Source organism: Paraburkholderia sp. IW21 (assembly GCF_041321145.1).
Classification (GTDB): domain Bacteria; phylum Pseudomonadota; class Gammaproteobacteria; order Burkholderiales; family Burkholderiaceae; genus Paraburkholderia.
The window spans coordinates 345,792-387,263 of sequence record NZ_JBGGWA010000007.1; the positions used below are offsets into that span (position 1 = coordinate 345,792).

Here is a 41,472-nt window from a genome sequence, read left to right on the forward strand (position 1 = left end):
CGCCCGGCCTGTCTACGTTGCGCCTCCGCCGGTTGTCTATGCGGCTCCGCCGGCAGTGGGATATGGCTATGCCGACGACTGGCGTGCCCGCGAATGGCATGAGCGGCAGGAATGGCGCGAGCGGCAGTGGCACCGCCATGAGGAGCATGAGCGCGACAGACGCGAGCGCCGCGGCTGGGATGAGGATTGAGATAAACGGGTGGCCGTGGCATCCCGCCTGTAACGGACTGGCTCCACGGCCGGACGCCTCATGAAACTCACTGAGGCGCCCTCTGCTTTCTACTTACTGAGCGACGAAGAGCATCCCGTGCGGATCCTGCAGCGCGGATGCGGCACCGATACCCGCGACTACCGGCGTGAGGTGGCCGGACTTCAAGTCCAACTGCATCACCTGGCCCTGGCCTGCGCTGTACGCGTCACCCTGCTTGAACGGCGCATCGACCCGGTAAGTCGTGTTGCTGGAGTCCGTGAACAGCATGAACGTCTTGCCCGTCGGACCCGCCGCCGGCACAAAGCGCGTATCGTCGACCGGGTAGACCGGACCGTCCTTATCGCTGTACAGCGTGAGCGTCAGGACACTGACGCTCTGGCTCGGCCCCGGATTGCCGATGAAGACGAGCTTGCCGTCCGCCTGGCTATCCAGCACGAGTTTGCCCGTCGGGTCGATGGCCAATGAATCGGGATCGGTCAGCGTCAGCGTCACCGGCTGATTGAAAGTCGGGTTCGCGGCTCCCCCCACCGACGGTGTGATGTCGATGGCCTGAGCATTGCCCGCCAGCACCGGCGTCACGTCGAAAGTCGAACCGTTCGCATTCAGCGTGAGCGCGACGACAGTCGGCCCCACACCCGGCGTCGCGGGAGCCGATGCACTCACGTACACGACACCGTTGATGAGTTGCATATCGTCGTAGCCGCCGCGGTGGACGGTGGGATTGACGGTCGCCTGATAGGTCTTCTGCGCGCCCGAAGCCAGGTCGATGATGGTCAACTCGGGTTTGCCGTCTTCATTGGCCATTGCCCAAAGCGTGTTGGTGTCGCTGCGCGCCATCAGGCCGTCCACATGACCCGGCACCGTGAAGACTTTCAAGGCGTTGCCGTTCAAGTCGTACTGCACGACCTGGTTGGTGATGCCGGGCACCGAGCCGTCCTTCACTTCGCCGGCGTTCTGATAACCGATGAATACGCTGGAACCCAGCTGCACGATTGAATCCGGCTTCTGTGTTGCCGACGGCGCCCGGGCGAATACCGCGAGGGTGTAGCCGGCGGCCGTCGCCGTATTGGGAATCGGAGTCGCCGCTGCAGGGCTCGGATTGTCACTGCCTCCGCCGCACGCCGAAAGTGCCATCACAACCGAAATCATCAAAGCGATGGAAGTCTTTTTCATTTTTAAAGGTGTCCTGATTAAATGTACTTCTTCTTTGTCAAGTAAACGACATCCCTCTACCGCGTCAGTACAGTAAAACCGTAAAAAACGGCGGTTTCACTTTAGCGGCTCGAAATGTCAATTGAATGACGTTGCGAAACTCAGGCACACCTCGAAAAGATTTTTTTATTAACCCAATGGCAGGCTGTTCTTTTTTTTCAATTCGAGCGACGCTACCTGACCATCGATTAAGGGACGCTTAAGCGAGGTACGTTCTCGGAACAAAAAAGACCACTACCGTTGAAAGCACGATTTTTACTTAAGACATGCTTATGCGCGCACTCACCCGTCACCGTGCTCGCCCCTGTCGCGCAGCAATTTTCGTGCTTCGAAAAGTAAAGGGGAGATGTTTAACCTCGCCTAAGGAGAAGTTAAGGAAAGCTGCTTATTCTGTGAGTACGCCTCCACCGGATAGGCCGGCGCGGCCGCATCACACACTATTGGAGAACCATCATGAAAGCACTCAAACACGTCATGCTCATTGCCTCGATCCTCGCAATCCCGACGTTGTCGTTCGCCCAGCAGCCGAACACACCGATGAACGACACAACGACAGCGCCCGCTGTCTCGATGCACGACATGCAGAGCAATCAGCCGCATACGCAATATCAGCAGCCTTCGCACACCACGTCCGGCTATGGCGACAGCTCGGGTTACGGCGCCCCTGCCGCAGGCTCTTCGCAGTCGTCGGCGATGCACTTCGTCGGTAAGAACTCGCGGGTGTTCAATCATTAAAAGCCCGTGCAATGACACCTGCACTTCCGCGCTGTTCGCAACTTCCAGGTCAGCGGACAACCAGCAGCGCGGGGAGGTAGGCGCATCTTCAATCAGTACGACGACATCATTTCGGGCGGGAGCCGCCCAAGATAGTCGCTTGCCGATAGTCAAATTTTAAGTTCTGCATTGCAGAACTGCCTTGGCGACAACGCAAACGGTAATCCAAACCGGTTGTTGTCGCCAATTTCCTTGTATTACATAGCCTTACAGAACAAATCAAGCACCCTCCCCCCGCCAGGTGTTTTCCCTATTTTGGACTGCATTGCAGGCCAACCGAGCGATTTCCCCCGTTGACACAGAACGAACGATCGTGCCAAATTGCGCCTGCATCCTGTGCGCAAGCACGCGATCAATGAGCTTTTAGTAGCGCGAGCGGCCTCAGCGATCAGGAGACACCCGGCAGGCAACCGGACTCAAGGCGCGGACCAGCAGACCCCATATTTCGCATGCCTTATCAGATTGCGAAGGCGTGTTATCGCCCGTTCAAATCGCATCGCGCAACAAATCGCCAGAACCTTGCAGCACAAGCATTACTTCGCCAGTTCAATTGATTCCAATAAACAAGGAGACACGAAGCATGCCGGCAAGTCATCGCAATCGGTTTGGAGCCATTCTCGGATTAGTGGGTGCGTGCGCACTGGGCGCGACCCAGAGCGCCTATGCGCAAAGCAGTGTCACGCTGTACGGCATCGTCGACGGTTCCCTCCTCTACACCAGCAAAACGCTTAATCCGAAGACCGGCCAGAGCGCAGGTCAACAATACTCGTTCACCGACAGCGGTCTCTCCGGTTCACGCTTCGGCATGCGCGGCTCGGAAGATCTCGGCGGCAGCGTGCGCGCGATCTTCGAACTCGAAAGCGGCATCAGCATTGCCAACGGCTCGCTCAGCAATTCGAACGGCAACGAGTTCGGCCGGCAGGCATGGGTCGGCATCGACAGCCGCTTCGGTACGGTCAAGGCCGGCTTGCAGTTCTCGCCCTTCTTCCTCGCGGTGTACGACTTCGATCCGCGCGAGATGTCGTATTTCGGCAGCGGCCTCATCACGTACCTGAACAACGTCTATGTGACCGGCCTGTTCAACCCGAACGGCATTTCGTACACGTCGCCGGAAATCGCCGGCTTGCAAGCCAGCGCGATGATGGCGTTAGGCGGCACAGCCGGCGCTTTTCAGGCGGGCCGTCAGTACTCGGCGAGCCTGCGCTATCACCTCGGCGGCCTGACGGTCGACGCGGCGCTCTACAGCGGCAATGCGGGCGGCAGCGCTGCGACGATCGCGATACCGAGCGCGATCGCCTTCAACGGCCGCGCGCTCGGCGCCAGTTACGTCTTCAACAACCTGACCGTGAAGGCTTCCTACGTGCAGTACAAGGTGGCGGGGTCGTTCAACGATCGTGTCTACTCAGGCGGCGCCCGCTATCGCATCACACCGGCGCTGAACGTCGACGCGGGCGTGTGGGTCACGCGCGACGGGATCAACTCGTCGAACAATTCGGTGTTGGCGTCCACCGGCGTGGAGTATTCGCTGTCGAAGGCCACTGCGGTGTATGGACAAGTCGGTTTCGTGACCAATCACGGCGCGATGCACACCGGACTATCCGTCAACAATGCACTGGACGAAGCCACCGGCACGACGACCGGCGTCAACGTCGGCGTCCGGCACGTGTTCTAACGGCGCCCGTTGGGCAAAGCCGGCGCGCTGCATGCGCGGAGCGCCGGCATCTTGCGCGCGGTTGATGAGGTTGGACGACGCATAGCCGCCCGCATTGCAGCCTACAGGTCGTAGCCGGGATTGCGCCGGGTCAGACGCCGCAGCAGGCCGGGCCACACCAGATTGGCGCCCTTGCCTTTGCTGACTTGACGCGCCTGCTCGTCCATCGTCTCGATGACCGACTGCGGCACTTCGATCAGCTTGCCGCCCGCTTGCGCGAGGATCTGAATACGGCATGAGGTTTCGAACAGATACATTGCCTGAAACGCTTCGGCAACCGTGCGTCCACAGGTCAGCAGACCGTGATTGCGCAGCATCATGTAATTGGCGTTGCCGAGATCGGCGACCAACGTCGCCTTCTCCGCATCGCGCAGCGCGACGCCTTCATAGTCGTGGTAAGCGAGATTCGTCAACACGAAACCCGATTGCTGCGACAACGGCAACAAACCATCCTCTTGCGCCGCGACTGCGACGCCATAGGCCGTATGCGTGTGCAGCACGCAATTCACGTTGGGCCGCGCATCATGCACGGCGCTATGAATTACGAAGCCGGCGGGATTCACGTCGAACGGGGTCGGCATGACGGGATGTCCCTCATGATCCACCTTGACCAGACTCGACGCGGTGATTTCCTCGAAGAACAGGCCATACGGGTTGATCAGAAACTGGTGTTCATGGCCTGGCACGCGCGCTGAAATATGCGTGAACACGAGGTCGTCCCAACCGAACAAGGCCACCAACCGGTACGCGGCGGCGAGGTCGACGCGGACCTGCCACTCTTCCGGAGACACCATCTGACGAACGCTGGGGATATCGAGTGCGGAGTTCATGGGCGGGGCACCTTGAGAAAGCGCGAAGCATCATGTTGGCAGCCGCTTCGCGAAGCACACGCATCGAAATGTGGCGAGTGCGTCAACGGCCGATTGAATTTCTGCATTGCAGAATACTGGCGCGTACAAAGCAATGTCAAGCCTACTCCCCCTTCTTCGCCAACACTCGGCGCATGCGCGATCGACCGATCGGCAATCCAGGGCTGAATGCAAGTAACCGCGCGGCTCGCGCGCGATGAGTGTACGGTTGCCAAAACGGGTGGGTCAATCGCGCGAGCCATCTAAGTGACTTCCCTAGTAATCTGCAATGCAGAACAATCAAATGGAAAAACCTATTGACGAAAAGCGAACGCCCGTGCCAAATTTCTCCCGCGCCATCGCACGTCGCATCTCGTAGTCCGCGCCGTTGCGCTGCGTTTTAAACTGTCGACATCGTCGCCACCGTCGACAACCCTCGCCTGATTCGGGCAGTAGCGGTTGTCCCGTCCGCAGTCAGGCATCCGGCGATGCGTCCCCAGAAGTCTGGTGTGACGATTGCGCCGCGTGCCCAGTTGGAGGGTGTAAAAGCGTGGATATGTTTTTGCAGCAGGTCCTCAACGGGCTAACCCTGGGCGGCGTCTATAGCCTTGTCGCGCTCGGACTCACCCTGGTCTACGGCATTCTCGCGGTGCCGAATTTCGCCCACGGCGCGTTCTACATGGTCGGCGCGTTCGTCTCGTTCTATCTGATGAGCCGGCTCGGCTGGAATTACTGGCTCGCGATGATCGGCTCCGGCGTCGCGGTCGCGGTACTCGCGATCCTCGCCGACCGGCTGGTGTTCCATCCGCTGCGCAAGTCGTCCGAATTGCACCCCATGATCGCCGCGATCGGCCTCCTGCTGTTTCTCGAAGCCGGCGCGCAGGCGATCTGGGGCGCCGACTTTCATCGCATGGCGACGCCTTACGTCGGCATCATCGATCTGGGCGGCGTGACCGCGCCGTTGCAGCGCCTGCTGATCATCGGCGCGGCGTTCGGGTTGGTGGTGTTGCTGCAACTCTTCCTCAAATACACGGTGATCGGCTCGAGCATCATCGCGATGGCGCAGGACCGCGAGGGCGCCTCGCTGATGGGCATCGACGCCAACAGGGTCACGATGCTGACCTTCGGTATTTCAGGCCTCCTCGCCGCCGTGGCCGCCACGCTGTATGCGCCGATCAATCTCGTCTATCCGGCCATGGGCCAACTGGTGATCCTGAAGGCCTTCGTCATCATCATTCTCGGCGGCATGGGCAGCGTGCCGGGCGCAATCGTGGGCGGGCTGATCATCGGCATGGCGGAAAGCTTCGGCGCCTTCTACATCTCGACCGACTACAAGGACATTATCGCCTTCGTGCTGCTGGTGGTGATTCTGTCGGTCCGTCCTCAGGGGCTGTTCACCAGGGAACTGCGCGCATCGTGAAATTAACCATGAAATTATTCGAGGGCAAGCTGGGGTGGACGCTGCTGTTCGTGCTCGGTCTCGTGTTTCCGTTTCTGGCCACCAACGATTACATGCTCACCGTCATGTCCACCGCGTACATCTTCGCGCTGGCCACTGTCGGGCTGAATCTGATCACCGGCTACACGGGACAATTCAATCTTGCGCACGGCAGCTTCATGGCGGTGGGCGCCTACACGGTCGGCATTCTGACGGTCGATCATCAGGTACCGTTCTGGCTTGCGTTCCTCGCATCGGGTGTAGTCGTGGCGGTGCTGGGCGTGTTGGTCGGCCTCCTGTCGCTGCGTCTGCGCGGCCATTACTTTTCGATCTTCACGCTGTGCGTCGGCTACATCATGTTTCTCGTCATCGAGAAATGGGACAGCCTCACGCATGGCGTCACGGACATCGTTGGCATCCCGGCGCCGTCGGGCTTCGGCATCGTCTCGTTTGAAAATCCGCGGCCGCTCTATTACCTGGTGTTCGCGTTTCTGGTGCTCGGCGTGTGGCTGATGCATCGCATCGTCAACTCCCTGCTCGGCCGGACCTTCATGGCGATCCGCAATAGCGACGGCCTCGCGCAGTCGCTCGGTATCAACCTGATGCGCAACAAGGTGCTGGCCTTTGTCCTCTCGGTCGTCTATGCGGGATTCGCGGGTGGCCTGTATGCGGGCGCCGTGCGCTTTCTCGGACCGGACCTGGCCGGCGTCGAGCATACCTTCGACATGACGATGTACATGCTGGTGGGCGGTATCGGCACCCTCGCCGGTCCGCTGCTCGGCGCGCTCGCCGTTCCATGGCTCACGCAGTACCTGCAGTTTTTGCAGGAATACCGCTTTGTCGTGTTCGGCCCGATCCTGATTCTGCTGGTGATCTTTCTGCCGAACGGCATTGTCGGTTTGTATCAGGCGAGAAAGACCCGGCGCGCGACACGTGCGATGCCGAACGGCGGCAGGGTCGCGCGTCAGTCACAGCCCACGCGCGGAGACCGTCATGCTTGAAATCGACTCGCTCTGCAAACGCTTCGGCGGCCTCGTCGCGGTAGACGACGTCAGCACGCATATCGAAGCCGGCAAGATCAATGCGATCATCGGGCCGAACGGCGCGGGCAAGACCACCTTCTTCAATCTGATCAGCGGCACCCATTTGCCGACGTCTGGACGCATCCTTTTCAAAGGCCAGGACGTGACAAGGATGAGCGCCGACCAGATGGCGCGCCTCGGCGTCGCGCGCACGTTTCAATCCACCGCGCTATTCGACCGGGCCAGCGTGCTGGACAATCTGATCGTCGGCCATCGGCTGCGCACGCGCTCTGGCCTGTGGGACGTGCTGACGCATTCATCCAGGCTCAAACGGGAAGAACGCATCTGCCGCGAGAAAGCGCGCGAGGCCTTGGACTTCGTCGGCTTATCGGCGATTGCCGAGCGGATGGCCGGCGACATCTCGCAGGAGGAACGCAAACGTGCGGCTGTGGCTCTCGCGCTTTCCACTGAGCCGAGCCTGATGCTACTCGACGAGCCCGCGGGCGGCGTGAATCCCGAAGAGACCGAAGGCCTCGCCGAACTGATTCGCAAGCTTGTGAAACACGGTGTGACGGTATGCCTTGTCGAACACAAGATGAACATGATCATGAAGCTCGCCGACCGCATCATGGTGCTGAACTACGGCAAGAAAATCGCCGAAGGCACGCCCGCCGAGATTCGCGCGAACCCGGCCGTGATCGACGCTTACCTTGGGAGCGAGCATGCTGAAGTTTGAAAACGTCGCACTCGACTACGGCAGTTTCCGCGCACTGGACGGCATCACCCTGCATGCGGACGACGGCGAACTGGTCGTGCTGCTCGGCGCCAACGGTGCGGGCAAGAGTTCGATTTTTCTCGCGACGAGCGGCCTGCGCCGCGCCGCGAGCGGCAGCCTGCGCCTCGGCACACGCGAGCTGCTTGGCATGACGCCCGCGCAGATCGTGCGCAACGGCGTGATTCAGTGCCCCGAGGGCCGCAAGCTGTTTCCGGGCATGTCGGTGCTGAAGAACCTCACGCTCGGCGCCTATGTGCATCGGGGCGACAAGGCCGGCAATCAGCGCAATCTCGACCAGGTGTTCTCGCTGTTCCCGCTTCTTGCCGAACGCAAGGAGCATCCGGCAGGCTCGCTTTCAGGCGGCCAGCAGCAGATGGTGGCGATTGGCCGCGCGATGATGGCACGGCCCAAGGTGCTGCTGCTCGATGAACCGTCGCTCGGCCTCGCGCCGCTGGTCGTCAAGCAGGTGTTCGAGGTGATCCAGCAGATCAATCGCGCGGGCACGACGGTGCTGCTCGCCGAACAGAACGCGTTTGCGGCGCTGAAAATCGCGCACCGCGCCTATGTGATCGAGAGCGGCCGTATCGTGCTCGAAGGCGATCACGCGAGTCTGATGAACAACGAAGCGATCCGGCGCGCTTACGTCGGCGGTTGAACGAATTTGATGCACTGCCGGGCGCAGTTCGAGCCCCGGCACATTTTATAAATCCAAAGGAGACACGTATGACAATCAAACGCTTGTGCGGCAAAGCCGGCGTATATGCGGCAGTCGCCACGACCGCGCTGCTCGGCGCCGGCACCGCGATGGCGCAGCAGGTGGTGCATATCGGCTACTCGGGCCCATTGAGCGGCGGTGCGGCGAAGTACGGCCAGGAAGTACTCGAAGGCATGCAGATGGCCGCCGCCGACGTCAATCAGGCCGGCATCGAAGTGGCGGGCAAGAAGATCAAGCTCGAGATCGTGCCCCTCGACGACAAGTACAACCCCGCCGAAACCGCGATCAACGCGCGACGCCTCGCGCAGGAACAGCAGGCCGCCGTGGTGCTCGTGCCGCATTCGGGCGGTGGCTTCGCGGTGCAGACCAGCAACGAGCAGCAGAAACTACTGCTGCTCTCGTACACCAGCGTGCCGCAGATCAGCGCGCGCGGCAACAAGCTCACCGTGCGGATTCCGCCTGAATTCACGTCGTATCTGAACGCATTCATCAAGTACGAAATGGCGACGTACGGCAAGAAGGTCGCGCTCGCCGCGACCGACACCGACTACGGCAAGGTCTGGGTCGCCGCATTCAAACCTGCGTGGCAAGCGGCCGGCGGCACGATCGTCGCGGACAATTCAATGTCGTATAACCGCGCCACCGATTTCTATAGCGGCGTGAGCCGTGTGCTCGCGGCCAAACCGGACGTGATGTTTATCGGCGGCCCGTCCGAGCCGACCGGTCTGATCGCGCAGCAGGCGCGCGAGTTGGGCTTCAAGGGCGGCTTCATCGTGATGGATCAGGCCAAGCTCGACGAAGTGGCCAAGGTCACCGGCGGCTACGCGCCGCTGAACGGTGCGATCGGCGTATTGCCGCTGGCCAACGATGTCACACCGAATGCGAAAGCCTTCGTGGAGCGCTTCCGAAAGAGCCATGACGGGCGCGATCCAAGCCAGGAGGTAGCGCTGAACTACACCGCGGTCTATGCGACTGCAATCGCAATGAAACTGGCCGGCAGCGTCAGCGACGCAACCGCAATCCGCAATCAGTTCGATAAGGCCGTGAAGGCGCTCCCGCCACAGGCTAATCCGCAAAGCGTGACAGGTGTCGACGAACGCGGCGGCTTCGTGATCGGCAACCCGCTTGCAGCGGTGGTTCAGGGTGGGCAGTTGAAGGCGGTGGGGTTGAATTCGCTGGCGACGGCGGCGAAGTAACGACGTGATATAGGCAAAAAAAGGCGCCGTGATTTTCGCGGCGCCTTTCTCGTTGTCGAAGATGGCATCCCTGCCGCCTTCTGATTACCCCTTCAACGCCTCGATAATCTGCGTACGCACTTCCGGCCACTCCGCACACGGATGAGGCGTCTCTACACCTCGTCAACGCCCAGCGGGATAGAACTGCTCGCGCAATTCCCGTTTCAGCACCTTGCCGATTGGGCTGCGCGGCAATGCGTCCATGAAGGTCAGCGCGGAGAGCCGCTGCATCTTGCCGAGCCGCGCGTTGACCCAGGCGAGCAGCTTGTCGGCGTCGATTTCTGCAAGCGGGCGGCGCACCACGAACGCAACCGGCGTCTCGCCCCACTGCGCCGACTTCGCACCCACCACGGCGACATCCGCAACGTCCGGGTGCGCGCGCAGTTCAGCCTCCAGGTCGCTCGGATAGACGTTGAAGCCGCCCGAAATGATCATGTCCTTCTTGCGGTCGAGCAGCGTCAAGAAACCGTCTGCGTCGAAGCGGCCCATGTCGCCCGTGCGGATGAAGCGCTTGCCGCTTGGGTCGTACCACTCCGCCTCGGCGGTTTTGTCCGGTTGCCGGTAGTAGCCGGTCATCATCGCCGGCGAGTGGCCGACGATTTCCCCGACCTCGCCCGCCGGCACCTCGTTGCCGAGTTCGTCGATCAGGCGGATATCGTGGCCTTCAATCGGCTTGCCGACCGTGTGCAGCTTGGTGGGGAATTCGTCGGCCTCCAACTGGCACGAGCCCCCGCCTTCGGTCATGCCGTAGTACTCGGTGAGCTTGCCCGGCCAGCGCCGCACCACGTCCGCCTTCACGCTGGCCGCGAACGGCGCGCTGGTGCAGAACTTGGCCTGGAAGCCGGAGAGGTCGTAACGGTCGAAGTCCGGATGCGCCATCAAGCGCTGATACTGGACCGGCACGAGCATCGTATGTGTGACGCGGTAGCGCTGCGCGAGCTCCAGATAACGCGTGGCGTCGAACTTCGGCATCAACACGACCGTGCCGCCGAAGGTCAGCGTCGGCATGAAGCTCACGAGCGTCGTGTTCGAATATAACGGGGTGGAGATCAGCGTCAAGGCGTCAGGGCCATAGCCACGCTGAATACTGCGCACCGCGTAGGCCCAACGCATGCCGTGCGACTGCACGATGCCTTTTGGCGTGCCCGTCGTGCCGGACGAATAGATGATATTGAACGGCCACGCCGGATCGATCGTTATGGCTTCAGGCGCAGCGCCCGTGGGCGCGAGCCAAGCTTCGAGTGCGGTGCTTCCTGCGTGCATATCGAGCGCGACGGGGACTGCGCTGATCTCGCTGGCTACTGGTTCGAGGAGACGCTTGACGTCCGCATCGAGGAATAGCAACCGCGCACCAGAATTGCCGATCATGCTGACGAGACTCGCCGCGCTCGACGACGGCGCAAGCGGCGCAACCGCGGCCCCAGCCCGCAGGCCGCCGAGAAACGCCACGGCGTATTCCACCGAAGCGGCCGCGCATAACGCAATCGCATCGCAAGGCTTGATGCCGTCGCGCTGCAACGCAGCGGCAAAGCGATCGACTCGCGCGTCCAGCGCGGCGTAAGTCACGACCTCATCGTCGCAGATCAACGCGGCGTGCGAGCCGCGTTCCCTGGCAAAGCGGTGCAGCATGTCGGTAATGCAGACGAACGGTTCGTCCAGTAATGCGTCAAGCCATGTCATGGCGTGGTGCCTCCGTTGCTCGCCGCGGCAGCGGCCGTGCGCGCCGCATCCTCTTCCTGCAACTTGCGCCACAGAATCTTGCCGCTGCCTGACTTCGGCAACGACGCGACGAACTCGACGATGCGCGGCGCCTTGTAAGATGCCATCTGCTCATGCGCCCAGTCGATGATCTCCTGCTCGCTGATCGTGCCGGCGTGCGCCGCAGCAGGCACCACCAGCGCTTTCACGGTTTCGCCGCGCTTCTCGTCTTTCACGCCGATCACGCACACCTCGTGTATCGCCGGATGCCGGTACATCAGCGCCTCGACCTCCGCGGGCCAGACCTTGTAGCCCGACGCATTGATCATGCGCTTGAGGCGATCGGTCATGAAGAAATACCCCTCCTCGTCGATATGACCGAGGTCGCCGGTACGCAGAAAACGCTTTCCGTCGAGTTGGATAAACGCTTCTTCGGTACCCTTCGGATTGCGCCAGTAGCCTTGCATCACCTGCGGTGCGTTCACAACGATCTCGCCGGTTTCGCCTTGCGGGAGTTCCTGCAACGTGACCGGATCGATCACGCGCGAATCCACGTCGAACACCGGAATGCCCAGGCATTGGGGCTTTGGCCGATGCGGTGGATTGATGTGCGTGCCGGCAATCGTCTCGGACATGCCGTAACCTTCGACGTAATCGAGGCCCGTCAGCGACTTGAGCTTTCTGGCAATGGCGTCCGGCATCGCCGCGCCGCCGCCGCGCGCACCCGTCAGGCTCGACAAATCGTATTCGCCGAGCTTCGGATTCGACAGAAAGTCGACCATCATCGCCGTGATCGACTGCCACGCGGTCACGCGATATTTCTGCATGCATAGCGCCGCCGCCTCGCGATCCCAGCGTGGCAACACGACGATCGTTGCGGCAGAGAAGACCGCGCTGTTCATGCCGCCCTGCATGCCGGTCACGTGAAAGAACGGCAATACCGATAGATAGACGCCATCCGCCGGCGCCGAAAACCACACGCAGCCGCCGAGCAGCGTGCTCATCACGCTGCGATGCGTATGCATGCAGCCCTTCGGCTTGCCGGTAGTACCGGACGTGTAGGGCATCACGCACAGATCGTCCGGACCGGTGGTCAGCGGACCCGGTGCGATGCGCCGTTCGAGCACGTCGCACCAGGGCGTGACGCCGGGAATATCGAAGGATTTGCGCGGCGCGGACACGAATTCCGGTACCGCAATCGGCGACGGCCGCTTCAGATAATCGCTATAGGTCACGACGATCGCGTGCTCGAGACCCTGACCAGGCTCTTTACCGATCAGCGGCTCGACGTTCGCAAACAGGCATTGCGGCGCGATGATCGTCGTCGCCCCACTGTCTTCTACATAATGAGCCAACTCACCGCTCATGTTCATCGGATTGACCGGCACGACTACGGCGTTCGCACGCAAGATCCCGTAGTAAGCAATGATCCATTGCGGGCTGTTCTGCATGTAAAGCAGCACGCGGTCGCCTGCCTTGACGTGGCACGCCTGCTGAAGGAATCCCGCGATGCACTCGGCTTCGTCCTTGAACTCGCGGAACGTGACCGGCGTGTCGTAGAAGACGATGAACGGCTTGTCGGGAAAGCGCGCCGCCGCCACCTCGGCGTTATAGAAAATGTTGGTTTCGGGCAGCGTCAGATGCTTTGGCACTTGCGGCGGCCAATGGGGATGATGGCGTTCGTTCATAGGCGTCTCCTGCCTGACTGACTGTCTGTCTGTGCGCGTCTCACACTCATGGTGCGCGCTTCGTTCACATCCGCCGCGAGGCAGACGCGCATGGCTAATGAATCAGGGCCTTCGTAGGCTCAATAAACATCATGAATTCCCGAGGTAGCGCCCGAGTTCCATCTTCGCGATGGCGTTACGGTGCACTTCGTCGGGCCCATCCGCGAAACGCAGCGTGCGCGAACTCGCATATGCCCGCGCGAGGCCGAAGTCGTCGCTGACCGCGCCGCCGCCATGCACCTGCATCGCCCAATCGATCACCTGGCACGCCATGCTCGGCGCAGCCACTTTGATCATGGCGATTTCCTGACGCGCGTCCTTGTTGCCGACCGTATCCATCTTGTGGGCCGCGTTCAGCACCAGAAAGCGCGTCTGGTCGATCATGATGCGCGCATTCGCGATCCGCTCGCGCGTGACGCCCTGATCGGCGATTGGCCGGCCGAACGCCACACGTTCCAGCGAGCGGCGGCACATCGCCTCGAGCGCGCGCTCGGCGCGCCCGATCAAACGCATGCAGTGATGGATGCGGCCCGGTCCGAGCCGCCCTTGCGCGATCTCGAAGCCGCGGCCCTCGCCGAGCAGCATGTTGCCGGCCGGCACGCGCACGTTCTCGAAGGCGATTTCGGCGTGACCGTGCGGAGCGTCGTCATAGCCGAATACCGGCAGATGGCGCAGCACTTTCACGCCAGGCGTGTCCATCGGCACCAGAATCATCGACTGCTGCTGATGCCGGTTCGTGTGATCCGGATTGGACTTGCCCATGAAGATGAGAATCTTGCAGCGCGGATCGTTGGCGCCCGAGGTCCACCATTTGCGGCCGTTCAAAATGTACTCGTCGCCGTCGCGTTCGATGCGCGCCTCGATATTGGTCGCGTCCGAGGACGCCACGTCCGGCTCCGTCATCGCAAACGCCGAGCGGATCGTGCCGTCGAGCAGCGGCAGCAGCCATTGTTGTTGCTGCTCGGGCGTGGCGTATCGCACCAGCGTTTCCATGTTGCCGGTGTCCGGCGCGGAGCAGTTGAACGGCTCCGCACCGATATGCGAGCGCCCCATGATTTCGCACAGCGGCGCGTATTCGAGGTTCGTGAGCCCGGCGCCATATTTAGACTCGGGCAGGAACAGGTTCCACAAGCCGGCGGCCTTCGCCTTTTCTTTCAATTCCTCGATCACCGGAGCGGGCTGCCACCGGTTGCCCGATTCGCGCGCGGCGTCCATCTGCGTTTCGAAGATCGCCTCGGCTGGATAGACATACTCGTCCATGAATGCGTTCAGGCGCTTCTGCAAACTCTTGACCTTGTCCGAGTGCTGAAAATCCATGCGGCGTCTCCTTGTTATGTGCGTGAGTACGTGAGCGAAGCGCGGCAATACCGCCGCGCTCCACCTCGAACCCGGTCAATCAGACAATGATCGAGCCGCCATCCACCGCGAAATGCTGGCCCGTGATGTGACGCGACGCTTCACTCGCGAGGAACACGACCGGACCCTTCAGGTCCTCGTCGCCGCCCAGACGCTGCAATGGCGTGCGTGAGACGATCGTGTCTTCGAGCTTATCGAGCAACCCCGCCGACATTTTCGATGGGAAAAAGCCCGGGCAGATCGCGTTGACGTTGATGTTGTACTTGCCCCACTCCGAGGCGAGCGCGCGCGTGAAGTTGATCGCGGCGGCCTTGGACGTGTTGTACGCAATCGTGTTCATGCCGGGCGGCGAACCCTTCAGGCCTGCTACCGAAGCGATATTGATGATCTTGCCGGCACGGCGCGGGATCATGCTGCGCTTGCCGACTTCGCGCGCAAGGAAGAACGGCGCGTTGACGTTCAGGTTCATGACCTTGTGCCACGCTTCGTCGGGATAATCTTCGGCGGGTGCGCCCCATGTCGCGCCCGCGTTGTTCACGAGAATATCGATCTGGCCATGCAGGCCGAGCACGTCGTCCACCAGACCGGGAATACCCTCGAAGCGCTGCAGATCGTTCACGATGGTCTGCACCTCGATCCCCCGGCCTTGCAGATGGGTTTTCGCTTCGGCGAGTTCGTCGGCCTTGCGCGCGGTGATCGCCACGCGGCAACCCATTTCTCCCAGCGCCTCGGCCATCTGCAAGCCGAGCCCGCGAGAGCCTCCGGTGATCAGTGCAACCTTGCCGTCCAGTTGAAACAGGTCTTTCACAGACATTACGACGCTCCTCCAAGTTGTTCTGCTATGCAGACTTTTATTCCAGATTTTGGTGACCATCATACGTGCCGAAATTCGGCCTGTAAATAAAAGCACGCTCATTCACTTTCAATATAAACTGACACGCATCGTCGATGGGCGGATCATCGGGACTTACCCGAATGCCGCACTTTTCAATCGAGCCGCTCTCATACGTTTTGCGCGTTTTCGTGTTTGCCGCGCATCTGTTCTGCATAGCGGCTCAACTTTTGACGGGCTTTTTCCCATGCAAGATGCGCTGATCATCAACTCGCGTGATCTGGAGTTCCAGCTGTTCGAAGTGCTCGAGGCCGAGACGCTCACGCAGCGCACGCGCCATGCCGACCATAGCCGCGAGACCTTCAACGCAGCGCTCGAAACCGCTCATGCGGTTGCCGCCGAAAAGTTCGCCACGCACAACCGTCTCTCGGACGAACACGAGCCGCAATTCGACGGTCAACGCGTGACGATGCCCGCCGAGGTCAAGGAAGCGCTCGACGCGTTCCGCTCCGCCGGTTTCCTCGCCGCGGGCAAAGACTATGAATGGGGCGGCATGCAATTGCCTTCGGTGATTTCCTTTGCATGCCTGTCGCTCTTCAAAAGCGCCAACATCGCCACCTCGTCTTACGCGATGCTCACCACGGCGAATGCGAACGTCATCGAACGTTTCGGCAGCGCCGCGCAAAAGCGCAAGTATCTGCAGGCGCTATTCGAAGGCCGCGCGTTCGGCACGATGGCGCTGACCGAGCCGCAAGCGGGCTCGAGCCTCTCCGATCTCGTCACCAGTGCGACGCCCAACGAAGACGGCACCTATTCGATCCGCGGCAACAAGATTTTCATTTCGGGCGGCGATCACGAGTTGAGCGAGAACATCGTCCACCTGGTACTGGCGCGTATTCCTGGCGGGCCGCCGGGCGTCAAGGGCATCTCGCTCTTCACGGTGCCGAAGTTTCACGTCAACGACGACGGCAGCTTGGGCGCGCGCAATGACGTCGCGCTCGCGGGGCTGATCCACAAGATGGGCTGGCGCGGCACGACGTCGACGATGCTGTCGTTCGGCGAGCGCGGCGAATGCATCGGCGAGCTGGTGGGCGAACCGCATCACGGCCTCGCCTACATGTTCCACATGATGAACGAAGCGCGCATCGGCGTCGGCCTCGGTGCGGTCATGCTCGGCTATCGCGGCTATCTGGCGTCGCTCGATTACGCGCGCGAACGGCCGCAAGGGCGCCGCCCGGATAACAAGAACCCGCTCGATCCGCAACTGCCGCTGATCGAACATGCCGACGTGCGCCGCATGCTGCTCGCACAAAAGGCCTATGTGGAAGGCGCATACGCGCTATGCCTGTACGCGGCGCGCCTCGTCGACGAACAGAACACCGGCGGGAGCGACACGGCGCGCGCCGAAGCGGGCCTGCTGCTCGATCTGCTGACGCCGGTGGTGAAGTCGTGGCCGTCGCAGTGGTGCCTCGAAGCGAATAGCCTGGCGATTCAGATTCACGGCGGCTACGGCTATACGCGTGAATATCCGGTCGAGCAGTTCTACCGCGACAATCGCCTGAACATGATTCACGAAGGTACGCACGGCATCCAGGCGCTCGATCTGCTCGGCCGCAAAGTGGTCATGAAACAGGGCGCCGCGCTCAAGCAACTGGAGCGCGAAATACAACGCAGTAACGATTCAGCGCGCGCTCACCCGGCCCTGCAAGCGTATGCCGATGCGCTAGGCGCGGCATGGCGTGACTTGTCCGGCACGGTCGAGGCGTTACTGCCCACGCTTGCTAACGAGAGCGAACGCGTGCTCGCCAATGCGAACGCTTTTCTCGAAGCATTCGGACATATCGTGATTGCGTGGACGTGGTTGCGGCAAGCGATCGTGGCGAGTGCCGCGTTACCCGCGGCGAAGAGCGAAGCCGATCGTGACTTCTATCGTGGCAAGCTGCATGCGTGCCAGTGGTTCTTCCGTTGGGAATTGCCGCGCGTTTCGCTGATGCTTGCAACGCTGCGCGGTCTCGACGATACGACGCTCAGCATGGCGCCGCAGTGGTTCTGAGGAGTTCCGCGCACTGCCCTCAATGCGACAGCGCACTTTCGAGTTGCATCACCGCGTCGATCAACCGTGGGCGCACTTCCTCGAGCAGGAATTCCTTCGAGAGCTTGAATGAAGGCCCGCCGACATTGATCGCCATGATCGGCAGTTCGCCGCCTGGCTGGAACGCGCGGGCGATGCCGTTTACGTCTTTCTGCCAGTCGCCGAACGAGGTCGTGACGCCCAGCGTGCGGTAATCGTCGAGCGCCTTCTCGATACCGCGACGGGTTTTCGGCCACGCCACGTGATCGAGCTCGCGCACCTGTTCCATGAAGCTGAGGCGATCATGTTCAGGGATCGCCGCGAGCCACGCGCGGCCGATTGCGGAGGTGGCGACCGGAATACGCGAGCCGACCTCCAATGTCAGCGTGAGCGCCACCGAGCCCCGGCAATTTTCCACGTAGATCATGGAGAGCCGGTCACGGGTGCCCAGCGATACTGTTGCGCCGGAGATGTCGGCCAATTCCTGCATCACCGGACGGGCGATCTTGCGCACATCGAGCCGCGCCAGCATCGCGCTGCCCAGCGCAAGCGAAGCCGTGCCAAGCCGGTATTTACCGCTCTCCTTCAGATGGATCAGATAGCCGAGCAGTGTGAGCGTATGGGTCAGGCGCGATACCGTCGATTTCGGCAGATTGCAGCGCAGGGCAAGTTCCTGATTGCTCAGCGATTTGTCGCCCGAGCGAAAACACGCGAGCACTTCGAGCCCGCGCGCGAGTGCCGTGACGAAGTGCCGGTCGTCCTGGTGCGCCTCGTGCGCCGTCCGGGTAGCGACGACCGTATGCGGCCTCGCGGATGCCGCTGGTTTTTGCGCCGCTTCATCGGCGCCGGGGCCGTCGACCGGATTATCGATCGGGCTGTGATTGGATTTGCTCAAAATGAAAACGCGCTCCCGCGAAACGACACCCTCTGAAGGACGCACCGTGACCCGGCTCGAGGGTGATCCGGGCTGCGGAATTATAGTCTGATCTGCTCGGATTTCTTCTTTCGGTGCTGCCGCGTTCACGGCGACATGTCGGCGGAAAAACTTGATAATCGAAACCGCCATGACAGGCGAATCGCGCAACCGGCGGCACTGCGGTCTGGTCAGTTTTTTCAACACTAGCGCGTTTGCTGGAGTATTGTTTAAGCGCGCTGGGAGCTTCACAACGTCGCGCTTCTACAAGCTTCTACAAGACAGGGGACTCCATGCGGGCGGTGAAGTGCTCGCAGGCGCGTGGTTTTTTGCATGCAGCGATGCGAATTCAACTTTTCGAGGAGTGGAGAAAACGTGAAAACAGTCAATCTTTTGAAGGCGCTCGGCATTGCGTTGTGTGTAGCGACTGCGTCCAGCGCTTATGCCCAGTCGAGCGACGCGATGGCCTCGGGCAGCATGGCGGCGCCGGGTGCCAATCCTAAAGCCACGAGGAAGGTGGACCGCAAATTGGGTCTGGATGTGCGCAGGGCTTTGGCAAAAGCACAGGGTTTCGATGTGTCGAACGTGTTTGTCCGGGCGCGCGGCGGCGCGGTAACGTTGACTGGATCGGTGCCGGATGGTGCGCAGATTCCGCAAGCGGAGGAAGTGGCGAAGGGTATTGCGGGCGTGAAGTCGGTGACCAACAAGCTGACGGTCGGTACGCAAGGCGGTGGGGGTTAATCGTCCACGGCACTTGACGAGTGACGACAGGCAGCGGCCGCTAGCGCCGCGAGGGCACACCGGCGGCGTTGCCTGTCGTCCTGGTATTTGAAACGCTCAGCGTCGAACCAGGCCGACGACATAACGACACACCCCCTCCCCGCCGTTGAAGAACTCACACTCCACCGGCGCGCCAAGCTGCAGGCAATCCCCTTCCTCAAGCCGGTAGACCTGCTTGCCTTCACGAAAGGTCAATACCCCTCTCGTCACCCAGATCTGCTGATGCTGAAACACAAATGCATCCGACGGATAAGGCACCCTCACGCCCACGGGCAACTCGATCTCAAGTAACTCGAGCACCCCGCCGGTAGGCGGCGAAATCCGCCGCCGCGTATAACCCGTCTCCGGGTCCTGCCAGATCATCTGCTCCGCACGCCGCGCCAATCGCTCGCCCGTCTGCTCGGCGAGCGCCAGCAACGTGGACAACGTCAACCCGAATGCCCCCGAAAGACGTCCAAGCACCGTCGCGGTCGGACTCGCCTCGCCACGTTCGATCTTGCTGATCATCGCTTTCGATACGCCCGAGCGCTCCGCCAATTCGCTCAGCGACCAGTTGCGCGCCTCGCGCTCAGTCTTCACGCGCGAAGAGATTGCCTGGGTCAGATCGATAGCAGCGGATTCGGACATGGAAAGATCGAAATCGATTAAAAGTGAGCAACGCGAAATTATATTGAGGCGGCACAGGCCAGCCTCGCCGACCATTAAAGGGCAAAATCAATGTCTTGCATAGTGATTTTTTGTCCACTATATTATACGAACGATCGCGACGCAGCCCTGCAGCACGGTGCGCGACTCGAACGCCCGCCGTCAACATTCGTCCACCTCAGCCGGAATACACCATGCCGAAGGAAATTGTTCTTAACGCTTTTGACATGAACTGCGTCGGCCACATCCAGCAAGGCTTGTGGACCCACCCGCGCGATCAGTCCGCCCGCTATACCGATCTTCAATACTGGACGGACTATGCCCGCACGCTGGAGGCGGGTCTGTTCGACGGCATCTTTTTCGCGGATGTGGCGGGCGTCTACGACGTCTACGGCGGCAACCCCGATGCGGCGCTTCGCGGGGCCGTGCAGGTGCCGGTGAACGACCCGACGCTGTTGATTCCGGCCATGGCCGCGGTCACGCGTCATCTGTCGTTTGGCGTCACGTCCAATCTCACGGTCGAGCAGCCCTATCTATTCGCGCGGCGCATGTCGACGCTCGATCATCTGACGCGCGGACGGGTCGGCTGGAACATCGTCACGGGCTATCTGGACAGCGCGTCACGCGCGATCGGCCTGACCGGGCAAATGGCGCACGACGATCGTTACGACCTCGCCGACGAATACATGGAACTCGTCTACAAACTGTGGGAATGCAGCTGGGAAGACGGCGCGGTGCTGCGCGATAAAGCACAAGGCATCTACGCGGACGCGTCGAAAGTCCACGTGATCCATCATCACGGCAAGCAGTATCGCGTGGACGCCATGCATCTGAGCGAGCCGTCGCCGCAGCGCACGCCGGTGCTCTATCAGGCAGGCTCGTCGGCGCGCGGCAAACAGTTCGCCGCGGCGCACGCGGAGTGCGTGTTCGTCAACGGGCAAGCCCGGCCCGCCGTGAAGGCCATCGTCGACGACATTCGCGCTCACGCCGTGGCACGTGGCCGTCGCGCGGACGAGATCAAGGTACTGCTCGGGCAAACCGTCATCACGGCCCGCACGGATCAGGAAGCGCAGGAGAAATACGCCGAATACCAGAAGTATGTCAGTTCAGAGGCGGCGCTCGTGCATGCGGCGGCGTCGCTCGGCATCGACTTCGCGCGCTACGACCTCGACGAACCGATCGAAACCGGCAAGAGCCAGGCCATCGTTTCGAACGTCGAAGCCATGACGCTCGCGGCCGGCCCGCAATGGACCAAACGCAAGCTGCTGGAACAGATGGTGCTCGGCAGCCGCCAGGCGCCGCTCGTCGGCTCGGCTGAGCGTGTGGCGAGCGAACTCATCGCGTGGACCGAAGAAAGCGGCGTGGATGGTTTTAATCTGTCGCGGACCGTCGCGCCGGAGTGCTTCGAGGATTTCATCGAACTGGTGGTGCCGATTCTGCAGGAACGTGGCGCCTATAAGCATGCGTATCGCGACGGCACGTTGCGCGAGAAGCTGTTCGGTCATGCGCGTCTGCCGGCGAACCACACGGCGGCCCAATTTCGCTCGCCGGCGTGCGCGGCGGCTCCTGATGACGCTGCGCGCTGACACCGTCATGCACGTTTCGAGTTCGTACCGCGCGGCCGCGGCACGGCGATTTTTCCGCAGAGGCGCATATTTCCATGCTTGACAAGAGCACCTTCCGCGACGCAATGGCCGGACTCGGCGCCGCCGTCAACATCATCACCAGCGACGGTTCTGCCGGCCTCGCGGGCTGCACGGCTTCAGCGGTATGCGGGGTCACGGACGAGCCGCCTACCCTGCTTGTCTGCATCAATCGCAGCAGCCGCAATAACGCGGCCTTCCGCGAAAACGGCGCGCTCTGCGTCAATGTACTAAGCGCGGAACAGCAAGCGCTCGCGGCGCATTTCGCCACGGGTTCGCTGCCCATCGCGGAGCGTTTCGCCGCCGCGCAATGGGATACGCTCGTGACGGGCGCGCCGGTCCTGCATGGCGCGCTTGCTTCGCTCGACTGCGAGATCGAATCGGTGAGCGAAGTCGGCACGCATACGGTGTTCTTTTGCGCGGTGAAGGCCGCGCATACGCATCATGGCGGCGATGCGCTGATCTATTACGGCCGCAATTATCATCGGGTCGGTGCGAAGTCCGTGCATGCCATTCACGCCGCGCAAGCCAGCGCCGTCGCTACTGAGTCGGCTACTCGGCCACCTACCGCACCCGCCACTGATTCCACCTCCGAATCCGCTGCTGCATCCGTCGCGCAATAAACGGCCCGCATGAAAGACCCCTCGGCAAGCCCACTTCGACGGCCCCATGCGACGGCCGGCAAGACGCGTTCGCTCGTCATTCTCCTGCTGTGCCAGGTCGGCGCGATGAGCGTGTGGTTTTCATCGTCGGCGGTCGTGGCGATCGTCAAGCAGGCGCAAGGCGTCTCCGCATTGCAAGCAACCTTGCTGACGAGCGCGGTGCAGGCAGGTTTCGTCGCGGGGACGGTGACGAGCGCGCTCCTGTCGCTCGCCGACCGCTTCGATCCGCGGCGGCTCTTCATGCTGAGCGCGCTGACGGCAGGCGCGGCCACCGCCTGTCTCGTGTTTCTCTCGCCTGCCAGCCCTGTCGCGATCGGATTGCGGCTCGTCACCGGCATCTGCATGGCAGGCATCTATCCGGTCGGCATGCGGCTCGCGGCGACGTGGGCGAAAGGCGACCTCGGCTTGTTGATCGGACTGCTGGTCGGCGCCCTGACGTTCGGCTCCGCGAGCCCGCATCTGCTGGCCGCGCTCGGCGGTTCGAGCTGGCGCGCGATCTATGGAATCTCAGCATGCTGCGCGCTGCTGGCGGGCGTCGCGATCCTGCTGTGCGGTGTCGGTCCGAACATGGCGCGCGCGACGCGCATCGAATGGTCCGCACTGGCCGGGGCCTGGCGCAATCCGGCGTTGCGGCTGGCGAACCTCGGTTATCTCGGCCATATGTGGGAGTTGTATGCCATGTGGGCGTGGCTCGCCGTGTTCCTGCAAGCGAGCTTCGCGGCAGCCGGCATGCAGCAGCCCCGCGTGGCCGCCGAATGGCTGACTTTCGGTGCGGTCGCGGCCGGTGCGATCGGCGCGTGGCTCGGCGGCGTGCTGGCGGACCGCCTCGGCCGCACGACTGTGACGATCGGCGCCATGGCCGTGAGCGGCGCGTGTGCCGCGCTGATGGGCTGGTTGCTCGGCGCGCCGGTGTGGCTGGTCGCTTGCGTCGCGCTGTGCTGGGGCGTGTCGGTCATCGCCGATTCCGCGCAGTTCTCGGCAAGCATCGCGGAACTGGCCGAGCCCGCCTCAATCGGCACGTTGCTCACCGCGCAAACCTGCGCGGGGTTTCTGCTGACGCTGGTGAGCATTCATCTGGTGCCCGACGTCGTCGCGCTGGCCGGGTGGCGTGGCGCTTTCAGCATGCTCGCAATCGGGCCGATTCTCGGCTGTATCGCGATGGCGCGGCTGCGGCGCATGCCCGCCGCGCGACGGCTTGCAGGCGGCAAACGCTAACGGCATGTTGGCGGCCGCGCAGGATGCCATTGCATCGCCGTGCGAGACGCGATCAGCCCCACCCCGTGGCTTGGCTCCCGCGCCCAATGATGGCTTTGCCGGCGAGTTCGACACGGCTACGCACGCACGAGCCCCGTCATCGGCCGCATCGCCCCGGTCTGGCCGAACAGCGTGGCGGCCGTGCGTTGAGGATCGAGCCCGAGGCTTTCGCTCGCGGCGCCGGCGATCAACCCATCGAGCGACGTGGTCGGTTTCAGATCACGCGTTTCGTAAAGATCGCCGGGCCTCAAGCCGGGCCAATCGGCGACTACGCGTCCGCCCGCCACCGACCCGCCCAGCACCATCGCCACCGAGCCGGTGCCATGATCGGTGCCGCCCGTGCCGTTGGCGGCGGCGGTTCTGCCGAACTCCGTCGCCACCAGCACGGTGGTCTTGCTCCATAACGGACCCATGCCGTCGCGCAATGCCGCGAGCATCGTGTCGAGCGCTTTCAACTGATTGGCGAGGCGCGGGTTCTGCGCGCTGTGCGTGTCCCAGCCGCCGGTTTCGATCATCGCGATACGCGGGCCGTCGTCGCGTGCCAGAAAGCCGGCGGCGAGCTTGCCGAGGCTCGCCGGGTCCTGACGCGCACCGGCGTCGCCCGCGAGTCCGCGCGCGGTCATCGCCGATTCCCATAGCGGCCGCAATTGCGCATCCTGGTCGTACAGTTGCGCGACCCGCGTGAGCAGATCGTCGGGCGCCTGCGGTAACGCCGAGGGCGCGTACGACGTCACCGCCGCCTTGCCGCGCAGCGCCATCGGCACGGTCGGCGCAAAGGCGATCGCGTTCTCTCGCGTGGCGGGCAGCGACGCGACCAGCCGGTTCAGCCAGCCGTCCTTCAGCTGATAAGGCGAGGTGCCGCCGGTCTCCAGCACGTTCTGCCCGTCGAAGTGCGAACGGTCGCGGTACGGCGACGCCACCGCGTGTACGAACAGCGCCTGGCGATCCGCGTACATCGCGGCGGTTTGTGCCAGCGAGGGATGCAGCGCGAAGGTGCCGTCCAACCGGGTTGCGGTGGACGTATCGATTGTGAGCGCGCCGCGCAGTCTGGCGTAGGCGGGTTCGGCGTACGGCACGACGATGTTCAGGCCGTCGGCCGCACCGCGCTGGATCACGAACACGAAGCGGCGATCGGTTGCGACACTCGCGAAGGCGATCTGCGGCGACACGAGAATCGCGCCCACGCCAGCGGCGGCGACGCTCAAAAACTTGCGGCGTGAAAGCATGGCATTCATCTCCGTTGAAAATCCGGCGAGACCAGCAGCAGCGCAATCGCCGTCGACGCGCTCTCGGCGCGCGACACAGCGGTGGCCGTCGGCGCACTGAGCGATCCAGCCAGCAAGGTCTGCCCGAGCGCGCGCGCATCAAGCCGGTCGCCGACGCGCGACGCGAAGCGCTGCGCCACTTCGACCCGGCGCACGAGCGCATCAGGCGCGGCCCAGCTCGCCGCAATATCGTCGTAGCCGGCGGGCGAGCCTGGACGCCACACCGGCTGGCCGAGCTGCGTGAGGATGGGCGCTGCCTGCACGTTGCCTAAGTCCTGCCAGCCGAGTCCACGCATCGAAGAAATGGTCCATTCCCATGGCGTCTTGAACTTCACGGCCACCGGCGACCACGCTTGCGGCATGTCGAGCAACACCCGATACACGGTCGGCAGATCGCCGCCGCTACGCTCGAAAGCGTTCGCGAGACGCGCGCTCACGTCAGGCGGTGGATTGTCGGCGACGAAGTGACGCGCGAGCTTGCCGCCGATGTGCTGCGCCGTGGCGGGCGCGCTCGCGAGGTCGTGCAGGATCGCGAGCGCCTGCTCGACGCCCGGCTGGTCGTAGCGGCGGCCCATGATGGTTCTCGAACCCGGCTCGTGCAGCGCGGCGCGAAACACGAAGGTGCCCGGCGCGGCGTTCGGCTGTATGCCCTGGCGGCCCGGGTTGGCCGGATTTCCCGGGTTACCGGCCAGACTCCAGCCAGTGAGCGCGCGGGCGAATTCCGTAACATCGTCCTGGCTGTAGCCGCTGCGCACGCCGAGCGTATGCAGCTCCATGATTTCGCGCCCCAGGTTTTCGTTCAGACCGCGTTTGTTATTCGGATTGCGCTGCTCGGCTCGCATGGCCGCCATGCTGTCCGGCCCGACCGAGCGCGTCTGATCGAGAAACAGTTGCATGGCCGGATGACGCTCGACCGCGACCAGCATGTCCTCGAACCGGCCGAGCACGTGCGGGCGGATCGCTTCCGCTTCGAATGAGCCGGCCAGTGCCGCGACGGCGGGCTTCTCGGTGGATACCGCGAAATGGTTCGCCCAGAAATGAACCAGCCGCTCGATGAACGGCGTCTGCGTGGTCAGCGCGCTCGCGACACGTGCGTTCACCGAGGAACGGTAGATGTCGAGAATTTCGACCCGCAACGCTTTTCGTTCGGTTTGCTTAGTAGTTTGCTCAGCGTTTTGCGCCGAAGTTTGCGGGCGGCCTTGCGCGTTTCCTTGCGCATTCGCCTGATGGACGGCCGTGCCCTCGCTTGCATTCTGCTGGGCCTGCCGGTTCTGCTGATTCAACTGCATGCGCTGTTGCGCCAACTCGGTAGACAGCGCTACCGAATCCGGCAGGCTCGCCCACGCGGCAGGCCGCGGCTGATACTGCTCGAACTGCGCGAGCAGCCACCCTTTCGGGTCGGTGGGCGGCGTGTCGTCAGCACGCGCGCCGAGGCCGAAGCGGTTCAGCGCAATCGCCGCGGCATTCGTGTTTGGTGATGTAGCCATACCATCCTCTTCGGCATTGGACACGCTTTAAACGGCCACCGCGATGAAATCCGTCGCGGTCGTTCAGAATTTTTTAATCGCCCGACGCTTCACTCGAAGATTCACTCGACGCCGCCTTCCCCGGCTTGTTTGCATTGGCAGCCGGCTGAGGCTCACGCCACTGGCCGCGCAGCTTCAGGCTGTCGGCGAATGCGACGCGCTGTTCGGGCGACAGCGTCGCCGCAAAATCCGCCACACTGCCTTCCACTTGCGCACGCAGACTGCTGTCGGCCGCCCGCGTACGGGCCAGCGCCGCGTCCAGCGCCGCGCGATCGAACTGCGGCGCGGCGAGCAGACGCAACACTTCGCGACGGCCTTCGCGGCCCTCGCGGGCAAACTGCCGGCCCTCACGACGCGCATTCTTCAAACCGTCGACGAAGGCCTTCTGACGCTCAGCCGGCAACGTTTCGGCGGCGAAGCGCAGCGCGCGCTGCTGCGCCATTACTGGCGCTGTCGCGCCACGTGCTGCAAACCATTGATAAGCACCGCCGACAATCGCGCCCAGTAAAAACACATTGAGTACCAGCGAGGCCCCCAGCACGAATTTCCATGACCGGCCGTTCATTCGCCACTCCAATCGGCGGATGAACCACCGAAGCTCGAAGTTAAATAAGAGGACTCGTGCACTTGCGGAACCGCCCCGGTCAAGACGAAGAACGACACCGCAAAAGCGCCGGCCAGGCCGCCCAGCAGCCCGACGCCTGCCACCGCCGCGCCCGACCACCACAACCGCCGGCGCGGCACTGCCGGCTGCAATACCGGCGCGCTGCCGATAATGCGCTGCTGCAACGCCGCGCCCGGCGGATCGACTTGATCGACGGCCAGCCAGGCATCGATGCCGGCCGCGTCCGCCAGCACCGCATCGGCTTCGGCGCGATGCAACTCCGCCCACACCTCTGCCGCTGCGCGTTCCTGTTGCGGCCAACGGCGCGGATCGGCGCCGTAGGCTGCAACGATCTGATGGAATCTTACGGGCGTCATGACTTGTCCTTGCTAAGGCCGCTGCCGGCCAGTTGAGCGCGCAGATTGCGGCGCGCGCGTGCCAGCAGACTTTCCAACGCATCGACCGTGATGCCCATCAGGGCGGCGGCGTCGATGTTCGACATCTCCTGGTAGTAATTGAGCACCAGCGCCTCGCGTTGCCGTGCCGGCAATGCGGCGAGCGCCTCGCGAACGCGCTGGTCCTGGGCGCGCGCTTCGAGGGCGGCGTCGGGCAGCGCGGCAGGATCGATCTGGTCGGGCATCTCGTCGCGCGGATCTTCGCGGCGGCCACGCAACCGGTCGTAGCAAAGATTGAGCGCAACACGATGCACCCAGGTATCGACCTTCGCCTCGCCTTCCCGCCAGTGCGACGCCTGATTCCATATCCGCACGAAGACCTCCTGCGCAACGTCTTCCGCTTCCATGCGGTCACCCAGCATGCGCGTGGCGAGCGCGAGCAGTCGCGGCAGCTTGCGAGCGACCAGCGAGCGGACGGCGGCCGGGTCTTGCCGGGCGACTCCTGCCAGCAGTTCCGTATCGGGATCGCGTTCGCTCAAGACGTGCGGCTCCCCACCGCGCGCCGGATACGCTGCGCGGATCGATTGGTTGTGCACGCACCGGTTCGAACGGTGCCCGCCGGGTGGATTGCCGAGTACATTCCGATCAATATACGACGACCGCCGGGCGATAGTAGGCCGGCCTCGCCGGATAGACGACACAACCGGCGAGCGTCGCCGCCAGCAGAATTATCACGAGCGTTTTCATGGTGACCTGTCGGGTTGGATTGCAAAGTGCAGCGAAGCGCGCTCAGGAGCGCCGCAGCGCTCCACGTTCAGGCCCAATGTCCTTCGACCCAGCGCCAGTTGGGGCCGCGCTGCACCCAATGCCCCGGCACCCAGCGATAGCCGGCGCGAACCGGCTGCCAGCGGCCGCGCACCCACACATAACGGCCGTGCGCCCAACGCCAGCGGCCTTGATCCCAGACATAACCGGCGCGCGGCGCCGGCATCACTTCGACGCGCGGCGGCGGCGGCGCCATCGGCGCGATGATCACGGCCTGCGCGAACGCGGGCGCGGCCGTCAGCGCGGCGGCGCAAGTCATCGCGGCAACAAGCATGGCGGTCAGAAGACGGACCGGTTTGGTCGAAGTCATGTGTTTTCTCCCAAAAGAGCCGAAGCCAGAAGTGGCTCCGTTTCTTCTTGAACGCAGCAGCGGGGAAAAACCGTCGCTTTGATTTGCGTGGCATGAAACGCCCTGCAGCGTGCGAGGTGCAACGGGCGCCACGATCGGCACGACCGATCCGCTCGGCAACCCCGCCACGCCCGTTCACCACCAGTACGACACCGGCGACTTTTACCGCCGCGGTGAAGGCGGGCAACTATCCGAAGATGAATAGTCGCTTCCATCACCTGGTGCCAAAGGCGAGAATCAATTTGAAGAAGACGTTCCGAGCAACGCGCGATTGTGCATTTGGGCGCGGCTGTGGCGCCAGAGCGAACGCGTCCGATGCGTGCGACACGTAGTTGAAGCGCTGCCACGACGCAGTGCCGCCCGAGCCGGTGAGGTATCCTTGCCGGCTCTGCGACCTTTATCCGTACCCTGCCCGATGGCCGATTTCCCTTTCGACGCCGTACTCTTCGACTGCGACGGCGTGCTCGTCGACTCCGAACCCATCACCAACCGCGTGCTGACCGAGATGCTCGGCGAGTTGGGCTGGCAGTTGAGCGTCGAAGAAACCATGCGCATTTTTGTCGGCAAGGCCGTCAAGGACGAAGCAGCATTGATCGAAGCGCGCACCGGCTTTGCGATTACGACAGATTGGCTCATGCAGTTCCGCGACCGCCGCAATACGGCGCTCGATCTCGAGCTGGTGGCGATTGACGGCGCGGCGCCCGCGGTGCGCGCGATCCATGCAGCGCTTAACGGGCGCATTGCCGTCGCGTCGGGCGCCGATCGCATCAAGGTGGAATTGCAGTTGACCAAGGCCGGTATTTTCGACTGTTTCGAAGGACGCATCTTCAGCGGCCATGAAACACCCCGCAGCAAGCCGTATCCCGATGTCTACCTGGCGGCGGCCGCAGCATTGGGCGTGGACCCGGCACGTTGCGCGGTTGTCGAAGATACCGTCACGGGCGCGACTGCAGGCGTGGCCGCCGGCGCCACCGTGTTCGGATATTGCCCGAAAGAGCTGGGCCACAGCAGCGCCACTGCATTGCATGGCGCGGGCGCGGTTCACGTCTTCAGGGACATGGCTGAGTTGCCCGCCCTGCTCGCCGGATGGCGCGGCCTCCGGCATCAAAACTGACGGCCGCCTACCGCGACGTACAGCAATTCCTTGATCAGCGGACGAGCGCGCGCGGCCATCACGTCGTTAGGCTCAGTTGTTGGCAGCTTGCCGACATCGTGGCGTGGCGAGTTGGGCTGTCCCAATCACCTTTCGCTCGCAAGACCGGCAAACGTGGACGGCATAGCGCTTTGCGGCGGATGGCATGGTGTGTGCAATGGGAACCCATGAGCGCGGCGATGTCCGGGCTCGCTGTCAATCCAACCTTGCCGGAGATCCACCATGAAAGCGCTAGTCCTTAAAGACCTGCCTCGCGCCGATGAACTCGACCGCTCGGCGTCGCAGTCCGTACGCGGCGGCATCGCCCGCATCACACGAGACGCACCTTCTGCTTGCCCTGGCGGGATGATGCCGCCTGTTGTCATTCGGCGCGGCTGGGAGTGTCCGCCCATTCATTTCGGTTGTGGGCCCGTCTTTTTCCCATACGGCGAACCGCCTTCGCACCCGGGACCGGGGGTTGTGCCGCTTTAGACCGCGACCATGGCCACGTGGGAGCAGAAGAGCCAGCCTGCTCCTCGAAATGGCGCGCGTTCGGAATGCACGAAAAAAGCCCCACAAGACTTTCACCTTGCGGGGCCTTTCCTCAACCTGCAACGTTTTCCGCTTAGCGGGACATCATGTGCATGCTGACGTTATGCATGATCCACAATGAGCCGCCGATCAGAATCACGGCCGTGAGCACCGTAAAGCCGAACGCCATGACGTTCCAACGCTGTGCCGACGACGTATTCATATGCAGGAAAAAAATCAGATGCACGACGATCTGCACGAACGCGAGGCCCGCGATCGCGAGCAATGCGTTCTCGCCCGTCAACGTCCCGGTTAGAACGAGACCGAACGCCGCCGCTGTCAAGACGACGGAGAGGATGAAACCCGTCGTATAGCTGCCGATGCTGCCGTGACTTTCACCCGTGTGTGCCGAGTGTGAGTGATGGCTATGGTCCATTTAGATCACGCTCGCAAGATAGACAAAGGTGAAGACGCCGATCCATACGACGTCCAGAAAGTGCCAGAAAAGGCTCAAGCATGTCAGGCGAATCATGTCGCGCTCGGTCAGATCGCGATGCCGCATCACCTGAACGGCCAGCACCGCCATCCAGATCAGGCCGCACGTCACGTGCAAACCGTGCGTGCCGACCAGCGTAAAGAACGACGACAGGAACGCGCTGCGACCCGGGCCTGCGCCCTCGGCGATCAGGTGCGAGAACTCGCGCATTTCCAGCACGAGGAACGCGAGACCGAACAGGAACGTGACGCCGAGCCAGAAAAGCAACACGCCCTTTCTGTTCTTATGCGCGCCCAGCATCGCGAAACCGTACGTGATACTGCTCAGCAGCAGCATCGACGTTTCAAGCGCGACGCCTGGAATCTCGAACAGATCCTTACCGCTCGGGCCGCCCGCGAACTGGTGCCCCATCACCGCGAACACGGCGAACAGCGCCGCGAAGATGATGCAATCGGTCATCAGATACAGCCAGAAACCGAACACCGATTGCGACGGCACATGGTCCGGCGCGAGATGCGGTTGAACCGCAATAGTCTTCTGTAACATCAGTCAACCTCCAACGCGACCTGCGCACCTGCACCCGCGCGTTTTTCTTCGATCAGCGCGACCGTGTCGGCCGGGATGTAGTAGCCGTCGTTGTCCTGGAAGCTATAGACGATCACCGTGCCGATCGCGCCGACCAGGCCGATAATCGCAAGCCACCAGATGTGCCATACGCCGGCGAAACCGAGCACGAGCGAGAACAAGCCCACTAGCAAACCAGCGGATGTGTTCGACGGCATATGAATGTCGCGATACACCGGCTCGGCCTCGTTGCCCTTACGCGACTTCATGTCGGTGAACGCGTCCAGCTTGCGCACCGTCGGGATGATCGCGAAGTTGTAGACCGGCGGCGGCGAGCTCATCGCCCATTCCAGCGTGTGGCCATTCCACGGGTCGCCCGAGACATCGCGATTTTGCGGCAAATTGCGGTCGCGGATGCTGACGTACAGCTGCACCAGTTGGCAAGCAATGCCGATAGCGATCAGCCCTGCGCCGAACGCAGCGAGGATCAGCCACGGATGCCATGCCGGATTGTCGTAATGGTTCAGGCGACGCGTCATGCCCATGAAGCCGAGCACGTACAGCGGCATGAACGCGACATAGAAACCGACCAGCCAGAACCAGAACGCAGCCTTGCCGAGCTTTTCGTTCAGCTTGAAGCCGAATGCTTTCGGGAACCAGTAGTTGAAACCGGCCAGATAACCGAACAGCACGCCACCGATGATCACATTGTGGAAGTGAGCGATCAGGAACAGGCTGTTGTGCAGCACGAAGTCCGCGCCCGGGATCGCCATCATCACGCCAGTCATACCGCCGATCGTGAACGTGACCATGAAGCCGATCGTCCATAGCACGGGCGTCGTGAATTCCAGACGGCCCTTGTAAATCGTGAACAGCCAATTGAACACTTTCACGCCGGTCGGAATCGCAATCACCATCGTCGCGATACCGAAGAACGCGTTGACATCGGCGCCCGAACCCATCGTGAAGAAGTGGTGCAGCCACACGAGGAACGACAGCACCATGATCGCGCAGGTCGCCCACACCATCGTCTTGTAGCCGAACAGCGGCTTCCTGGCGAAGGTCGCCACGACTTCCGAGAAAATACCGAACGCCGGCAGGATCAGGATGTACACCTCGGGGTGACCCCATGCCCAGATCAGGTTCAGGTACAGCATGGCGTTGCCGCCGCCGTCGTTGGTGAAGAAGTGCATGCCGAGGTAGCGGTCCAGACCCAACAAGGCGAGCGTCACGGTCAGGATCGGGAACGACGCCATGATCAGCACGTTGGTGCACAGCGCAGTCCACGTGAATACCGGCATCTTCATGAACGTCATGCCCGGCGCGCGCATCTTCACGATGGTCGCGAAGAAGTTCACGCCCGTGAGCAGCGTACCGATACCGGAGAGCTGCAGACTCCACAGGTAATAGTCGACGCCGACACCCGGGCTGAATTGCAATTCAGACAACGGCGGATAAGCCAGCCAGCCCGTTTGCGCGAACTCCCCGATCACCAGCGACAGGTTGATCAGGATCGCGCTGACCGCGGTCATCCAGAAACTGAGCGAGTTGATGAACGGGAACGCGACGTCGCGCGCGCCGATCTGCAACGGTACGATCAGGTTCATCAGGCCGATCATGAACGCCATCGCCATGAAGAAAATCATGATGACGCCGTGCGCGGTGAACACCTGGTCGTAGTGATGCGGCGGCAAATAGCCCGGGTTGAGATAGGCGAGCGCCAGTTGCAGACGCATCATGATCGCGTCCGAGAAGCCGCGCAGCAGCATGATCATCGCGACGATGATGTACATGACGCCCAGCTTCTTGTGGTCGACGGAGGTCAGCCACTCCGTCCACAGGTAGCGCCATTTGCCGAGATACGTGATCGTGCCGAGCACGGCCAGCACAACGAGCGCCATGAAAACGCCCGCCCCCACGATGATTGGCTCGTGATACGGAATCGCATCGAGCGTAAGTTTTCCGAACATGCGTTACCCCTTAGGCCCACAGTTAGCGTCTTTCATGTTGTCGAGGACGTTCCCGTTGTTGTATCGGGCAATGATGTTGTGAAAGAGCTTCGGATCGACCGACGAGAAGTAGCGCACCGGTTCCTTCTCCGTGGGCGCCGATACCGTGTGATAACGGTCCATGTCGAGACGGTCGGACGAGGCGCGCACCTTGGCGACCCAGGCGTTGAACTCTTCAGGCGACGTAGCGAGCGCGCGGAACTTCATGTCCGAGAAACCCTTGCCGCTGAAATTCGCCGCCGTGCCCGCGTAGTTGCCGGCTTCATCAGCGATCAGATGCAGACGCGTTTGCATACCTGCCATCGCATAGATCTGGCCGCCGAGCTGCGGAATGAAGAACGAATTCATCACCGTGTCGGACGTGATGACGAAGTTCACCGGCGTGCCGACCGGGAACGCCAGCTGGTTCACCGATGCAATGCCGAGGTCGGGATAGATGAACAGCCACTTCCAGTCGAGTGCAACGACTTCGACATTGATCGGCTTCACCTGCGACTCGAGCGGACGATACGGATCAAGCTCGTGTGTGCTCTTCCACGTCAACACGGCGAGGAACAGAATGATCAGCGTCGGAATGGTCCAGACGGCGATTTCGATACGGGTCGAATGCACCCAGCCCGGACGGTATTCGGCGTTCTTGTTCGAAGCGCGATAACGCCACGCGAACAGCAGCGTGAGCACGATAACCGGAACGACCACGATCAGCATGGCCCAGGTCGAGGTGGCAATCAGGTCACGCTCGGCCAGCCCCACACTCCCCTTCGGATTCAAAATATCGAGGTTGCTGCAACCCGAGAGCAACACCATGAGGCCGGCGGAAAGGAAACGTATCGACCCTCGCAGAGTCTTTCCTTTCATATCCCTTGCCTCTTTTTAACGACTTCAACGAACGTCATTCGACCGCTCTCCATTAGTAAGCGCTCGCATGGTAGGGGGACGTTGAATAGATTAAAACCCCTCGATCAGCAACAATCTATTGCGTCGCACCATTGTGCGACACGTTGCCGCACGCCTGCGCGCACGTGAGAGTCAGTTATGTGCTGGCGCACCGGATTGGCAGAGTTGCCGGATCACGAAAACTCCTTTAAACACGCACTAAAACGCGGCGATACCATTCAGGTCACACCGCGTTTTAGTGCGCGAAAAGGGACGTGTGTCGATGCGGGAAAAGTGCATCCGCGGAGCAGCATCTGGAGACGAATGCTGCATCTGCGAGACACTTCGTTGGATCAGCCCGGCGTGCGTGCCGTGACGGCAACAGGCGCTGCGGCCTGCAAGTGCTCGCCACCATCAGCCGGTGCGGAGTCCGAAGGATGCGCAGAGCGTTCCGATTGAGCCAGCAGTGTGCCGACCGACGGATCGATCGCATCGGTGAACGGCTTCGGATCAAGGCCGACGGCCAGCACCAGCAACGCCATGGCACCGAGCAGGACGAACTCGCGCTTGCCGAGGTCTTTCAGCGTCGCGACGCGCGCATTGGCAATGGCGCCGAAAATCACGCGCTTGTACATCCACAGCGTGTAGGCCGCGCTCAGGATCAGCGTGGATGCCGCGATTGCGCCGATCCAGAAATTGAAGCGGATCGCACCCATCAGCACCATGAACTCGCCGACAAAACCGGACGTGCCCGGCAGCCCGATATTGGCCATCGAGAACAGCATCACGAAAGCCGCAAAGCGCGGCATGGTGTTGGCGACGCCGCCATATTCGGCGATGGAGGCGGTCTTCGTGCGGTCGTGGAGCATGCCCGTGCACAGCAACATTGCACCGGACACCACGCCGTACGAGAGCATCTGCACAATCGCGCCCGCCTGGCCGATGCGGTTGAAGACGAACAGGCCGAGCGTCACGAGGCCCATGTGCGCAATCGTCGAATACGCGAGCAAGCGGCGCATGTCGGTTTGCACGAGTGCCAGCAGGCTCGAGTAGATCACCGCGATCAGCGACAGCGTGATCATCATCGGCGCGAAAAAGTGGCTGGCTTGCGGCGCGATCGGCAACGCGAAACGCAGCAGACCGTAGCCGCCCAGTTTCAGCATGCCGATCATCACGGCGGCGCCGGTCGGACCGTCGAGGTGGACGTCCGGCAGCCACGTGTGCAGCGGCCACATCGGCACCTTCACGCCGAACGCAGCAAGGAATCCCAGGAAGATCAGTACTTGCGGCCAGGTGCCAAGGTGCGCTTCACGCCACAGCGCGAGATCGAAGCTGTGCGTCTGGCTGTACAGATACAGCATCGACATCAGCATCATCAGCGACCCGAGGAACGAGACGAAGAAGAATTTCACCGCGGCATATGAGCGATTCGAATTTCCCCACGTCCCGATCAGCAGGTATAGCGGGATCAGCGTCGCTTCGAATGAGATGAAGAACAGCATGCCGTCGAGCGATGTGAAGACGCCTTGCATGAAACCCGACAGCATCAGGAACGCGCCGAAGTACTGGGCAGTGCGTTCCGTGATCGACTCCCACGAGGCCACCACGATGATGATCGTGGTGAGCGCGGTCAGCGCGACGAGCCACAGCGAAATCCCGTCCACACCCACATGCCACGCAATATCGAAGGTGGGCGACCAGCGGAGGTTCTCGACGAACTGCATCGACGTCACGTCGTTGCGGAAATTCATCACGAGCGGAATCACCGGCAAGAAACCCGCTACCGCGCCGATCAGCGCGAACCACCGCGTGCGACTACGTGCTGCGTCGGATCCGGCACGCAACACCACCAGGCCGGCGACAATAGGGATCCAGATGAGTAGGCTAAGAAGCGGAGGCAATGGCATGTGTTCTGTTGAAAAACGTGAAATACAAAACGCCGCTCCAACGCCTTCAAAAACGAAAGCATTGAAATGGATATGTAGGCTGGATTTCGCTGAAATTGACGTTGAGGCGGTGCTGCGTGCCTCACGTTTACCCGCAGTCGAATGACCAAGGGTGGGAGATTACCAAGATAAGAATAATTTTGCAGCGCAACAACGCGGCAACCCCCTTGGCAATGCATGGTTGCCACGCCTGCCCTTGCGGAATGCAAAAAAATGTGCAAACGCACAAACCTGGCGGCGAAAGATATGCGCCGTGCTTTTTTGCAGGCAAAAGAAAGTAGTTAGCGGGCGGTTGGCGGCTCTTGCGCGAAGGCTTCCGTGTGAGGATTGGCACTGAAGTAGATCATGCTGGTGCATCAGAGCGCACCAAGCCCGATCTAGAGAGGTCGGCGAAAATTTAACTCGTCCGCGAGTAGAAAAATTTTTTGCGCCGGAACGCCAAAGAAGCGTCTTCGTACGCCCGGAAAAACCGGCGCCGCGCTTCCCCGGTCCGCTTTTCAGATTGATATCGAGGGTTTCTGCGTGCCTTACAGAACCCGAATATACTTCGGCGGTTCAGGGAACGACGGCGCGTGCACAGTACGGTCGTTCTTCGCATGGTTGGACGCCGCCCCCCGGCCAGACTTAACGGATACCGCATGGTGCTTCATGACGAAGGTGTCGTTCCCGCGCTCGAGTGCCGCGGTCTGAGCAAGACTTACGGCGCCGGCCGCATCGTGCTGGCACACCTCGATTTCACGCTTGCGCCGGGCGAATTCGTCGCGATCATGGGGGATTCCGGCGTCGGCAAATCGACACTGCTGAATCTCGTCGCAGGACTCGACAGCGCGGACGGCGGCGACGTGATCATCGACGGCAGCGTGGTCTCGGATCTGGATGACAACGCGGCGACGCGTCTGCGCCGGCAAAAACTCGGCTTCGTGTTTCAGGCTTTTCACGTGCTGCCCCATCTGACGCTAGCGCAGAATGTGGCGCTACCGTTGCTACTAAACGATCTGCCCATAGCCGGCGCGCTCGATATGCTCGCCGCTGTCGGCTTGAACGGCCGCGGCGATGATTTTCCGCGGCAACTGTCGGGTGGCGAATTGCAGCGCGTCGCCATTGCGCGGGCGCTCGTGCATGGCCCCAAGCTGATTCTCGCCGACGAACCCACGGGCAACCTCGATCCCGATACCGCGCACGATGTGCTCAGCTTGTTCCGCGCGCAAAGCAAGGCAACCGGGGCGGCCACCATCATGGTCACGCATTCTGAAGCAGCCGCGGCCGTTGCGGACCGGATCCTGATTCTGAGCGACGGTGGCTTGCACGCATCATCCGGACGCAACGCATCGTCCAACGCTCATCCCGACTTTCGATCCACCGCACCTTCAGCCGATGATGCACGCTGACCCACGCCCACTGCAGCGAATGCGAGGCCATCGCAGGCTCGCGCGCTGGTTGTTGGGCGCCGAGTGGCGCAGTCATCGCGCACGCGCACTGGTTGCAATCGCAACGATCGCGCTCGGGGTCGCGTTAGGCTACGCAGTTCAATTGATCAACAGCGCGGCCTTCAACGAATTCTCCGCGGCGGCTCGCAGCTTGTCAGGCGTGGCCGATCTGCAGGTGCGCGGTGCACAACCCCTCTTCGACGAGTCCATCTATCCGCATTTGGCGACCGAACCGGGTGTGGCACTGGCGAGTCCCGTACTCGCGCTCGATGTGACCGTGCCGGATCAGAGCGCCGCGCTGCCGGTGCTCGGCATCGACGTCTTCAAGGCTAGCCGCATTGCGCCCGACCTGATCGGGGTGCCGTCGCCCGAGCGGCCGTTCGATACGCTCGCGGCCGATACGGTGTTTCTCTCGTCGGCGGCGCAGCAATGGTTGAAGGTCAAGATCGGCGATCACGTGGCGCTGCGCAACGGCACGGCGATGGTGCATTTGCGCGTGGCCGGTGGTCTGGTGAGAACGCGTCCAGGTCAGCGGCTAGCGGTGATGGATATCGCTGCCGCTCAATGGAAGTTCGGCAAGGTGGGCAAGCTGTCGCGCATCGACTTGCAGCTCGAACGCGGTGTCGATCGCGAAAGCTTCAAGCATGGCCTGCAAGCGCGGCTCGGCAGCCAGTGGGTGATTTCCGAAACACGCGACGCAGAAAGCCGCACCGATCGTCTGTCGCGCGCCTATCGGATCAATATGAACGTACTCGCGCTGGTGGCGCTTTTTACCGGCGCGTTCCTTGTGTTTTCGACGCAGGCGCTGGGTGTCGTACGGCGCCGTGCGCAGTTCGCCATGCTGCGTGTGCTCGGACTCACGCGTGGCCAGTTGTTGCGCCAGATTCTGATGGAAGGTGCACTACTCGGCTTGCTCGGTTCGCTGGCCGGACTCGCGCTCGGCTATGCAATGGCGAGTGGCGCGCTGCGGTTTTTCGGCAGCGATCTGGGTGGCGGCTATTTTCCTGGCGTGCAGCCACAGGTCGGCTTCGAACCGCTGGCTAGTGCGCTGTTTCTGACGCTCGGCATCGCCGTGTCGATATTGGGCAGTCTTGCGCCCGCGTTGGAGGCGGCACGCGCGCGACCTGCAGCGGCGCTCAAGGCAGGCGCCGAAGAAGGCGCGCTGGCACGGCTCGCTACGACATGGCCCGCTTTGGCCTGTCTGCTGGTTGCGGCCGTTCTCACGCAGGTGCCGCCGTTGTTCGACGCGCCTATCGGCGGCTATATGGCCGTCGCGCTGCTGCTGATCGGTGGAATCGCGCTCATGCCGCGCGTGACCGCGTTGATCTTTGGGGCCGCGAGCCGTGCGCACGGCACCCGGCAACGCGCTAACGCGGCGAGCACGTTAGCGTTGGCGCGCCTCGCGAACGCGCCGGGCCACGCGTCGATTGCAATGGGCGGCGTATTGTCGAGCTTCGCACTGATCGTCGCGATGGCGATCATGGTGGCAAGCTTCCGCGTTTCCGTCGAGGACTGGTTGGGCCATCTGCTCTCGGCCGATCTATACGTTCGCGCGGCGCCGAACGGCGATACCGGCGGCTTGCGCCCCGACGAACAGACGCTGCTGGCTGCGGTGCCTGGCATCAAGAGCGCTGCGTTTGCGCGCACCTCTCATCTCACGCTCGATCCTGCACGGCCGGACATCGCCGTGCTTGCGCGTGAAATCGACGCTGCCGATCCGGGCGCGAATCTGCAGATGACCGGAGCGGTATTGCCTGCCTCCGAACTTCATGGCGGCCAGACACCTGTTTGGGTATCCGAAGCAATGGTCGATCTGTATGGATACAAGCTCGGCGAGCGCGTGCAGTTGCCGCTGGGCGAGCGCGGTCACGTGTTCGTCGTGGCCGGCGTATGGCGCGATTATGTGCGTCAGACCGGCGCGATACAGATACGGTTTTCGGATTACCGGCGTTTAACCGCCGATACAAGCGCGACGGATGTGGCCGTCACCATTCAGCCCGGGAGCAGCGTCGAACGCGTTATTGCTGGGCTGCGTGCGCTGCCGTTCGGCGCGTCGCTAGACCTGTCGCAACCGGGCGAGATTCGCGCGCGCACGCTGGTGATCTTTGATCGGAGTTTTGCTGTCACTTATCTTCTGGAGGCCGTCGCGATCGTGATCGGCTTGTTCGGCGTGGCGGCGACGTTTTCTGCTCAAACGCTCGCGCGCGCCCGTGAGTTCGGCATGCTGCGGCATGTAGGCGTGACCCGCTCGCAGGTTCTCGCGATTCTCGCGCTCGAAGGCGGGATGCTCACCGCTTGTGGCATCGCGATGGGCTTCGTTCTCGGATTCGCGATTAGTCTGATCCTTGTATTCGTCGTCAATCCGCAGTCGTTTCATTGGAGCATGTCGCTGCACGTTCCATGGACGGTGCTCGGCACGGTCGCGCTGGTGATGCTGGCTTCGTCGTGTTCGACGGCGGTGATTGCGGGTCGCGGCGCAGTGTCGGTGGACGCGGTGCGCGCAGTGAAGGAGGATTGGTGATGCGGGGATTGCAGGCACAACACTCGGCGCATGAGACCGCGGGCCGATTTTTTCGAGTGAGTCGCATTTTTCGAGTGGGCCGCCTGTGTCGCGCGAGTAGCTTTTGGCTGGCGCCCATCTTGCCATGCACGTCGCTTACTGCACTGCCTCGCTTGACGAGTTCGCGGCGGCCAAACGTCAAGATTCTCGCGGCGTTGCTTTACATGGGCTTTATGGCTGTTGCGCCTGCGTTTGCCGCAACGTCCGAGTTCGCAGTAGTCACGCCGGATCATCCGGTTGTCCTTCCACAGGACAGCGGTGCACACCCGGCTTTTCGCACTGAATGGTGGTACGCGACGGGCTGGCTCACTACACCGGACAATCAGCCGCTCGGTTTCCAGATCACGTTCTTCCGCTCGGCAACCGGACACGACGCTGCCGATCCAAGTGCGTTCGCGCCTTCGCAATTGATCATTGCGCATGCCGCACTGAGCGATCCGGCACTGGGTCATCTCACGCACGATCAGCGCATTGCGCGCCAAGGGTTCGGGCTGACGTATTCGAAGCCGGACAATACCGACGTCAAACTCGACGCATGGAAAATCATTCGTGCCGCCGACGGCCACTACGACGTCACGGTAGACGCGAACGGATTCGCACTGCATCTCTCGCTGACGCCCACACAAGTGCCGTTGATTCAGGGTGAACGCGGCTACTCGCGCAAAGGTCCGCGGCCCGAGCAGGCGAGCTACTACTACAGCGAACCGCAATTGCGCGTGAGCGGCAGCGTAGTTCGCCCGACCCCGGCGGGCACCACATCGAAGGTTGATACAGCCGTCACCGGTGCGGCGTGGCTCGATCACGAATGGTCGAGCACCTTGCTCGACGCCGATGCGCTCGGATGGGATTGGCTCGGCGCCAACCTGACGGACGGCTCGGCCTTGATGGCCTTCAAGGTCCGCGGTCGCGATGGGCACGCCGTTTGGGCACATGCAGCGCTGAGACATCGCGACGGCCAGGTTACGACGTTCGGCCGCGATCAGGTCGACTTCGTGCCGGTTCGCACGTGGCGCTCGCCACGCACGAATACGTCGTATCCCGTCTCTATGACCGTTAAAACCGGTGCGCTCACGTGGCGACTTGATCCGTTGATGGACGACCAGGAACTCGATTCCCGGCAATCGACGGGTGCCGTGTATTGGGAAGGCGCAGTGCGGGTGAGTCGCGACGGTGCGGATGTTGGACGTGCCTATCTGGAACTGACGGGCTATGCGAATGCTCTTCGGATCGGCAGGAAGTGAAGCGCGGTTTCCGGAGGATATTTCGGAATTTGTATGCGCGACGGCTTCCCGGATTTTTTTCGTTACAGCTTCCGGCTGCCGTAAACGCAGAAACCCCACCTTTGAGGGGTGGGGTTTCCGGACCTGCAGGGGAGCCTGACGATTACCTACTTTCACACGGGAATCCGCACTATCATCGGCGTGGAGTCGTTTCACGGTCCTGTT

General features: G+C 62.2%; 38 protein-coding genes (1 of these 38 cut by a window edge). 18 read left to right on the forward strand and 20 right to left on the reverse strand.

The window, feature by feature from the left end; genetic code table 11:
• A protein-coding gene (locus ACAX43_RS19170; protein ID WP_370709986.1) for a hypothetical protein crosses the window boundary here: on the forward strand, nt 1-190 show its 3' portion. Its footprint begins 119 nt before the window's first position; 190 of the gene's 309 nt are visible here — the last part of the coding sequence; the start codon falls outside the window, past its left edge; it ends in the stop codon at nt 188-190.
• A 93-nt stretch (nt 191-283) separates the two neighbouring features.
• Here ACAX43_RS19170 and ACAX43_RS19175 read toward each other — a convergent pair whose 3' ends face one another.
• Nucleotides 284-1,384 (reverse strand): hypothetical protein, encoded by a 1,101-nt coding sequence (locus ACAX43_RS19175; protein ID WP_370709987.1) that lies wholly within the window; start codon nt 1,382-1,384, stop codon nt 284-286.
• Nucleotides 1,385-1,876: 492 nt separating this feature from the next.
• On the opposite strand from ACAX43_RS19175, the gene ACAX43_RS19180 reads away from it, so the two are divergent.
• Nucleotides 1,877-2,158 (forward strand): hypothetical protein, encoded by a 282-nt coding sequence (locus ACAX43_RS19180; RefSeq protein ID WP_370709988.1) that lies wholly within the window; start codon nt 1,877-1,879, stop codon nt 2,156-2,158.
• Nucleotides 2,159-2,777: 619 nt separating this feature from the next.
• Nucleotides 2,778-3,869 (forward strand): porin, encoded by a 1,092-nt coding sequence (locus ACAX43_RS19185; RefSeq protein ID WP_370709989.1) that lies wholly within the window; start codon nt 2,778-2,780, stop codon nt 3,867-3,869.
• Between the two features lie 101 nt (nt 3,870-3,970).
• On the opposite strand, the gene ACAX43_RS19190 is transcribed toward ACAX43_RS19185, so the two are convergent.
• Complete coding sequence (locus ACAX43_RS19190; RefSeq protein WP_370709990.1) at nt 3,971-4,738, reverse strand: class II aldolase/adducin family protein; 768 nt, start codon at nt 4,736-4,738, stop codon at nt 3,971-3,973.
• Between the two features lie 574 nt (nt 4,739-5,312).
• On the opposite strand from ACAX43_RS19190, the gene ACAX43_RS19195 reads away from it, so the two are divergent.
• From ACAX43_RS19195 to ACAX43_RS19215, 5 genes are all read left to right on the forward strand, one after another.
• Nucleotides 5,313-6,176: a branched-chain amino acid ABC transporter permease gene (locus ACAX43_RS19195; RefSeq protein ID WP_370710041.1), complete on the forward strand. Its 864-nt coding sequence runs from the start codon at nt 5,313-5,315 to the stop codon at nt 6,174-6,176.
• Nucleotides 6,177-6,184: 8 nt separating this feature from the next.
• Nucleotides 6,185-7,195 (forward strand): branched-chain amino acid ABC transporter permease, encoded by a 1,011-nt coding sequence (locus tag ACAX43_RS19200; protein ID WP_370709991.1) that lies wholly within the window; start codon nt 6,185-6,187, stop codon nt 7,193-7,195.
• Complete coding sequence (locus ACAX43_RS19205; RefSeq protein WP_370709992.1) at nt 7,188-7,952, forward strand: ABC transporter ATP-binding protein; 765 nt, start codon at nt 7,188-7,190, stop codon at nt 7,950-7,952. Before ACAX43_RS19200 ends, ACAX43_RS19205 begins: the two co-directional genes overlap by 8 nt.
• Nucleotides 7,939-8,646: an ABC transporter ATP-binding protein gene (locus ACAX43_RS19210; protein ID WP_370709993.1), complete on the forward strand. Its 708-nt coding sequence runs from the start codon at nt 7,939-7,941 to the stop codon at nt 8,644-8,646. The genes ACAX43_RS19205 and ACAX43_RS19210 overlap by 14 nt, the downstream gene beginning before the upstream one ends.
• Nucleotides 8,647-8,714: 68 nt before the next feature.
• The gene (locus tag ACAX43_RS19215) at nt 8,715-9,902 is read left to right on the forward strand and encodes an ABC transporter substrate-binding protein (protein WP_370709994.1); all 1,188 of its coding nucleotides are present in this window, start codon (nt 8,715-8,717) and stop codon (nt 9,900-9,902) included.
• A gap of 162 nt (nt 9,903-10,064) precedes the next feature.
• On the opposite strand, the gene ACAX43_RS19220 is transcribed toward ACAX43_RS19215, so the two are convergent.
• The 4 genes from ACAX43_RS19220 to ACAX43_RS19235 all read right to left on the reverse strand — a co-directional run bounded on the left by ACAX43_RS19220 (nt 10,065) and on the right by ACAX43_RS19235 (nt 15,536).
• Nucleotides 10,065-11,621: a class I adenylate-forming enzyme family protein gene (locus ACAX43_RS19220; protein WP_370709995.1), complete on the reverse strand. Its 1,557-nt coding sequence runs from the start codon at nt 11,619-11,621 to the stop codon at nt 10,065-10,067.
• On the reverse strand, nt 11,618-13,327 hold the full coding sequence (locus tag ACAX43_RS19225; RefSeq protein WP_370709996.1) for a long-chain fatty acid--CoA ligase: 1,710 nt from the start codon (nt 13,325-13,327) through the stop codon (nt 11,618-11,620). Before ACAX43_RS19225 ends, ACAX43_RS19220 begins: the two co-directional genes overlap by 4 nt.
• Nucleotides 13,328-13,456: 129 nt before the next feature.
• Entirely contained in the window at nt 13,457-14,683 is a 1,227-nt protein-coding gene (locus ACAX43_RS19230; RefSeq protein WP_370709997.1) for an acyl-CoA dehydrogenase family protein, read from the reverse strand.
• A 79-nt stretch (nt 14,684-14,762) separates the two neighbouring features.
• Nucleotides 14,763-15,536, reverse strand: coding sequence for an SDR family oxidoreductase (locus ACAX43_RS19235; RefSeq protein ID WP_370709998.1), 774 nt, complete (start codon nt 15,534-15,536; stop codon nt 14,763-14,765).
• Between the two features lie 265 nt (nt 15,537-15,801).
• On the opposite strand from ACAX43_RS19235, the gene ACAX43_RS19240 reads away from it, so the two are divergent.
• Nucleotides 15,802-17,607 (forward strand): acyl-CoA dehydrogenase, encoded by a 1,806-nt coding sequence (locus tag ACAX43_RS19240; RefSeq protein ID WP_370709999.1) that lies wholly within the window; start codon nt 15,802-15,804, stop codon nt 17,605-17,607.
• A gap of 19 nt (nt 17,608-17,626) precedes the next feature.
• Here ACAX43_RS19240 and ACAX43_RS19245 read toward each other — a convergent pair whose 3' ends face one another.
• Complete coding sequence (locus tag ACAX43_RS19245) at nt 17,627-18,520, reverse strand: IclR family transcriptional regulator (RefSeq protein WP_370710000.1); 894 nt, start codon at nt 18,518-18,520, stop codon at nt 17,627-17,629.
• Between the two features lie 393 nt (nt 18,521-18,913).
• Between ACAX43_RS19245 and ACAX43_RS19250 the strand changes: the two genes are divergently transcribed.
• Entirely contained in the window at nt 18,914-19,279 is a 366-nt protein-coding gene (locus ACAX43_RS19250; RefSeq protein ID WP_370710001.1) for a BON domain-containing protein, read from the forward strand.
• 96 nt (nt 19,280-19,375) lie between these two features.
• Here ACAX43_RS19250 and ACAX43_RS19255 read toward each other — a convergent pair whose 3' ends face one another.
• The gene (locus ACAX43_RS19255) at nt 19,376-19,945 is read right to left on the reverse strand and encodes a helix-turn-helix domain-containing protein (RefSeq protein WP_370710002.1); all 570 of its coding nucleotides are present in this window, start codon (nt 19,943-19,945) and stop codon (nt 19,376-19,378) included.
• A 212-nt stretch (nt 19,946-20,157) separates the two neighbouring features.
• On the opposite strand from ACAX43_RS19255, the gene ACAX43_RS19260 reads away from it, so the two are divergent.
• From ACAX43_RS19260 to ACAX43_RS19270, 3 genes are all read left to right on the forward strand, one after another.
• Nucleotides 20,158-21,549 (forward strand): LLM class flavin-dependent oxidoreductase, encoded by a 1,392-nt coding sequence (locus ACAX43_RS19260; protein ID WP_370710003.1) that lies wholly within the window; start codon nt 20,158-20,160, stop codon nt 21,547-21,549.
• A gap of 74 nt (nt 21,550-21,623) precedes the next feature.
• Nucleotides 21,624-22,229, forward strand: a complete 606-nt coding sequence (locus ACAX43_RS19265) for a flavin reductase (protein ID WP_370710004.1) — start codon at nt 21,624-21,626, stop codon at nt 22,227-22,229.
• 9 nt (nt 22,230-22,238) lie between these two features.
• Nucleotides 22,239-23,483: a nitrate/nitrite transporter gene (locus ACAX43_RS19270; RefSeq protein WP_370710005.1), complete on the forward strand. Its 1,245-nt coding sequence runs from the start codon at nt 22,239-22,241 to the stop codon at nt 23,481-23,483.
• Between the two features lie 116 nt (nt 23,484-23,599).
• Here the strand turns inward: ACAX43_RS19270 and ACAX43_RS19275 are convergent, their stop codons facing one another.
• From ACAX43_RS19275 to ACAX43_RS19300, 6 genes are all read right to left on the reverse strand, one after another.
• The gene (locus ACAX43_RS19275) at nt 23,600-24,748 is read right to left on the reverse strand and encodes a DUF1501 domain-containing protein (RefSeq protein WP_370710006.1); all 1,149 of its coding nucleotides are present in this window, start codon (nt 24,746-24,748) and stop codon (nt 23,600-23,602) included.
• Nucleotides 24,749-24,753: 5 nt separating this feature from the next.
• Entirely contained in the window at nt 24,754-26,274 is a 1,521-nt protein-coding gene (locus ACAX43_RS19280; protein ID WP_370710007.1) for a DUF1800 family protein, read from the reverse strand.
• Nucleotides 26,275-26,347: 73 nt separating this feature from the next.
• Nucleotides 26,348-26,878 carry a periplasmic heavy metal sensor gene (locus tag ACAX43_RS19285; protein WP_370710008.1) on the reverse strand — a complete coding sequence of 177 codons (531 nt, stop codon included), beginning with the start codon at nt 26,876-26,878 and terminating at the stop codon, nt 26,348-26,350.
• On the reverse strand, nt 26,875-27,294 hold the full coding sequence (locus ACAX43_RS19290; RefSeq protein WP_370710009.1) for a hypothetical protein: 420 nt from the start codon (nt 27,292-27,294) through the stop codon (nt 26,875-26,877). The genes ACAX43_RS19285 and ACAX43_RS19290 overlap by 4 nt, the downstream gene beginning before the upstream one ends.
• Entirely contained in the window at nt 27,291-27,893 is a 603-nt protein-coding gene (locus ACAX43_RS19295; RefSeq protein WP_370710042.1) for an RNA polymerase sigma factor, read from the reverse strand. The genes ACAX43_RS19290 and ACAX43_RS19295 overlap by 4 nt, the downstream gene beginning before the upstream one ends.
• A 233-nt stretch (nt 27,894-28,126) precedes the next feature.
• Nucleotides 28,127-28,447, reverse strand: a complete 321-nt coding sequence (locus tag ACAX43_RS19300) for a hypothetical protein (RefSeq protein ID WP_370710010.1) — start codon at nt 28,445-28,447, stop codon at nt 28,127-28,129.
• Nucleotides 28,448-28,556: 109 nt separating this feature from the next.
• Here ACAX43_RS19300 and ACAX43_RS19305 point away from each other — a divergent pair, with 109 nt between their 5' ends.
• Both ACAX43_RS19305 and ACAX43_RS19310 read left to right on the forward strand, forming a co-directional pair.
• Nucleotides 28,557-28,691, forward strand: coding sequence for a hypothetical protein (locus tag ACAX43_RS19305; protein WP_370710011.1), 135 nt, complete (start codon nt 28,557-28,559; stop codon nt 28,689-28,691).
• A gap of 210 nt (nt 28,692-28,901) precedes the next feature.
• Nucleotides 28,902-29,600, forward strand: a complete 699-nt coding sequence (locus ACAX43_RS19310) for an HAD family hydrolase (RefSeq protein WP_370710012.1) — start codon at nt 28,902-28,904, stop codon at nt 29,598-29,600.
• Here the strand turns inward: ACAX43_RS19310 and ACAX43_RS19315 are convergent.
• From ACAX43_RS19315 to ACAX43_RS19340, 6 genes are all read right to left on the reverse strand, one after another.
• Nucleotides 29,591-29,725 carry a hypothetical protein gene (locus tag ACAX43_RS19315; protein WP_370710013.1) on the reverse strand — a complete coding sequence of 45 codons (135 nt, stop codon included), beginning with the start codon at nt 29,723-29,725 and terminating at the stop codon, nt 29,591-29,593. The genes ACAX43_RS19310 and ACAX43_RS19315 overlap by 10 nt on opposite strands.
• A 518-nt stretch (nt 29,726-30,243) precedes the next feature.
• Complete coding sequence (gene cyoD, locus ACAX43_RS19320; RefSeq protein WP_370710014.1) at nt 30,244-30,585, reverse strand: cytochrome o ubiquinol oxidase subunit IV; 342 nt, start codon at nt 30,583-30,585, stop codon at nt 30,244-30,246.
• Complete coding sequence (gene cyoC, locus ACAX43_RS19325) at nt 30,586-31,191, reverse strand: cytochrome o ubiquinol oxidase subunit III (protein WP_370710015.1); 606 nt, start codon at nt 31,189-31,191, stop codon at nt 30,586-30,588.
• Nucleotides 31,191-33,179, reverse strand: coding sequence for a cytochrome o ubiquinol oxidase subunit I (gene cyoB, locus ACAX43_RS19330; RefSeq protein ID WP_370710016.1), 1,989 nt, complete (start codon nt 33,177-33,179; stop codon nt 31,191-31,193). The genes cyoC and cyoB overlap by 1 nt, the downstream gene beginning before the upstream one ends.
• A 3-nt stretch (nt 33,180-33,182) precedes the next feature.
• On the reverse strand, nt 33,183-34,076 hold the full coding sequence (gene cyoA / locus ACAX43_RS19335; protein WP_370710017.1) for a ubiquinol oxidase subunit II: 894 nt from the start codon (nt 34,074-34,076) through the stop codon (nt 33,183-33,185).
• A 371-nt stretch (nt 34,077-34,447) separates the two neighbouring features.
• Nucleotides 34,448-36,001, reverse strand: coding sequence for an NADH-quinone oxidoreductase subunit M (locus ACAX43_RS19340; protein WP_370710018.1), 1,554 nt, complete (start codon nt 35,999-36,001; stop codon nt 34,448-34,450).
• Between the two features lie 677 nt (nt 36,002-36,678).
• Between ACAX43_RS19340 and ACAX43_RS19345 the strand changes: the two genes are divergently transcribed.
• The 3 genes from ACAX43_RS19345 to ACAX43_RS19355 all read left to right on the forward strand — a co-directional run bounded on the left by ACAX43_RS19345 (nt 36,679) and on the right by ACAX43_RS19355 (nt 41,268).
• Nucleotides 36,679-37,428, forward strand: coding sequence for an ABC transporter ATP-binding protein (locus ACAX43_RS19345; RefSeq protein ID WP_370710019.1), 750 nt, complete (start codon nt 36,679-36,681; stop codon nt 37,426-37,428).
• A complete protein-coding gene (locus ACAX43_RS19350; RefSeq protein WP_370710020.1) occupies nt 37,415-39,988 on the forward strand; it encodes an FtsX-like permease family protein in 2,574 nt (857 codons plus the stop codon). Before ACAX43_RS19345 ends, ACAX43_RS19350 begins: the two co-directional genes overlap by 14 nt.
• Nucleotides 39,989-40,191: 203 nt before the next feature.
• On the forward strand, nt 40,192-41,268 hold the full coding sequence (locus ACAX43_RS19355; RefSeq protein ID WP_370710043.1) for a lipocalin-like domain-containing protein: 1,077 nt from the start codon (nt 40,192-40,194) through the stop codon (nt 41,266-41,268).
• Nucleotides 41,269-41,472 lie beyond the last annotated feature (204 nt).

Excerpts from the sequence above, each read along its gene's own strand:
- ACAX43_RS19175 (WP_370709987.1), bottom strand. The coding sequence starts at position 1,384 with ATGAAAAAGACTTCCATCGCTTTGATGATTTCGGTTGTGATGGCACTT.
- ACAX43_RS19180 (WP_370709988.1), top strand. The coding sequence starts at position 1,877 with ATGAAAGCACTCAAACACGTCATGCTCATTGCCTCGATCCTCGCAATC.
- ACAX43_RS19185 (WP_370709989.1), top strand. The coding sequence starts at position 2,778 with ATGCCGGCAAGTCATCGCAATCGGTTTGGAGCCATTCTCGGATTAGTG.
- ACAX43_RS19190 (WP_370709990.1), bottom strand. The coding sequence starts at position 4,738 with ATGAACTCCGCACTCGATATCCCCAGCGTTCGTCAGATGGTGTCTCCG.
- ACAX43_RS19195 (WP_370710041.1), top strand. The coding sequence starts at position 5,313 with ATGTTTTTGCAGCAGGTCCTCAACGGGCTAACCCTGGGCGGCGTCTAT.
- ACAX43_RS19200 (WP_370709991.1), top strand. The coding sequence starts at position 6,185 with ATGAAATTATTCGAGGGCAAGCTGGGGTGGACGCTGCTGTTCGTGCTC.
- ACAX43_RS19205 (WP_370709992.1), top strand. The coding sequence starts at position 7,188 with ATGCTTGAAATCGACTCGCTCTGCAAACGCTTCGGCGGCCTCGTCGCG.
- ACAX43_RS19210 (WP_370709993.1), top strand. The coding sequence starts at position 7,939 with ATGCTGAAGTTTGAAAACGTCGCACTCGACTACGGCAGTTTCCGCGCA.
- ACAX43_RS19215 (WP_370709994.1), top strand. The coding sequence starts at position 8,715 with ATGACAATCAAACGCTTGTGCGGCAAAGCCGGCGTATATGCGGCAGTC.
- ACAX43_RS19220 (WP_370709995.1), bottom strand. The coding sequence starts at position 11,621 with ATGACATGGCTTGACGCATTACTGGACGAACCGTTCGTCTGCATTACC.
- ACAX43_RS19225 (WP_370709996.1), bottom strand. The coding sequence starts at position 13,327 with ATGAACGAACGCCATCATCCCCATTGGCCGCCGCAAGTGCCAAAGCAT.
- ACAX43_RS19230 (WP_370709997.1), bottom strand. The coding sequence starts at position 14,683 with ATGGATTTTCAGCACTCGGACAAGGTCAAGAGTTTGCAGAAGCGCCTG.
- ACAX43_RS19235 (WP_370709998.1), bottom strand. The coding sequence starts at position 15,536 with ATGTCTGTGAAAGACCTGTTTCAACTGGACGGCAAGGTTGCACTGATC.
- ACAX43_RS19240 (WP_370709999.1), top strand. The coding sequence starts at position 15,802 with ATGCAAGATGCGCTGATCATCAACTCGCGTGATCTGGAGTTCCAGCTG.
- ACAX43_RS19255 (WP_370710002.1), bottom strand. The coding sequence starts at position 19,945 with ATGTCCGAATCCGCTGCTATCGATCTGACCCAGGCAATCTCTTCGCGC.
- ACAX43_RS19260 (WP_370710003.1), top strand. The coding sequence starts at position 20,158 with ATGCCGAAGGAAATTGTTCTTAACGCTTTTGACATGAACTGCGTCGGC.
- ACAX43_RS19265 (WP_370710004.1), top strand. The coding sequence starts at position 21,624 with ATGCTTGACAAGAGCACCTTCCGCGACGCAATGGCCGGACTCGGCGCC.
- ACAX43_RS19270 (WP_370710005.1), top strand. The coding sequence starts at position 22,239 with ATGAAAGACCCCTCGGCAAGCCCACTTCGACGGCCCCATGCGACGGCC.
- ACAX43_RS19275 (WP_370710006.1), bottom strand. The coding sequence starts at position 24,748 with ATGCTTTCACGCCGCAAGTTTTTGAGCGTCGCCGCCGCTGGCGTGGGC.
- ACAX43_RS19280 (WP_370710007.1), bottom strand. The coding sequence starts at position 26,274 with ATGGCTACATCACCAAACACGAATGCCGCGGCGATTGCGCTGAACCGC.
- ACAX43_RS19285 (WP_370710008.1), bottom strand. The coding sequence starts at position 26,878 with ATGAACGGCCGGTCATGGAAATTCGTGCTGGGGGCCTCGCTGGTACTC.
- ACAX43_RS19290 (WP_370710009.1), bottom strand. The coding sequence starts at position 27,294 with ATGACGCCCGTAAGATTCCATCAGATCGTTGCAGCCTACGGCGCCGAT.
- ACAX43_RS19300 (WP_370710010.1), bottom strand. The coding sequence starts at position 28,447 with ATGACTTCGACCAAACCGGTCCGTCTTCTGACCGCCATGCTTGTTGCC.
- ACAX43_RS19310 (WP_370710012.1), top strand. The coding sequence starts at position 28,902 with ATGGCCGATTTCCCTTTCGACGCCGTACTCTTCGACTGCGACGGCGTG.
- cyoD (WP_370710014.1), bottom strand. The coding sequence starts at position 30,585 with ATGGACCATAGCCATCACTCACACTCGGCACACACGGGTGAAAGTCAC.
- cyoC (WP_370710015.1), bottom strand. The coding sequence starts at position 31,191 with ATGTTACAGAAGACTATTGCGGTTCAACCGCATCTCGCGCCGGACCAT.
- cyoB (WP_370710016.1), bottom strand. The coding sequence starts at position 33,179 with ATGTTCGGAAAACTTACGCTCGATGCGATTCCGTATCACGAGCCAATC.
- cyoA (WP_370710017.1), bottom strand. The coding sequence starts at position 34,076 with ATGAAAGGAAAGACTCTGCGAGGGTCGATACGTTTCCTTTCCGCCGGC.
- ACAX43_RS19340 (WP_370710018.1), bottom strand. The coding sequence starts at position 36,001 with ATGCCATTGCCTCCGCTTCTTAGCCTACTCATCTGGATCCCTATTGTC.
- ACAX43_RS19345 (WP_370710019.1), top strand. The coding sequence starts at position 36,679 with ATGGTGCTTCATGACGAAGGTGTCGTTCCCGCGCTCGAGTGCCGCGGT.
- ACAX43_RS19350 (WP_370710020.1), top strand. The coding sequence starts at position 37,415 with ATGATGCACGCTGACCCACGCCCACTGCAGCGAATGCGAGGCCATCGC.
- ACAX43_RS19355 (WP_370710043.1), top strand. The coding sequence starts at position 40,192 with ATGGGCTTTATGGCTGTTGCGCCTGCGTTTGCCGCAACGTCCGAGTTC.